Raw genomic sequence first — 57,671 nt, 5'->3', positions numbered from 1 at the left:
CTTCTCATTTGTTGGGCACAAAGGAGATGCGGACAACTACAAATATGTTGAATTGCAAAAGGAACCAGTGACTGCTAAACAGTATCAAGAACTTTATGAAAAATGGCAAAAAGAAAAAGCGGAGTCTAATAAAAAAGCCCAAGAAGATTTGGCTAACCACATTCGATAGAAGAAGGTTATCAATAAAATTTTAATACTCTTCGAAAATCTCTTCAAACTGCGTTAACGTCGCCTTGCCGTAGGTATAGGTAACTGACTTCGTCAATCTTATCTACAACCTCAAAACCATGTTTTGAGCTGACTTCGTCAGTTTCATCTACAACCTCAAAGCAGTGCTTTGAGCAGCCTGCGGCTAGTTTCCTAGTTTCCTCTTTGATTTTCATTGAGTATAAGGCTAATTTTAGGGACTAGATTCAGAAAAAAGGCATTACCAGTAGCTTGTTGGTTCTGGTAATGCCTTTTCTTTATTCTTTCAAATGATATGAATAGCTGGCAACGACGACATCTTCGTGCCATCTGAGAGCGTATTTCAATTTGAGGCTCATTTGATTGTGTAGGATATTTTGCCAAGGTTTGTTAGGGATAAATTGGGGTACTAGAACTGTAACTGTGTAGTTCTTTTTCTTGGCTTCTTGAGAGATTTTTCGAACATAGCGAACTGTAGGTGTGATGATATCGCGATAGCTAGTATTAATGTTTTTTAGAGTGATATTTGGGAAGTAGTCGGTAAATTCTTGGAGGATTTCTTGGTCTTTTTCCTCCGTTTCCTTGGTGGAAATGTGCATGGCCAAAACTTCATCTCCAATGCTTTGAGCGTAATTAATCGCTCCGACGCTGACTCGGGTAACATTTCCCACTAATACAAGGACGATATTGCCATCGTAGGTTTTCTTTTGAATTCCTTCATAAAGTCGAAGCTGTTTGGCCACTTTTTGGTAATGACTGTGGATAGACAAAAAGAGGAAGGTTAGGACCAGGATAATAGGGAAGAATGGCCAGATATCTCCAAGTCTGAAGAAGAGTAAGATAAGAACGATGGCATAACAAATGATGGCACCTAGGATATTTGCAAAGGCAGATTTTAAGAAATGAGAGCCTTTTTCTTTTTTCCAGTGGCGAATCATCCCTGTTTGAGAAAGTGCGAAAGGTACGAAAACTCCAATAGTATAAAGAGGAATCAAGCGTTCTGTATTTCCGTTGAAAATGAGCAGAAGGATCATAGCGCCAAAGGCTAAGGTCAAAATACCGTTTGAATAACCCAGGCGGTCTCCCTTTTCCATAAAGAGATGGGGCATGTATTTGTTCTTAGCCATATTGTATGCCAACATCGGGAAGGCAGAAAAACCAGTATTTGCAGCTACGGCTAGGATTAGGGCAGTTGAGAATTGGAAGAGATAATAAACAATCTGACCGAGAGCTGAATCCCCTAAAATTCCTTTAGCCATTTGTGAGAGGATTGTTTCTCCGTGTTGAGGTGTAATCCCCATCCAGTAGTTTAGGAAGGTAATTCCTGCAAAGAGAAAACCAAGAATCAGAGACATGATGGTCAGTGTTTGAGCTGCATTCTTCTCTTTGGGAGTTTTGAAAAATGGAACGGCATTTGAGATAGCTTCAACCCCTGTTAGTGAAGCTGAACCGCTGGTGAAGGCTCTTAAAATCAGGACGATTGAGAGACTTGGGACAGTTTGACCAATTGCAGAAGTTGCATGATAGCTGAGAGAACCTGTCAATAGTTGGAAGATACCAAACAATAAGAGGAAGACCGTGCTAAAGATAAAGAGATAGACAGGGATCATCAGAGAACTGGCAGATTCCTTCAAGCCACGCAGATTCAAAAGCATGAGCAAACATACTAGAAAAATGGAGATATGGAGATTGTAGGGATGGAGTGCAGGAAGTGCTGCTGTGATCGCATCAGCTCCTGCGGCCACGGATACGGCTACTGTTAGCATATAGTCAACAAGCAAGCTTCCACCGGCAATCAAACCGAGCTCAGGAGAAAGATTTTCTCGTGTTACCATGTAGGCACCCCCACCTTGAGGGTAGGCGTGAATGATTTGTCGGTAAGAAATGGTTAGACTAGCAAGTAGCAAGAGGACAAAAATGCCGATAGGGAGACTCCACCAAATAGCAAGCGGAGATAGACTAGCCAAGACAAGAACGACCTGTTCAGGTCCATAAGCGATAGAAGATAGGGCATCACTTGAAAGCATTGCGAGTGCCTGAGTTTTTCCAAGAAGTCCTCCTTCACCTTCTGTTAAAGATTTAAGGGGACGACCAATAAAGGTATATTTTAATTTTGTAAACATTTTCTTTCCTTTTCTGAAAATTTCAACAAGAGCTATTATACTGCTATGAAAAAAGGTCGTCAAGGGAAAATGAATGATTTTAAAATATTTTTTCCTATAAGAATGAGACTAGTTTTTTGGTATAATAGAAGGTAGAAAAAACGAGGGAATATAAATGATTTTTGATACACATACCCACTTGAATGTGGAAGAATTTTCAGGAAGAGAAGCAGAAGAAATAGCCTTAGCAGCTGAAATGGGTGTGACTCGGATGAATATTGTTGGTTTTGACAAACCGACTATTGAGCGTGCCTTGGAATTGGTGGAAGAATATGACCAACTTTATGCGACTATTGGATGGCATCCGACAGAAGCAGGGGATTATACAGAGGATATTGAGAATTACTTGCTAGAAAAACTAAAACACCCTAAAGTGGTTGCCTTGGGTGAGATTGGTTTGGATTATCATTGGATGACAGCCCCTAAAGAAGTGCAGGAGCAAGTTTTCCGCCGTCAGATTCAGCTATCTAAGGAACTGGACTTGCCTTTTGTAGTTCACACCCGTGATGCGCTAGAAGATACCTATGAAATTATCAAGAGTGAGGGCGTTGGTCCCCGTGGTGGCATTATGCACTCATTCTCAGGTTCTTTGGAGTGGGCTGAGAAGTTTGTGGAGCTGGGTATGACTATTTCCTTTTCTGGAGTGGTGACCTTTAAAAAAGCGATAGACATTCAAGAGGCGGCCAAAGAATTGCCTTTGGATAAGATTTTGGTAGAGACTGATGCCCCTTACTTGGCACCCGTTCCCAAACGTGGTCGCGAAAACAAGACTGCTTACACGCGCTATGTAGTAGACTTTATTGCAGACTTACGTGGTCTGACGACAGAAGAATTGGCAGCAGTGACAAGTACCAATGCTGAACGAATCTTTGGATTGGAAAGTAAATCATGAAAGAGAAAATTTCCCAAGTCATCGTAGTCGAAGGGCGTGACGATACGGCAAATCTAAAACGCTACTTTGACGTGGAGACCTATGAGACTCGTGGATCGGCTATCAATGAGCAGGACCTTGAGCGTATCCAACGTCTACATGAACGTCATGGAGTGATTGTTTTTACAGACCCTGACTATAATGGGGAGCGGATTCGGCGCATGATTATGACGACCATTCCGACAGTTCAACACGCTTTTCTCAAACGCGATGAGGCAGTTCCTAAGTCCAAGACCAAAGGACGTTCCCTAGGAATCGAACATGCCAGTTATGAAGATTTGAAAACAGCGCTGGCTCAGGTGACAGAGCAATTTGAAGTAGAAAGTGACTTTGATATTAGCCGTAGTGACTTGATTCGCCTTGGTTTTCTAGCTGGAGCAGACAGCCGAAAACGCAGAGAATATCTAGGAGAGAATCTTCGTATCGGTTATTCCAATGGTAAACAACTTCTCAAGCGTTTAGAATTATTTGGCATCAGTCTAGCTGAAGTTGAAGATGCCATGAAATCGTATGAGAATTGAGAAACCGTCCCAAAATGTAGGGGGAATATGATACAATAGAAGTAATCATATGCTGGTTATCAGGAGATAAAAGGCTACTTGATAGCAAGACTTAGATAAGAGTATTGACAACATCATTTCTTGCCTAAACTGCTAAGGAGTAGTAACAACAAGGAGAAAAAATGGGAATCTTTGACTATTTGAAAAAGACGGAAGCGGAAGAAGAGTCTAAAAACAATGCATGTGTGGGAGTTTTGGACTTTCTCCCTATGAAGGAAAAGAATCAATTATTGATCGTTGGGAGTTTAGAAGGGACTCTCAAGGTTGGGGATCAGTTGCAGTTTTGCAATCCTGACCAAGGAATGGACGCTCTTGGTACTGTAGAAGTCAAAAAACTCAGCAGTCAAAACAAGGATGCCGATAGTCTAACTGATGAAGTTCTTGCCCATCTAGTGGTTGATAGGAATCCTTCTTTGGATAAACTGAAAAAAGGAAGTGTGCTCTTTAGTTCAGGTGTTGAGGAAGAGCAAAAATTATCGAGCTATTCAGATGCTCTGTATCGTGCTTTTGTAGCCATCCAAGAGGGTCAGTTGACGAATGAAGACTATTTGGCAGCTAGCCTTGATGACAGTGTAGAAATTTTACGTCTCTTTTTATGGAAATGCCGTCAAAATCAGGAAACTGAAAGTGAAGAAAGCTATCAAGCCAACACTCGTAAGTTGGAACGTCTAGCGGAAATCGTTAAAGATAAGCTCTTAGAAGCAGATGCAGTTTATGCAGTTTATTCGGAAAAAACAGGCGAACCTTATCTCTTTTCAACTACTTATGATAGAGGTGAGGAAGGTTATCTGTGTACTGATCCCATGATCATGATTTTGACACCATCTTGGTATCGCCAATTCAAGGAAACCATTGACAGTCGACCAAATTCAGTCGTAAAACTGATTGAAAATACGGAAGATAAAAAAGGGATTGAGAATTTCCTTGGGACAGCCTTTTACTTAAACGGTGCCATGGGAGCAATCTTTAATTCCAAGGAAGTTAGTATCAGTGCCTCAGCCTTGGTTCAAAAACCAGATTTTTCTGATTTGCCGGAGATACAAGTGCCTGTCATGAATCCCGACCTGGTAAGATGGATGCTCTTGATGGGGCAGATGGATCAACCGACTACAGAAGAGCAAGAACTAGTTTATGGGCTTTACTACAAGTTCTTCTCTATGGCTATGCCTAAAGCAAAATTCTTGCTTCCATTAGATGCAGCATCAGGATTCCCAGAGGATAATTCAGAAGGGAATTCCTTTGTCTTGGAAAAAGATTCTAGTTTCAACATTCCAGTTAAAGAAGGAAAAGATGGGCGAAACTCTGTTCCAGTATTTACTGATTGGAAACGTCTGCGAATGGTTTTTGATGAAAAATGGAATGGCATGATTGAAGAAGCTGGAGGCATGATTGAAGGCTTTGACTATGCCATAAACCCAACGGAATACTATGAAGCTGGTGCTTATGTTAGTCTAACAGCTTTTAAAGAAATGCAAGAGCTCAGTGACAAGCAAAGAGGAAGAGTTCAAGATTAGAAAGTTCTTTAATATTAGAAAAGAGAATAAATGAGAATTGCAGATTATAGCGTGACTAAGGCAGTGCTGGAGCGTCACGGTTTTACCTTTAAAAAATCTTTCGGGCAAAATTTCTTGACCGATACCAATATTCTTCAAAAAATCGTGGATACGGCTGAAATTGATGACCAGGTTAATGTTATCGAAATTGGACCAGGTATTGGTGCTTTAACCGAATTTTTGGCGGAGCGTGCAGCAGAAGTCATGGCCTTTGAGATTGACCACCGCTTGGTACCAATTCTAGCGGATACCTTACGTGATTTTGACAATGTGACCGTAGTCAACGAGGACATTCTAAAAGTTGACCTAGCGCAACATATCCAGAATTTTAAAAACCCTGACCTGCCTATTAAGGTAGTAGCTAACTTGCCTTACTATATCACGACGCCTATTCTCATGCACTTAATCGAGAGTGGCATTCCTTTTAGTGAGTTTGTGGTCATGATGCAAAAAGAAGTGGCAGATCGTATCTCTGCTAAGCCAAATACCAAGGCTTATGGTAGTTTGTCAATTGCTGTGCAGTATTACATGACGGCCAAGGTTGCCTTTATCGTGCCTCGTACAGTATTTGTGCCAGCGCCCAACGTGGACTCAGCTATCCTGAAAATGGTATGCCGTCCAGAACCGGCGGTTGCGGTCGAAGATGAGAACTTCTTCTTTAAGGTTTCTAAGGCTAGTTTCACTCATCGTCGCAAGACCTTGTGGAACAACTTGACTGGTTACTTTGGGAAAACTGAGGAAATCAAGGACAAACTGACCAAGGCTTTGAACCAATCAGGCTTGTCACCATCTGTACGTGGGGAAGCTCTCAGCTTGGCAGAGTTTGCCAGTCTAGCAGACGCACTTAAAGGACAAGGACTCTAAGATGCAGGGACAAATCATTAAAGCATTGGCGGGTTTCTACTATGTGGAAAGTGATGGTCAAGTTTATCAAACACGCGCGCGTGGGAATTTTCGTAAAAAAGGTCATACACCCTATGTTGGAGACTGGGTAGACTTTTCTGCAGAGGAGAACTCAGAAGGCTATATATTGGAAATTCATGAACGAAAAAATAGTCTGGTTCGTCCACCCATTGTCAATATTGACCAAGCAGTTGTCATTATGTCCGTTAAAGAACCTGACTTTAATAGCAACTTGTTGGATCGCTTCTTGGTTCTCTTAGAGCACAAGGGTATTCATCCTATCGTTTATATTTCCAAAATGGACTTACTAGAGGATAGCGAAGAGCTGGATTTTTACCAGCAGACCTATCGTGCCATCGGCTATGACTTTGTAACTAGTAAGGAAGAGCTCTTGCCACTATTGACAAACAAGGTGACAGTCTTTATGGGGCAGACAGGTGTGGGTAAGTCAACCCTTCTTAATAAAATTGCACCTGACCTCAATCTAGAGACGGGAGAAATCTCTGATAGTCTAGGTCGTGGTCGCCATACTACTCGAGCTGTTAGTTTTTACAATCTCAATGGTGGGAAAATAGCAGACACGCCAGGATTTTCATCACTGGATTATGAAGTGACAACAGCAGAAGACCTTAATCAGGCCTTTCCAGAAATTGCTTCTGTTAGCCGAGACTGCAAGTTCCGTACTTGTACTCATACCCACGAGCCATCTTGCGAAGTCAAACCAGCAGTAGAAGAAGGCATCATTGCTACCTTCCGTTTTGACAACTATTTGCAATTCCTCAGTGAGATTGAAAATCGCAGAGAAACCTATAAAAAAGTCAGCAAAAAAATTCCAAAATAAGGAGAAACCTATGTCTCAATACAAGATTGCTCCGTCAATTCTGGCAGCAGATTATGCCAACTTTGAACGTGAAATTAAACGCCTAGAAGCAACTGGGGCAGAATACGCCCATATCGATATCATGGATGGTCACTTTGTGCCACAAATCAGCTTTGGTGCAGGTGTGGTCGAAAGCCTTCGCCCCCATAGCAAGATGGTTTTTGATTGCCACTTGATGGTCTCTAATCCAGAGCACCATCTAGAAGATTTTGCGCGTGCAGGGGCAGATATCATCAGCATTCACGTAGAGGCAACACCTCATATCCATGGCGCTCTTCAAAAGATTCGTTCTCTAGGTATCAAACCTTCTGTTGTTATCAATCCTGGAACACCTGTTGAGGCTATCAAGCACGTGCTTCACTTAGTGGATCAAGTTTTGGTCATGACGGTTAACCCCGGTTTCGGCGGACAAGCATTTCTGCCAGAAACCATGGATAAGATACGTGAGTTAGTTGCCCTTCGTGAGGAAAAAGGCTTGAACTTTGAAATCGAAGTCGATGGTGGTATTGATGACCAAACCATTGCTCAAGCCAAAGAAGCTGGCGCGACAGTTTTTGTAGCGGGATCTTATGTCTTTAAGGGAGATGTCAATGAACGAGTGCAAGCTCTCAGAAATCAACTGGACTAAAGCTGCAGTTTTTGCAGGGGGAGACCGCGGTCACTACCGGACAGATTTTGACTGTTTTGTCGGTGTGGATCGAGGCTCACTCTGGGTATTGGAAGAAGAACTTCCTCTTGCTTTAGCCGTTGGGGATTTTGATTCTGTGACTATGGAAGAGCGTCAGTTGATTCAAAAGCGTGCTCATCACTTTGTCCAAGCCCAGCCAGAAAAAGATGATACCGATCTGGAACTAGCACTTTTAACGATTTTTGAAAAAAATCCTCAGGCTCAGGTGACCATTTTTGGTGCCCTAGGTGGTCGCATCGATCATATGCTGGCCAATGTCTTTCTACCCAGCAATCCCAAATTAGCACCCTATATGCGCCAAATAGAGATTGAGGATGGGCAAAACTTGATTAGTTACTGTCCAGAAGGTACCAGTCAGCTAGAACCACGTTCGGACTATAATTATCTAGCTTTTATGCCTGTAAGGGATAGTCAATTGACTATTCTTGGTGCCAAGTATGAGTTGACAGAGAAAAATTTTTTCTTTAAGAAAGTTTATGCTTCTAACGAATATATAGATAGGGAAGTTTCAGTGACTTGCCCAGATGGCTATGTGGTTGTCTTGCATAGCAAGGATAGGAGGTAGGATGGAAAGTTTACTTGTTGTTTTATTAGTTGCTAATCTAGCCGGCCTCTTTCTTATTTGGCAAAGGCAGGACAAGCAGGAGAAATATCTGACCAAGAGTTTAGAAGATCAGGCAGATAATCTCTCAGACCAGCTGGATTATCGCTTCGAACAAGCTCGACAGGCCAGTCAGCTGGATCAAAAAAATCTTGAAGTGGCTGTCAGTGATCGTTTGCAGGAGGTCCGGATTGAATTGCACCAAGGTCTGACTCAGCTTAGGCAGGAGATGAATGAAAATCTCCTCCAAACCAGAGATAAGACTGACCAACGACTACAGGCCTTGCAGGAGTCAAATGAGCAACGCTTGGAACAGATGCGCCAAACGGTCGAGGAAAAGCTAGAAAAGACCTTGCAGACACGCTTGCAGGCCTCCTTCGAGACGGTTTCTAAACAACTGGAATCTGTCAATCGAGGTCTGGGTGAAATGCAGACGGTTGCGCGAGATGTCGGTGCGCTAAATAAAGTTCTTTCTGGAACTAAAACGCGAGGAATTTTAGGAGAATTACAACTGGGACAGATTATTGAAGACATCATGACGCCTACCCAGTATGAACGAGAATTTGCAACGGTTGAAAACTCTAGTGAACGTGTGGAATACGCCATCAAGTTGCCTGGACAAGGTGACCAGGAATATGTCTATCTACCAATCGACTCTAAGTTTCCACTGGCGGATTATTACCGTCTGGAAGAAGCCTATGAAGCAGGTTACAAGGAGGAAATCGAGCGCTGTCGTAAGTCTCTCCTAGCAAGCGTCAAGCGTTTTGCTAAGGATATCAAGACCAAGTACCTGGCGCCACCTCGGACAACCAATTTTGGTGTCTTGTTTGTTCCAACAGAAGGGCTCTATTCGGAAATCGTTCGCAATCCGATTTTCTTTGATGATTTGAGACGGGAGGAACAGATTATTGTTGCAGGTCCAAGTACCTTGTCGGCTCTTCTTAACTCCTTATCAGTTGGCTTCAAGACCCTCAATATCCAAAAGAGTGCTGACCATATCAGTAAAACCCTAGCTAGTGTCAAAACAGAATTTGGCAAGTTTGGAGGTATTCTGGTTAAGGCACAAAAGCATCTCCAACATGCCTCTGGCAATATTGATGATTTATTAAACCGTCGTACTACAGCTATCGAGCGAACGCTTCGTCACATTGAGTTATCAGAAGGTGAGCCTGCGCTTGATTTGCTCCAATTCCAAGAAGATGAGGAAGAATATGAAGATTAGTCACATGAAGAAAGATGAGCTTTTTGAAGGCTTTTACCTGATCAAGTCAGCTGACCTGAGACAGACACGTGCTGGGAAAAATTACCTAGCCTTCACCTTCCAAGATGATAGTGGAGAAATCGAAGGGAAGCTCTGGGATGCTCAACCCCACAATGTTGAAACCTTTACAGCAGGGAAAGTAGTCCATATGCAAGGTCGTCGTGAAGTGTACAACAATACGCCTCAGGTTAATCAAATCACCCTTCGCTTACCACAACCTGGCGAACCAAATGACCCAGCGGACTTCAAGGTTAAATCTCCAGTAGATGCCAAAGAGATTCGTGAATATATGGCGCAGATGATTTTTAAAATTGAAAATCCAATTTGGCAGCGAATTGTTCGGAATCTCTACACCAAATATGACAAGGAATTCTACTCCTATCCAGCTGCTAAGACCAACCATCATGCTTTTGAGACAGGGCTTGCTTATCATACAGCGACTATGGTTCGTTTGGCAGAAGCGATAGCAGATATTTATCCTCAGCTCAATAAGAGCTTGCTCTACGCGGGGATTATGTTGCACGACCTGGCCAAGGTTATTGAGTTGACAGGTCCCGACCAGACAGAGTACACAGTAAGAGGAAATCTTATCGGTCATATTGCTTTGATTGATAGTGAAATTACCAAAGCGGTAATGGAGCTTGGCATTGATGATACTAGAGAAGAGGTTGTACTTCTTCGCCATGTCATTCTCAGTCACCATGGTCTCCTAGAGTATGGTAGTCCAGTTCGTCCTCGAGTGATGGAAGCAGAAATTATTCATATGATTGATAATTTGGATGCCAGCATGATGATGATGACAACAGCTCTGGCCCTTGTTGATGAGGGAGAAATGACCAATAAAGTCTTTGCCATGGACAATCGTTCCTTTTATAAGCCAAAATTAGACTAGAAACTAAAAAAATGAGCTTTATTTAGGTAATAAAGTTCGTTTTTTTAACTCTAGTGTGATATAATGAGAAAAAGACTAAATAAAAAAGAATGGTAAATGCATAATGAAATTAAGAAGAAGTGATCGGATGGTTGTTATTTCCAATTACTTGATCAACAATCCATACAAATTAACCAGTCTCAACACCTTTGCAGAAAAGTATGAATCTGCCAAGTCTTCTATTTCAGAAGATATCGTCATCATCAAACGTGCTTTTGAAGAGATCGAAATTGGTCATATCCAAACAGTGACAGGTGCAGGTGGAGGAGTTATTTTTACACCATCTATTTCTACCCAAGATTCTAAAGCTATTATTGATGAGTTGCGTGAAAAGCTCTCAGAAAGCGACCGTATCCTTCCAGGTGGCTACATTTATCTATCGGATCTGCTCAGCACACCGTCCATCTTGAAAAATATTGGTCGCATTATTGCTAAGAGCTTCATGGATCAAAAGATTGATGCGGTTATGACTGTGGCAACCAAAGGGGTTCCGCTTGCGAATGCGGTAGCAAATGTCCTCAACGTACCATTTGTCATTGTCCGTCGCGACTTGAAAATCACTGAAGGTTCAACTGTTAGTGTCAACTATGTTTCAGGTTCTAGTGACCGTATCGAAAAGATGTTCCTTTCAAAACGTAGCCTCAAAGCAGGAAGTCGTGTCTTGATCGTCGATGACTTCTTGAAGGGTGGAGGAACCATTAACGGGATGATTAGCCTCTTGTCTGAGTTTGATTCAGAGTTGGCTGGTGTAGCTGTCTTTGCTGATAATGTACAGGAAGACCGTGAACAACAGTTCGACTACAAGTCACTCTTGAGAGTCACGAACATTGATGTGAAGAACCAACAAATTGCTGTTGAAGTTGGAAATATCTTTGATACAGAAAAATAAGAATTGACTTGAAATACAAAGGTTGGAACTTTCGTCCCAGCCTTTCTTTGATAATGAATATGAAGGAGTCCTATGAAAACACCATTTATTAAACGTGAAGCCTTAGAAAAGATTGTTGAAGAGTTTCCAACTCCATTCCACCTCTACGATGAAAAAGGGATTCGCGAGAAAGCACGCGCAGTAAACAAAGCCTTTTCTTGGAATAAGGGCTTTAAAGAATACTTCGCAGTTAAGGCAACGCCAACTCCAGCCATTTTGAAAATCTTACAAGAAGAAGGATGTGGAGTGGATTGTTCCAGTTATGTCGAACTTTTGATGAGTCACAAGCTTGGGTTTACAGGGGCGGATATGATGTTTTCATCTAACAACACCCCAGATAGAGAGTATGCTTATGCGCGAGAATTGGGGGCGACTATTAATTTAGATGCCTTTGAAGATATCGAGCATTTGGAATGTGCAGCAGGTATTCCCGAAATCATCTCTTGCCGTTACAATCCTGGTGGCGTATTTGAACTGGGTACGGACATTATGGATAATCCTGGTGAAGCTAAGTTCGGGATGACTAAGGAACAGCTTTTTGAAGCCTTTGCAATCTTGAAAGAAAAGGGAGCTAAAACCTTTGGGATTCATTCCTTCCTAGCTTCCAATACAGTGACCCATCTCTACTATCCAGAATTAGCACGTCAGCTTTTTGAATTGGCAGTAGAAATCAAGGAAAAGTTAGATATTTCACTGGACTTTATCAATCTTTCTGGTGGTATCGGGGTCAACTATCGCCCAGATCAAGAGCCTAATGACATCGCTTTGATTGGTGAGGGAGTTCGTCAGGTTTATGAAGAGGTTTTGACACCAGCAGGCCTTGGTCAGGTTAAGATCTTTACAGAACTAGGACGTTTTATGTTGGCACCTCATGGCATTCTCGTTACAAAAGTTACTCATAAAAAGAAAACCTATCGTACTTATCTAGGAGTAGATGCGTCAGCTGTTAACCTTATGAGACCAGCTATGTATGGTGCTTATCACCACATCACCAATATGATGCATCCTGATGGTCAGACTGAAGTAGTTGATGTTGTTGGCTCCCTTTGTGAAAACAACGATAAGTTTGCAGTTAATCGTGAATTACCTCAAACAGAAATTGGTGATTTGTTAGTTATTCATGATACAGGTGCGCATGGCTTCTCTATGGGATACCAGTACAATGCCAAACTTCGTTCGGCAGAAATTCTCTATACAGAGGACGGTGGAGCACGCTTGATCCGCCGAGCAGAGCGACCAGAGGATTATTTTGCGACTCTCTATGGGTTTGATTTTGACAAGGATTAATAAATATTTTGAAAATCATGAAAGTTGAAAGTGAAAAACAGATTGTTTTCTAAAAAATAGGCAAAATCTGTGGTTTTTCTTTTCAGTCATGGTATAATAAAGACTATAAAACGTTTTCAAGGAAGGTAACGATATGTCTGAGGAAATAATTGACTATGGACAAGTGACAGGAATGGTGCATTCGACAGAGAGTTTTGGGGCGGTAGATGGCCCTGGAATTCGTTTTATTGTCTTTTTGCAAGGCTGTCAGATGCGTTGCCAATACTGCCATAACCCTGATACTTGGGCTATGGAAACCAATAAATCTCGTGTACGAACAGTAGATGATGTTCTAGAAGAAGCGCTTCGTTATCGTGGTTTCTGGGGAGACAAGGGAGGTATCACAGTCAGCGGAGGAGAAGCCCTCTTGCAGATTGATTTCTTGATTGCCCTCTTTACCAAGGCAAAAGAAAAGGGTATCCACTGTACCTTGGATACTTGTGCCCTTCCATTCCGTAACAAACCACGCTATCTAGAAAAGTTCAACAAGTTAATGGCCGTGACAGACTTGGTACTCCTTGATATCAAGGAGATTAACGAAGCACAACACAAGATTGTAACCAGTCAAACCAATAAAAACATTCTGGCTTGTGCCCAGTACTTGTCAGAAATCGGTAAACCTGTTTGGATTCGTCACGTTCTTGTACCTGGATTGACAGACCGCGATGAAGATTTGATTGAGCTTGGTAAGTTTGTAAAAACTCTCAAAAATGTTGATAAGTTTGAAATCTTGCCTTATCACACTATGGGTGAGTTCAAATGGCGTGAACTTGGGATTCCGTATTCGCTTGAAGGAGTTAAACCTCCAACAGCAGACCGCGTGAAAAATGCTAAAAAACTCATGGATACAGAAAGCTATCAAGATTACATGAAACGTGTACATGGATAAAATGAAAGAAGAGGTCGGGATTTTTTCTCGGCCTCTTTTTGACTATAGAAAAGGCTCAGCATTTAAGCTAAGCCTTTTATTTTTTATCTAGAATGTTGTTTACCAGCATTGCGCTTTTTGTTTTTCTTCTTATTAGAAGTTGTGATAGCTGTTGCTGGTTCAGGGGTTACATCTTTACGAGTGCTTGAAGTTTTGCTTGCTTTTGGTGGGTTCTTAGCAAATTCTTCGCGTACTTTTTTACGAAGTTTTGGACGAACGATGTAGTTGATGATAAATTGTTGAAGAATCATCATGAAACCACCGACAACCCAGTAAAGTGTAACGCTGGCTGGTGAGAAGACAGAGAACACGACAATCATGAGAGGGCTCATATAGAGCATCTTCTTGATTTGTTCTCTTTGAGTTTCATCCTCAACTCCATGTAAAGAAAGGAGTGATTGAAGATAGTAAAGGATACCAGCAAAGGCAACCAAAATCATACTAGGTGAGCCTAGAGGAATTCCTAGGTAGCTTGCTTGGGCAACTCCTTCAGTATGTTGGGCAGCAAAGTAGATAGCAGAGAAGAAAGGCATTTGAATGAGGATAGGGAAACATCCCACGCCGCCAAACATGCTGATGCCGTGCTCTTTTTGAGCAGCAAAGAGAGCTTGTTGAGCTTCTAATTTTTCTTCTTGTGTCGTTGCTTCTTTCAGGCGAGTCTGATGTGGTTCAAGGACGTGCTTGAGAGCATTCATCTTTTCAGAGTGAAGGGTCGCCTTCCATGATTGGTAGATACCAAGTGGGAGGATAATCAAGCGAACGATAATGGTTACGATGATGATCCCAACACCGAAACCGAGACCTTGATCATTAGCGAAGTATTTGATAGCTTCTCCCATTGGAGCACCCAAGAAATCCCAAACGGGTCCAGTTGGGAGTCCTGTTGATTTATCAACCTGGACACAACCTGTCAAGACTAATAGCATAGCCACTCCCATGACTGAGAGAGCGATTCGTTTAATTGATTTCACTGTTTTTATTCCTTCTTTAAAAATTATACCTTTCTATTCTACTGTTTTTTTGGAAAATATACAATAGTTCTAGAGACCTAATTTGCGACTTTGAAGTCTGAATAAGATGGAAAGTTACTCAATTGAACATCAAGATAGGTTACTTTAGAGAATGGGGTAGGGCCTTTTCGGATCTCTTGGATAAATTTAGCCATGATGGCTGAAGACTCTGCTTGGGCAAGAATTTCAACGGTTCCGTCATCGTTGTTCCAGACACGACCCGTAATGCCACCTAGTTCTAGAGCTAGGGTATAGACACCCCAGCGGAAGCCCACTCCTTGGACGCGACCTTGGGCGATCATTTTAACCTTTTGCATACCAAACCTCCTTGATTGTGTTATAATATTTCTATGACTATTATAACCTCTAAAGCCAATTCTGTGGTAAAAAATGCCAAGAAATTACATCAAAAAAAATATCGGAAAACCTCATATCTGATTGAGGGATGGCATCTGTTTGAAGAAGCTATTCAGGCAGGTGCAAAGATTGAGAAAATTTTTGCTCTCGCAGAGTATGGTGAAAAATTAGTAGACTATCCTCAGACTGTCCTTGTGACAGAAGAAATCTTGCTCGATTTAGCAGATTCTCAAACGCCTCAGGGCATTGTTGCCATTGTTCAAAAGGAAGAGGAGCAGTTACCAGATTTGAGCCAAGGAAAGTATCTCTTTTTAGAAGATGTGCAGGATCCTGGAAATGTTGGGACCATGATTCGGACGGCAGATGCAGCAGGTTTTTCTGGAGTCATCGTTTCCAGCAAGTCAGCAGATATCTATAGCCTCAAAACGCTTCGCTCCATGCAAGGCAGTCATTTCCATTTGCCGATTTATCGCATGTCTGTCGAAGGGTTTGTGGAACAAGCTAAAAAGAGCGGTTTACCAATTCTAGCAACCACCTTGTCCCAGAACTCTAAAGATTATCGTGAACTGGCTCGGTTAGAAGATTTTGCCTTAGTCATGGGAAATGAAGGTCAAGGCATTAGTCCATTCATGACAGACCAGGCAGATCAATTGGTCCACATCAGCATGAAAGGACAAGCGGAAAGCCTCAATGTCGCTATTGCTGCAGGCATACTCATGTTTTATTTGAGTTAAATGATTTGATTTTTGTTATAATCAGTAAAAAGATTTCATAAGGAGAAAAAGTATGAATCAAACAATTATTCAAGAACGTTCAGGTTTGAATCAATTTTATGCAAAAGTTTATGCTTTTGTAGGAGTTGGGATTGCCTTATCCGCACTTGTTTCAGCCTTGATGTTAACAACTTTCCAAGACCTTCTTGTTCAGTTGATGTTTAATGCCCGCATATGGCTAATCGTGACAGGAGTAGTTGAAGTTGCTCTTGTAATTGCAGCAAGTAATATGGCTTATAAAAATAGCCCAGCAGCTCTTCCGATGTTTCTCATCTATTCAGTAGTGAACGGTTTTTCACTGAGTTTCATCGTATCACTCTATCTACCAGGAACAGTTCTAACGGCTTTCATTTCTAGCGCTGCCCTCTTCTTTGTCATGGCAATTATCGGAGTTGTGATTAAAAAGGACTTGAGTGGTATCGGGCGTGCTTTGATTGCAGCCTTGGTAGGTCTCATTTTAGCTATGATTGTTAATGTATTCTTAAACAGTGGTCTCTTCGACTACATTATCAGTATTGTCATGGTTCTTGTTTTTGCAGGTTTGATTGCTTGGGATAACCAAAAGATTCGCTATGTTTATGAAGAATCAAATGGTCAAGTCGCTACAGGTTGGGCAATTTCTTTGGCGCTTAGCCTCTACCTTGACTTTATCAACCTTTTTCTTAGCTTCTTGCGTATCTTTGGAAGTGACGATTAATACTTTTAGAGCTCAAATGAGCTCTTTTTTAAATTTTTACTTTTATTTTTACTAGCAAAAGGGTATAATCATCTTATTATTTAAAAGGAGAGATGTATGAAGAAAAGTTTTATTCATCAACAGGAAGAAATTTCCTTTGTAAAAAATACCTTTACCCAGTATTTGAAAGATAAATTAGAAGTTGTGGAAGTGCAGGGGCCAATCTTGAGTAAGGTTGGGGACGGGATGCAGGATAACCTTTCAGGGATTGAACATCCAGTTTCTGTTAATGTTTTGCAAATTCCAGATGAATCTTATGAGGTGGTACATTCGCTTGCTAAGTGGAAACGCCATACCTTGGCTCGTTTTGGTTTTGGTGAAGGAGAGGGTCTCTTCGTTCACATGAAGGCCCTTCGTCCGGACGAAGATTCACTAGATGCGACTCACTCAGTCTATGTAGACCAGTGGGACTGGGAAAAAGTTATTCCAAACGGACAGCGCAATCTTGCCTATCTTAAAGAAACGGTAGAAAAGATTTATAAGGCTATTCGTTTGACAGAGTTAGCAGTAGAAGCACGCTACGATATTGAGTCAATTTTGCCTAAGCAAATTACCTTTATCCATACAGAAGAGTTGGTGGAACGCTATCCAGACTTGACACCTAAAGAACGTGAAAATGCTATTTGTAAGGAATTCGGTGCGGTCTTCCTAATTGGTATCGGTGGAGAATTGTCAGATGGAAAACCTCATGACGGACGTGCACCGGACTATGATGACTGGACAACCGAATCTGAAAATGGCTATCATGGCTTGAATGGGGACATCCTTGTTTGGAATGATAATTTGGGTGCAGCCTTTGAATTGTCTTCAATGGGCATTCGTGTCGATGAAGACACTCTCCGTCGCCAAGTAGCTATCACAGGAGATGAAGACCGCCTTTCTTTGGAATGGCACAAAGCTCTATTAAATGGACTCTTCCCATTGACAATTGGTGGAGGAATTGGCCAATCTCGTATGGCTATGTTCCTACTTCGTAAGAAGCACATCGGTGAAGTCCAAACCAGTGTTTGGCCACAAGAAGTGAGAGACACCTACGAAAATATTCTTTAATCAATCGAGCCGTAAGGTTCGATTTTCTTTTTTTGATAAGAATTTGGTATAATATACGGTATGAAAATCGTATCAGGTATCTACGGAGGGCGTCCTTTAAAGACGCTGGACGGTAAAACGACAAGGCCAACATCAGACAAGGTTAGGGGCGCTATTTTTAATATGATTGGTCCCTACTTTGAAGGCGGGCGAGTGCTAGATCTTTATGCTGGTAGCGGTGGTTTATCCATTGAGGCAGTTTCAAGAGGGATGTCCAGTGCCGTTCTGGTTGAGAAGGATCGTCGAGCTCAGACTATAGTCGCAGAAAATATCCGAATGACTAAGGAAACCTCTAAATTTCAATTATTGAAAATGGAGTCCAGTCGTGCTTTGGAGCAGGTGGACGGTGTCTTTGATCTTATTTTCTTGGACCCTCCCTATGCAAAAGAACAAATCGTGTCCGATATTGAAAAAATGGCAGAGAGAAATCTTTTTTCAGAGGATGTCATGGTGGTTTGCGAAACAGATAAATCAGTAGAACTTCCAGAAGAAATCGCTTGTTTGGGCATCTGGAAGGAAAAAATATATGGGATTAGTAAGGTGACGGTTTATGTCAGATAAGATTGGGCTATTTACAGGTTCCTTTGATCCGATGACCAATGGACATTTGGATCTCATTGAGCGTGCAAGTAAGCTCTTTGATCAATTGTATGTGGGAATTTTTTATAATCCTCATAAAACAGGATTTTTGGCGATAGAGAGCCGAAAGAAAACTGTTGAAAAAGCAGTGGCCCATCTGAATAATGTCAAAGTCATAGCTTCTCACGATGAATTAGTCGTTGATGTTGCTAGAAAATTAGGTGCAGAGGTCTTGGTGCGTGGCTTGCGTAATGCAACAGATCTTCAGTATGAAGCCAGTTTTGATTTTTACAACCATCAACTAGCAGGAGAAATGGAGACAATCTACCTCCACAGTCGCCCAGAGCATGTATACATCAGCTCTTCAGCTGTGAGAGAACTATTGAAATTTGGTCAAGATATCAGCGGGTATGTACCAAATGCTGTCCTAGAGGAGTTAAACAATGAAGAAAAAAACTAGATGGCCCTTATATCTCATTATTGGGCTCATTATCACTTTTATCGCTTTTACAGTGCCCCTGCCTTATTATATCGAGGTGCCAGGAACTTCTGAAGATATTCGAAAGGTTTTACAAGTTAATAACCAACCTGACCAAGAGGAAGGTTCCTATCAATTTGTGACAGTTGGAGTTAAGCACGCTAGACTGGTTGACTTAGTCTATGCTTGGCTAACACCTTTCACGGACATACATAGTGCCAAAGAGATGACTGGTGGTTCATCAGATGCGGAATTTATGAGAATCAACCAGTTTTACATGGAAACTTCGCAAAACATGGCCAAATATCAAGGCTTGAAAACGGCCGGTAAGGAAATTGAGCTTAAATACTTAGGTGTCTATGTTTTGACTGTAACAGATAACTCGACTTTCAAGGGGGTTCTCAATATTGCTGACACCGTAACCGCTGTGAATGATAAAACTTTTGAGAGTTCAAAAGAGATGGTTGACTACGTTAATTCTCAAACTCTAGGTGATCAGGTTAAGGTTACTTATGAGGAGGATGGAAAAGTCAAAACTGCTGAAGGAAAGATCATTACTCTAGAAAATGGGAAGAATGGTATCGGAATCGGTTTGATTGATCGCACTGAAGTATCTAGTGATGTACCAATCAAGTTTTCAACTGCTGGCATTGGTGGTCCTAGTGCTGGGATGATGTTTAGTCTATCCATCTACACGCAAATTGCAGACCCTACTCTTCGAAATGGACGCATTATTGCGGGTACAGGAAGCATCGATAGAGATGGGAATGTTGGTGATATTGGTGGAATTGATAAAAAGGTTGTGGCCGCAGCTAAAAAGGGAGCTACTGTATTCTTTGCTCCTAACAATCCAGTAACTGAGGAAGCTAAAAAGGCAAATCCAAATGCCAAGAGTAACTATGACACAGCTCTAGAAGCAGCTCAAATGATTAAAACAGACATGAAAATCGTTCCAGTCAAAACGCTTCAAGATGCGATTGACTATTTGAAAAACAATCCCTAAACAGTAGGCGAATCCCTAAACTAGCGTAGAAAAAAAGAAGATGGTATAATAGGCAAATGATTCAATTGTTTTTTACCCTTAGTAGTCATATGTTTTTTGTCTACCTAGTCTTTCAGCTCTTGAAAGATTTGGTCAGATGGGATCAAATTTTGAAGGTGACAAAGGATAATGCGAAAAAGGTTCGACTCTTGGTAGTATTGTGTAGTATCGGTTTAGGATATCTGATTAGTTCCTTTTTTCTGAATCTCTACCAACTTTGGCAAGAAGCAGTACGAGGCTTATTATAATTTCTATGTTTTATAATAAGCAGATATTTCGGGAGTTAACAAAAATATTGGGAGAATTAAATATAATGGATATTGTAATTTTATTGTTAATAACGCTATTAATTTATTTGTTGCCCCAAAATAAGGAATATCTAAGTGTTGAATCTACATCAGGGCTTAGAGGTTTCCTTGCTTTAGGGATCATATTTCATCATTTATCACCATTGGTTAAAACTGGTGAAGAATTTTCTAATTTTTCATATATGGGGACCTATATTGTTTCTATATTTTTCTTTTTATCTGCTTACGGGTTGTATGTTCAAAATGAAAGTAAGGAAAATTACCTAGATAATTTTTTAGAAAAAAGACTTTCTAAAATTATGGTTCCATTTTTTATTATCTCTTTGATTTATATGTTTGCCAGATTCGTAAACGGTCAATTAATGGATTTAAATTTTTTTATTAATTTATTTAAAAAAGGAAGTACAATTATATATAATGGTTGGTTCGTTGATATTATAATTTTAATGTATGTGTTCTTTTACATATCGTTTAAGTTTTTTCAAAATAAGCTCTTATCTATTGTTCTCAATACAATATTTATAATCTGTTATATCTGTTTGGCTATAAAATTAGGCTATAGTTTCTGGTGGTATAATAGTGTTTTGCCCTTCATTATTGGTCTAATATGGGCTAAAAATCAAAATAAAATTGATAGATTTTTAGATAGGTATTACTTTATAGCAATTATTTTAGTAACTGTGTTACTCTTTTTCTCACATAAATACAATATTTTGTTGAAGTATGTACATTTAGAAGATAGCTATAGTTATGCACTGGCCGCTAATTTAGATAATATTATTTTTACAATCTATTTTATTATACTTTTTTTGAAAAAAATAAATTTTTCAAATGTCTATTTAACTTTAATAGGTCGTATATCATTTGAATTATATATGATACATGGATTAGTAATCTCTATTCTAGAAAAAATATTTGTGTCATCCAGAGTAAATGATGTGTTATTTACATTTTTTGTATTGATGATAAGTCTGATTTTGGCTTGGATTATTAACAAATTAGTTAATAGATTTACTCAAAAAGTAAGTCTATTTATAAAATCAACATTAAAGGAAAATACTCTATGGAAAAAATTGTAGTTCAAGGTGGCGATAATCGTTTGGTTGGAAGTGTTACCATCGAGGGCGCAAAAAATGCAGTTTTGCCACTACTTGCAGCAACTATTTTAGCAAGTGAAGGAAAAACGGTCTTAAAAAATGTTCCTATTTTATCGGATGTTTTTACCATGAATCAGGTGGTTCGTGGATTAAATGCGAAAGTAGACTTTGATCAAGAAGCACATGTTGTTGAAGTTGATGCTACTGGAGACATCACCGAAGAAGCTCCCTATAAGTATGTCAGCAAAATGCGTGCTTCAATTGTAGTATTGGGGCCAATCTTGGCTCGTGTAGGACATGCTAAAGTTTCGATGCCAGGTGGCTGTACTATCGGTAGTCGCCCTATCGACCTTCACCTAAAGGGACTCGAAGCGATGGGGGCTCAAATTACTCAAACGGCAGGATATATCGAAGCTAAGGCAGAACGCTTGCACGGAGCTCACATTTACATGGACTTCCCAAGTGTAGGTGCTACTCAAAACTTGATGATGGCAGCAACTCTTGCTAACGGCGTTACAGTCATTGAAAATGCTGCGCGTGAACCTGAGATTGTCGACTTGGCTGTTCTCCTAAATAAAATGGGTGCCAAGGTCAAGGGGGCAGGAACAGAAACTGTAACGATTACTGGTGTTGAGCAACTACACGGTGCGACCCACAATGTTGTGCAAGATCGTATCGAAGCAGGGACCTTCATGGTAGCAGCTGCCATTACAGGTGGAGATGTCTTGATTCAAGATGCCATCTGGGAACACAATCGTCCCTTGATTGCTAAATTATTGGAAATGGGTGTTGAAGTCATTGATGAGGACGAAGGAATTCGTATTCGTTCTCAACGTGAAAAATTAAAGGCTGTCCACGTTAAGACACTTCCACATCCAGGATTTCCGACAGATATGCAAGCGCAGTTCACTGCTCTAATGACCGTTGCTCAAGGTGAGTCAACTATGGTAGAGACTGTATTTGAGAATCGTTTCCAACATTTAGAGGAAATGCGTCGTATGGGCTTGCACTCTGAAATCATCCGTGATACAGCCCGTATCGTCGGAGGACAGCCTCTCCAAGGTGCAGAAGTTCTATCGACAGACTTACGTGCCAGTGCAGCCTTGATTTTGACAGGCTTGGTAGCTGAAGGTGAAACAGTTGTAGGAAAGCTTGTCCATTTAGATAGAGGTTACTACCGTTTTCATGAAAAATTAGCTCAGTTAGGAGCTAAGATTGAACGGGTAAGTGTGGAAGCTGATGAAGATGAATAAACGATCCAAATATGTCTTACGTCGCTTTATCCTAGTAATTGTAGTATTACTACTAGGATTCTTAGCTCTTGCTATTGGTTTGATGATTGGCTATGGTATTCTAGGAAAAGGTCAAGATCCTTGGGCTATTTTAGCACCAGCAAAATGGCAAGAACTCATCGCAAAATTTACAGGAAAATAGACTGGGAGACCAGTCTTTTTCTAGGAAGTGAATGTATAGTAGATTGAAATAAGGTATGAACAATTCGATTAGGAAAGTCAAACTAATTTCTAGAAATATTTTTAACATCCGTAATGTACTATTCTAGATTCAATCCGCTATAATACTCAATGAAAATCAAAGAGCAAACTAGGAAGCTAGCCGCAGGCTGCTCAAAACACTGTTTTGAGGTTGTGGATAGAACTGACGAAGTCAGCTCAAAGCACTGCTTTGAGGTTGCAGATGGACGCTGATGTGGTTTGAAGAGATTTTCGAAGAGTAGAAGGAGAAAATATGAATAAAAAAACAAGGCAGGCCCTAATTGGCCTCTTGCTCTTTTTGCTCTTGTCAGCAGGAAGCTACTATATTAAACAAATGCAGTCTTCCAACACTGCACCACAAACACAAGCAAAACAAAAATCACAGTCGTCGGATACTCCAAGTCAAGAACTGGCTGAAAGTGTCCTAACAGATTCGGTTAAAAAACAAATCAAGGGCACTCTAGAGTGGAATGGCGCAGGAGCCTTTATCGTCAATAACAATAAAACCAATCTAGACGCCAAGGTTTCAAGTAAACCCTATGCGGATAACAAGACAAAAACGGTAGGAGGAGAGACAGTTCCCACAGTAGCGAATGCAATCATGTCAAAAGCAACAAGGCAGTACAAGGACCGTGAAGAAACTGGCAATGGTTCAACATCTTGGACGCCTGCGGGTTGGCATCAGCTTAAGAACCTAAAAGGAAGCTATAACCATGCGGTCGATAGAGGACACTTGTTAGGCTATGCCTTGATAGGTGGCTTAGATGGCTTCGATGCTTCTACCAGCAATCCTAAAAATATTGCCGTACAGACAGCTTGGGCCAACCAAGCGCGTGCAGAAGATTCCACAGGCCAAAACTACTATGAAAGTCTGGTTCGAAAAGCCCTAGATCAAAACAAACGAGTGCGTTACCGTGTGACGTTGCTCTATGCGTCTGAGGAAGACTTGGTGCCGTCTGCATCCCAGATTGAAGCTAAATCCTCTGATGGAGAATTGGAGTTTAATGTCGTGATTCCAAATGTCCAAAAGGGAATTCAGTTAGATTACCGAACAGGTCAAGTTACGGTTACAAAAGCAAAATAGACTAAAAATCCCTTATCTCCTCAGATAGGGGATTAACTATTGAAATCGTAAAATAATGTGTAGAAGAGAAAAAATGTGGTATAATAGACTCAATTATACTATTTAGGAGAAGGAAAATGGAAGACCCGAGCAGTCAGGATTTGTTACTGCAATTTGTTTTATTAGTTGTTTTGACCTTTTTAAATGCCTTTTTCTCTGCAACAGAAATGGCCATGGTTTCACTTAGTCGTTCACGTGTTGAGCAAAAAGCTGAGGAGGGAGATAAACGCTATATCCGTTTACTAAAGGTACTTGAAAACCCCAATCACTTTTTATCAACCATTCAAGTTGGTATCACCTTAATTACGATTTTATCAGGGGCTAAACTAGCAGATTCACTTGGAGAATTGATCGCCTCTTGGATGGGAAATAGCGAAACTGCCTATGCGGTAGCTAGCTTCTTATCACTAGCTTTCTTGACCTATATTTCTATTGTTTTTGGTGAGCTTTATCCTAAGCGAATTGCTCTAAATCTTAAGGATGCCTTGGCTATCAGAACAGTACCGTTTATTATTGCTCTTGGTAAGATTGTGAGTCCCTTCGTTTGGATGCTCTCAGCATCAACTAATCTCTTGAGTCAATTGACACCGATGACATTTGACGATGCAGATGAAAAAATGACTCGTGATGAGATTGAGTACATGTTGTCTAAGAGTGAAGAAACCTTGGATGCTGATGAAATTGAAATGTTGCAGGGGATTTTCTCACTCGACGAACTCATGGCACGTGAAGTCATGGTTCCACGAACAGATGCCTTTATGGTAGATATTCAGGATGATACTCAAACCATTATCCAAAGTATCTTGAAACAGAATTTTTCTCGTATTCCTGTTTATGATGGAGATAAGGACAATGTTATTGGATTGATTCATACTAAGAGTCTCCTTAAAGAAGCCTTTGCCAGCGGGTTTGACAATATTGTCTGGAAGCGAATCTTACAAGATCCACTCTTTGTACCTGAAACTATTTTTGTGGATGATTTATTAAAAGAGTTTAGAAATACTCAAAGACAGATGGCTATCCTTCTGGATGAGTATGGAGGTATGGCTGGTCTAGTTACACTAGAGGATCTTCTTGAGGAGATTGTCGGAGAGATTGACGACGAAACTGACCGTGCTGAGGTTTACGTTCATACTATTGGTGAGAATACCTACATTGTTCAAGGTACGATGAACTTGAACGACTTCAATAGTTATTTCGATGTTGAGCTTGAAAGTGATGATGTAGATACAATCGCTGGTTATTATTTGACGGGTGTCGGAACTATTCCAACAACTGAAAAACTTAGCTATGAATTGGAAAGTGCCAACAAACACATTACATTGACTAATGACAAAGTCAAAAATGGCCGTGTGACCAAGCTTAAGGTTCAAATTCAAGAACTTATATCAGAAGAAGAAACAGAATAAAACAAAAGCTTTATCAGAGCAGAACTGATAAAGCTTTTCTAGTAGTTAAAAAGAAAAGACTCCTGTAGAAGCCTTTGATAATATAGAGGCGGTAGACGGCTGGTACTACCTGAAACCAGATGATAGTATGATAGACAAGCCAGAGTTTACGATTAAGCTTGATGCTTGATTACGACCAAATAAAATGTGATATAATAGTTGTGGAATAACGGAGGAAATGATGGATCATGAAAAAATTGGTCAGGTTACTAATGAAGTAAAAGAGATTTTTAATATTGTTCTTGAAGCTAGCGACATCAAGGTTAACAAAGAAGGACTGAGAAGTCATATGATGAAACGCCATCATAATGATGTGATTCATCATATTGAAGACTTGGAACTCATACTAAGTAATCCAGATTTCGTTGGGGTCAATCCACGAGAGAAAGACGTTAGTTTTGAATATGTAAAAAGATTTGATGATAATGTACTTGTTGCTATCAAGTTACATAAAAGTGGCGATTTCTTTTACGTCCCGACCATGTATCGTATACAAGATTATAAGTTACAAAGTCGTATTAAGTCTGGTAGATTGAGAAAAATTGACAAAAAAAGTAGATAGTGCTAGAATAAAAATTAACGAAAGACATTTGAGGGCAGAAAGGTTCCTGCCGCACCTTGAAAAAGGTATCTGAGATGCTGGGTACACCGACCAGCCAAGTGTCCGTTATTTCAAAAGAGGGGCTGTAATGCTCCTTTTTTATTCGAGAATTTTAAAATAGGTTATACCAAACGCAGGCTCAGGCTTGAGGTTTTTATTTGAAATAATAAAAGCAGTGACCGAAATCACTGTTTGTCAGATAAGGCAAAATCATAAAGTTTTTCTGCTGTGAGAAGTGCCATTTTGTCCATGCTTGTTTTTCCTTTTCTGAGGTCAGAAACAGTAGTCCACGGAACTCCAGCGCCTTGCGAAATAGCAGATGTAGATATCGAACTGTCTAATAATTCTTGAATAACTTTTCTCATTTTATTTGTCCTTTTTATTTTTGAGATCAATTATACATTGATGGTAATTATAAAAATAGCTATTGCACTAACCATTATTTTTACTCTTTTCATTTGATAAAATAGAGGTGTAAGGGGCTTTCGCCCCGACCTCTTAGCGTTTACCTTTTCTTTTGTCGGAATTTTGGGTTACGCTTTTTGTTTTGCCTTGTGACCGTTATCGCGGTCATTAGACTTGCGATAGCAGTTCCTGTTTCAGGTATATTGTCTATCGCTAAGCCAATCTTCTTTGTTCACTTTCCCCCTTTCCTTTGCTTGATTACATCATGTCACGGGGAAGCGATAAAATCAAGACTTTTAATGAAGTTTTTAAAACGTCCTCGCCCCAAATCCGCCCCAGAAGTTTTCTAAAGTTATCCTTTTTTATCCTGAAATAAAAATAAAAAAGCCCATAAAATCGGGCTTTTTGTCTGGATAAATTCCGATAAAATCGGTATTATAAGGCGGTAGACGGATTTGAACCGACGATCAAGCTTTTGCAGAGCCGTGCCTTACCACTTGGCTATACCGCCTTAACTTTTATTATTATACCTTTTAAATTAAATCTCGTCAATAGTTTCTTTTCTGAAAATGTAAGTTTTCCTGCTTGCAAAAGGTATGCGACAAAATATTCTGAAAATTCGTTTACTTTTGAAAGGGATTATGGTATAATCAACAGTATCTCATTAATTTTAATAGAGGAGTTAATTAAACATGAAAAAAAGTCGGATTCTTGCAGTAGCAGGGGTTGCCCTACTTGCAACAGGCGTTCTCGCAGCTTGTGGTTCTTCAAAAACATCAAATGCTGAAGCACCAAAAGCATATGGTTATGTATACACTGCTGATCCAGAAACATTGGACTACCTTACCTCTGGTAAACAAAGTACAAAAGTTGCCACTTCAAACGGTATCGATGGACTCTTTACAAATGATAAGTATGGTAACCTTACTCCTGCAGTCGCTGAAGATTGGTCAGTATCTCAAGATGGTTTGACATATACGTATAAAATTCGTAAAGGTGTAAAATGGTTTACCTCTGATGGTGAAGAGTATGCAGAAGTAACTGCAAATGACTTTGTTACAGGTTTGAAACACGCAGCCGACAATAAATCAGCCGCTCTTTACCTAGCACAAAATTCTGTTAAAGGATTGGCTGACTACTTGTCAGGAAACAACACAGATTTCTCTGCAGTAGGTGTTAAAGCAGTCGATGATTACACTCTTCAATATACATTGAACCAACCAGAACCATACTGGAACTCTAAATTGTCTTACGGAATTTTCTGGCCTTTGAACGCAGAGTTTGAAAAATCAAAAGGTAAAGACTTTGGTAAGGCGACAGATCCAACATCGTTGCTTTACAATGGTCCTTTCTTGCTTAAAGGATTGACAGCTAAGTCTTCTATCGAGTTTGCAAAGAATGAACAGTATTGGGATAAAGACAATGTTCATATCGATACTGTAACGCTTGCTTATTTTGATGGTTCAGACCAAGAATCAATCGAGCGTAACTTTACAAGTGGAGCCTACAGTTATGCCCGTCTCTACCCTACTAGCTCAAACTATTCTAAAGTAGCAGAAACATATAAAGATAATATCTACTATACTCCACAAGGTTCTGGTGTTGCTGGTTTGGGTGTCAATATTGACCGCCAAAGCTATAAGTATACTTCAAAAACAACTGACGAAGAAAAAACTTCTACTAAGAAAGCCCTTCTTAATAAAGATTTCCGTCAAGCTTTGAACTTTGCATTTGATCGCACTTCATATTCGGCTCAGATTAATGGTAAAGATGGAGCAGCACTTGCTGTTCGTAACCTTTTTGTAAAACCAGACTTCGTTTCTGCAGGTGATAAAACATTTGGCGACTTAGTTACTGAGAAGGTCGTTTCTTATGGTGATGAATGGAAAGATGTAAACTTTGCAGATGCTCAAGATGGACTTTACAATGCAGATAAAGCGAAAGCAGAATTGGCTAAAGCTAAGAAGACTTTAGAAGCAGACGGCGTGAAATTCCCAATTCATTTGGACATTCCGGTTGACCAAGCATCTAAAAACTATATTGCTCGTATCCAATCATTTAAACAATCTGTTGAGACTGCTTTGGGTACAGATAATGTAGTCATCGATATCCAACAAATCACTACAGATGAATTACAAAACGTCACATATTATGCAGCTAGTGCAGCAGCAGAAGATTGGGACCTTTCAGGTGCCGTTGGATGGAACCCAGACTATGAAGATCCGTCAACTTACCTTGATATCCTAAAATCTACTAACAGTGAAACAACTAAGACTTACATGGGCTATGATAATCCATCAAACCCAGCGGTCGCTCAAGTTGGCTTGAAAGACTATGACAAGTTAGTTGATGATGCAGCTAGTGAAACAAGCGATCTTAACAAACGTTATGAGAAATATGCAGCAGCTCAAGCTTGGTTGACAGATAGCTCACTCTTCCTTCCAGCTATGTCTTCTACAGGAGCAGCACCAGTTATTTCTCGTGTAGTGCCATTCTCAGCATCTTACACTCAATCTGGTGATAAAGCCGCAGATGTTTACTTCAAATATCTTCAATTGCAAGCTAACACTGTAACAACCAAAGAGTACAAAGAAGCTCGTGAAAAATGGCTCAAAGAAAAAGCTGAATCAAACGAAAAAGCTCAAAAAGAGTTAGCGAGTCATGTGAAATAAATAATGCTCATCAGAACTTTCTCTCCTAAAGGAGAAGGTTCTTTTGGGATTTTAAAGGAAATAATATGAAAAAATATGTTTTTATGCGTATCTTGCGGTCGTTGGTTTCTATTTTCTTAGTAACGACCTTGATTTACACAATCATCTATACGATGGTTCCACGGAAGTTGATCTTCAAACAAGATACTAACTACAATAAAATTGCAACCACGGCTGATAAACGTGATAACTATGAAAATACCGTCTTTGAGCGTATGGGTTATATCGAATATTACGATACGAAAGAGTTGCAGGAAAAAGCTAGTAGCATTGACTCTTCTGTTACAGTAGATGCAAATGATACAAATAAAGCAATCTATGAAAAATATATCCAACAACTTGGGAATGGTTGGACTCTAGGTGAGTTTACAGAGAGTGGACAATTCTACGCTACACGTGAAATTCCTATTTTTGAGCGTGTGTTCAAATTCTATGCAAACTTGCTTGATATTGACCATACAAACAAGATCCAAGACCCTGAGAATCCTAACTTAGAGCGTTATTTGCGCTTTGAGAATGACCCTGCTATCGGTTGGTCTCTTGTGGGTTCAGGTACTAAACACAAATACCTCTTGTACTTCAATAGTCAGTTCCCATTTGTTCACCAAAACTTTGTCAACTTAAACCTAGGAGATTCTTATCCAACTTATGCCAATACTCCTGTTCTTCAAGTAATCACACAAGGACAAGGACAAACCAAGACTTCAGAAGTTCAATTCCCAACTGGTAAGAAAACATCATCAGTTAACATTTACTCAAGAACTTATAAATCTCCGAGTCAAGCTGATGCTCGTGAAGTAGCGAACTACGGTAAAGATGATCCATATACAGCTACTGAAAGCAACTATCAGTACCCATCAATGATTGCAAGTTCTGCTATCACTGGTTTGATCGGTCTTGCGATTTCATATGCGATTGCAGTTCCTCTTGGTTCAGCAATGGCTCGTTTCAAGAATACTTGGATTGACAGCCTCTCTACAGGTACTTTGACCTTCTTGATGGCCCTCCCAACGATTGCTCTAGTTTATATCATTCGTTTGATTGGTTCTTCTATCGGATTCCCAGACTCATTCCCAATCTTGGGTGCTGGCGATTGGCGATCTTATGTCCTTCCATCAGTCATTCTTGGTTTACTTGGAGCACCTGGTCTAGCTATCTGGATTCGTCGTTACATGATTGACTTACAATCTCAAGACTTTGTCCGTTTTGCTCGAGCTAAAGGTCTTTCTGAAAAAGAAATTTCTAACAAACACATCTTTAAAAACGCTATGGTACCACTCGTTTCTGGTATCCCAGGCTCAATTATTGGTGTTATTGGTGGAGCAACTCTTACTGAAACAGTCTTTGCCTTCCCAGGTATGGGTAAAATGTTGATTGACTCTGTAAAAGCATCAAACAACAATATGGTAGTTGGTCTGGTCTTCATCTTTACATGTGTTTCAATTTTCTCTTACTTGATTGGAGATATTTGGATGACTATTATTGACCCACGTATTAAATTGACAGAGAAAGGAGGCAAATAATGTCTACGATTAGTAATGATAAATTTCAATTTGTAAAACGAGATGATTTTGCCTCTGAAGCAATTGATGCTCCTGCCTACTCATATTGGGGTTCTGTCTTTAGACAGTTTTTGAAGAAAAAATCAACAATTATCATGCTTGGTATTTTGATCTCCATCGTATTGATGAGTTTCATCTATCCAATGTTTTCTGATTTTGACTTCAATGATGTAAGTAAGGTAAATGATTTTAGCGCTCGTTACATTAAGCCAAATGCTGAACATTGGTTTGGTACAGATAGTAATGGTAAATCTCTCTTTGACGGTGTCTGGTTTGGAGCACGTAACTCTATCTTGATTTCCGTAATTGCGACCTTTATCAACGTTGTTATTGGTGTTATTGTCGGCGGAATCTGGGGTATTTCAAAATCAGTTGACCGTATCATGATGGAAGTTTATAACGTTATCAATAACATCCCTTCACTTTTGATCGTTATTGTTTTGACTTACTCTATCGGTGCAGGTTTCTGGAACTTGATTTTTGCCATGAGTGTAACTACTTGGATTGGTATTGCTTATATGATTCGTATCCAAATCATGCGTTACCGTGATTTGGAGTACAACCTTGCTTCACGTACACTGGGAACACCAACCCATAAGATTGTTATTAAAAATATCATGCCTCAATTGGTTTCTGTTATTGTTACAACTACATCACAAATGCTTCCTGCATTTATCTCATATGAAGCCTTCCTGTCATTCTTTGGACTCGGCTTGCCAATCACAGTACCAAGTTTGGGACGTTTGATTTCGGATTATTCTCAGAACGTAACAACCAATGCTTACCTCTTCTGGATTCCATTGACAACTTTGGTCTTGGTATCCTTGTCACTGTTCGTAGTTGGTCAGAACCTAGCGGATGCTAGTGATCCACGTACACATAGATAGGAGTAGACATGATAAAAGGAAAAAATGTAATTTTGACTGCTCAAGATATTGTCGTGGAATTTGATGTTCGTGACAAGATTTTGACAGCTATTCGAGGTGTCTCCATCGATCTGATCGAGGGAGAGGTTCTCGCTTTAGTTGGAGAGTCAGGTTCAGGTAAATCAGTTTTGACAAAAACATTCACAGGAATGTTGGAAGGAAATGGTCGTATTGCACGAGGTAGTATTAATTACCGTGGCCAAGAATTGACCAGCCTTACATCTAATAAAGATTGGGAAAGTATTCGTGGTGCGAAGATTGCAACTATCTTCCAAGATCCGATGACAAGTCTAGACCCTATCAAGACAATTGGAAGTCAAATCACAGAAGTTATTGTTAAACACCAAGGCAAGACTGCTCAAGAAGCTAAAGAGATGGCTATTGACTATATGAATAAGGTTGGTATTCCAGATTCTGAGAAACGTTTTGACGAGTATCCTTTCCAATATTCTGGGGGAATGCGTCAACGTATCGTTATCGCGATTGCTCTTGCCTGTCGTCCAGACATTCTTATCTGTGATGAGCCGACAACAGCTCTTGACGTGACCATTCAGGCACAGATTATTGATTTGTTGAAGTCACTTCAACACGAATACCACTTTACAACAATCTTTATCACCCACGACCTAGGTGTCGTAGCAAGTATCGCTGATAAAGTAGCGGTTATGTATGCTGGTGAGATCGTCGAGTATGGTACTGTTGAAGAAATCTTCTACGACCCACGTCATCCATATACATGGAGCCTCTTGTCAAGCTTGCCTCAACTTGCGGATGACAAAGGTGAATTGTACTCAATCCCTGGAACACCTCCATCGCTTTATACTGAATTGAAGGGAGATGCTTTTGCTCTTCGTTCAGATTATGCTATGAAGATTGACTTCGAGGAAAAAGCACCTCAGTTTGCAGTATCTGATACTCATTGGGCTAAGACATGGTTGCTTCATGAACAAGCTCCAAAAGTTGAAAAACCAGCGGTGATTGCAGATTTACACGACAAGATTCGTGAAAAGATGGGCTTTACACATCTTGAGGACTAGGAGGAAGGAAATGTCTGAAAAATTAGTAGAAATTAAAGACTTAGAAATTTCCTTCGGTGAAGGAAGCAAAAAGTTTGTCGCTGTTAAAAATGCGAACTTCTTTATCAACAAAGGAGAAACTTTCTCACTTGTTGGAGAGTCTGGTAGTGGTAAGACAACAATTGGTCGTGCTATCATCGGTCTTAATGATACCAGCAAAGGTGATATCATCTTTGAAGGTCAAAAAATTAATGGTAAAAAATCACGTGAACAAGCTTCGGAATTAATCCGTCGTATCCAAATGATTTTCCAGGACCCTGCTGCAAGTTTGAATGAACGTGCAACGGTTGACTATATCATTTCTGAAGGTCTTTATAACCACCATTTATTTAAAGATGAAGAAGAAAGAAAAGAAAAAGTTCAAAATATCATTCGTGAAGTGGGACTTTTGGCTGAACACTTGACACGTTACCCACATGAGTTTTCAGGTGGACAACGTCAACGTATCGGGATTGCCCGTGCCTTGGTTATGCAACCTGACTTCGTTATTGCGGATGAGCCGATTTCAGCCTTGGACGTTTCTGTACGTGCCCAAGTTTTGAACTTGCTCAAGAAATTCCAAAAGGAATTAGGATTGACTTATCTTTTTATCGCCCACGATTTGTCAGTAGTTCGTTTCATCTCTGATCGTATCGCGGTAATTTATAAGGGTGTCATTGTTGAAGTGGCTGAGACTGAAGAATTGTTTAACAATCCAGTTCATCCATACACGCAAGCACTTCTATCAGCTGTTCCTATTCCAGACCCAATCTTGGAACGTAAAAAAGTTTTGAAAGTCTATGATCCAGATCAACATGACTATGAAACTGATAAACCTTCTATGGTAGAAATTCGTCCAGGTCACTATGTTTGGGCAAACCAAGCAGAGTTGGAACGCTATAAAAAAGATTTGAAATAAGAAAGAGTTTTGTAATCTTGGTAGAATAATTCTATTAAGGTTATGAAACTTTTTTGTTTTTGCAAAAAAAACTAGTTTAAAGATAGACAACTATATACCCGAAAACATGCTAATACTCAATGAAAATCAAAGAGCAAACTAGGAAGCTAGCCGCAGGTTGCTGAAAGCACGGCTTTGAGGTTGCAGATAAAACTGACCTAGTTTGGATTTGAGTATAAGACTAGTCTTCAATGACTCTTGGAGGAGAGACCAAAGAAGCTGTTATTCTTTGAAAGTGTATTGAATTTATACAGAATGGAATGGATAAAACTACTTTCAGATAAGCTTTTATGAATCTTCAAAATTAAAATCACTTTCTATTTAAAATATCAGTCTTGCATTGCCTTCCTTTATGTGCTAGAGTTATGGTAACGGTTACAAAAAAAGGAGGGTTTTATGAGAAATCCAGCACTAATAGAAGAAATGAAAACTTACAGAGGGCGTGATGAAGTTCCGCAAGACTTTGACGATTTTTGGGATGGGGAAATAGAGAAGGTTTCAATCTTGCCAGATTACCAACTAGAGGAACGTGAATTTCGTATTCCAAACGTGAAGTGCTATGAACTCACCTTTAAGGGCACTCGGGAAGGCCTTGTTTATGCACGTGTGGTCTTACCAAAATCTGAACATAAAGTACCAGTTATTTTTCACTTCCATGGATATATGGGACGTTGTTGGGATTGGACAGATATGTTGGCCTTTACAGTCGCTGGTTATGGTGTCGTATCTATGGATGTCCGTGGTCAGTCTGGTTACTCACAAGATGGCTTGCGCTCGCCACTCGGAAATACAGTTAAGGGCCAAATCATTCGTGGTGCAGTAGAAGGAAAAGAGCAACTCTTCTATAAGGATGTTTATCTTGATATTTATCAATTAGTTGAGATTGTAGCTAGCTTCCCACAAGTGGATGAGGGGCAATTAGCAAGCTATGGAGCTTCTCAAGGAGGGGCACTAGCTCTAGTGGCTGCGGGGCTAAATCCACGTATCAAACGTACAGTTGCTATTTATCCATTCTTATCAGACTTTAGACGAGTGCTAGAGATTGGAAATACCAGCGAAGCCTATGATGAGCTCTTTCGTTACTTTAAGTTCCATGATCCATTCCATGAGACTGAAGAGCAGATTATGGAAACACTTAGCTATATCGATGTAAAAAATCTTGCCCATCGTATTAAGGGGGAAGTTCGGATGATTACTGGACTTGATGACGATGTCTGCTATCCAATCACTCAGTTTGCTATTTACAACCGTTTGACTTGTGAAAAGAGTTATCGTATCATGCCTGAATACGCTCATGAAGCCATGAATGTTCATGTCAATGATCAAGTTTACAATTGGTTGTGTGGTAGTGAGATCCCCTTTACCTATCTTGGTCACTAAAAATTGAAAAAAGCTCTGTAGTTTCGAATGAACTACAGGCTTTTCTTTATGTGCCCCAGATAATGAGAAAGTAGTTTCAGGTAGTTTGAAACTTCTAAACATCTTTGAAAGTAGAATCTATTATAGATTTTAAAGTCTAAAATTTAGAATATTTATTATATAATATGATTAAGATAAAAGGTGAAAGGAGTATAGCTAGTTGCGAATCTTTTAACTTGGAATTTTTAAAAGCGCAACAGCATTTCATTACAAAGAATGGCAATTCCATTCAATAATACAGTTTCTTATTTGCATCTAGTCTGAGTGGCTAAAAATTTTAAGCAAAAAAGAAAGCGCTTAACTTTATATAAAAACGGAAGGGAACACATGAATCAGAGAGATTTTGATAGAAAACAGAGATATGGGATTCGGAAATTTGCAGTTGGAGCAGCTTCAGTAGTAATTGGAGCGGTTGTTTTTGGTGCTGCACCTGCTTTGGCTCAAGAGGCGCCATCAACGAATGGTGAAACAGCGGGGCAATCTTTGCCAGAATTGCCTAAGGAAGTAGAGACAGGAAATCTGACGAATCTCGATAAGGAGCTCGCAGACAAATTGGCAACGGCAACAGATAAGGGCACAGAAGTAAACCGTGAAGAGCTGAAAGCAAACCCAGGGCCTGAAAAACCAACAGAAACAGAAGCATCAAACGAAACTCCAGCTACAGAGAGTGAAGACGAAGAAGAGGTTGGAAAAATTCCTCGTGACTTTTATGCAAGAGAGTTGGAAAATGCCAATACTGTTATAGAGAAGGAAGATGTTGAAACCAATCCTTCAAACGGTCAAAGAGTTGACATGAAGGAGGAGCTAGACAAACTTAAAAAACTTCAAAATGCGACCATTCATATGGAGTTTAAGCCAGATGCATCTGCTCCACGTTTTTACAACCTCTTCTCAGTCTCTAGTGATACCAAAGTAAATGAGTATTTCACTATGGCCATCCTTGATAACACAGCTATCGTTGAAGGTCGTGATGCAAATGGAAATCAATTCTATGGTGATTATAAAACTGCTCCTTTGAAGATTAAGCCAGGTGAGTGGAACTCTGTAACCTTTACAGTTGAAAGACCAAATGCAGACCAACCAAAAGGTCAAGTTCGCGTCTATGTAAATGGTGTCTTGTCGCGCACAAGTCCTCAGTCTGGTCGCTTCATCCAAGACATGCCAGATGTCAACCATGTACAAATCGGTACAACAAAACGCACAGGCAAAAACTTCTGGGGCGCTAATCTTAAAGTCCGTAATCTGACTGTTTATGACCGTGCTCTTTCTCAAGAAGAAGTTAAAAAACGTAGCCAACTTTTTGAAAGAGGAGAGTTGGAGAAGAAACTTCCTGAAGGAGCAGAAGTTACTGATAAACTGGATGTTTTTGAAGGTGGTGAGAACCGCAAGCCAAATAAAGACGGCATCGCGAGCTACCGCATTCCAGCCTTGCTGAAAACGGATAAAGGAACCTTGATTGCTGGTGCAGATGAGAGACGCTTGCATCACTCTGACTGGGGCGATATCGGTATGGTTGTTCGTCGTAGTGATGATAAGGGCAAAACATGGGGAGATAGAATTGTCATCTCAAATCCTCGTGATAATGAGAATGCCAGAAGAGCTCATGCGGGATCACCAGTCAACATTGACATGGCCCTAGTCCAAGATCCGAAAACTAAGAGAATCTTCTCTATTTTTGATATGTTCGTAGAAGGTGAAGCTGTTAGAGATTTACCAGGAAAAGCACCACAAGCCTATGAGCAAATTGGAGATAAGGTTTATCAGGTTCTATACAAAAAAGGTGAAGCAGGACGTTATACAATACGTGAAAATGGTGAAGTCTTTGACCCTGAAAATAGAAAGACAGAATACCGTGTTGTAGTTGATCCTAAGAAACCAGCTTATAGTGATAAGGGTGATCTTTACAAGGGTGAAGAACTGATTGGTAATGTCTACTTTGATTACAGCGACAAGAATATCTTTAGAGTTTCAAACACCAACTATCTCTGGATGTCTTATAGTGATGACGATGGAAAAACTTGGTCTGCACCAAAAGATATTACATACGGCATTCGTAAGGACTGGATGCACTTCTTAGGTACTGGACCTGGTACAGGTATTGCCTTACATTCAGGACCTCATAAAGGACGTCTTGTTATCCCTGCCTACACTACAAATAACGTATCCTACCTAAGTGGTTCTCAGTCTTCACGCGTCATTTACTCAGATGACCATGGTGAAACTTGGCACGCTGGTGAAGCGGTCAATGATAACCGTCCAGTAGGTAACCAAACAATTCATTCTTCAACTATGAATAATCCAGGTGCTCAAAATACTGAGTCAACTGTTGTTCAGTTGAATAATGGGGATCTCAAACTCTTCATGCGTGGATTGACAGGTGATCTTCAAGTAGCGACAAGTAAAGATGGCGGAGCAACTTGGGAAAAAGATGTAAAACGCTATTCAGATGTCAAAGACGTCTACGTTCAAATGTCTGCCATTCATACGGTGCAAGATGGTAAGGAATATATCATCCTCAGTAATGCAGGTGGGCCAGGACGTTACAATGGTCTGGTGCACTTAGCGCGTGTGGAAGCTAATGGAGATTTAACTTGGCTCAAGCACAATCCAATTCAAAGTGGCAAATTTGCCTATAACTCCTTGCAAGATCTTGGAAATGGTGAATTTGGCTTGCTTTATGAGCATGCAACTGCCACTCAAAATGAATACACCTTGTCTTATAAGAAATTCAACTGGGATTTCTTAAGCAAGGATAGAATTGCTCCAACAAAAGCAACTGTAAAAAATGCTGTGGAGATGAGCAAAAATGTCATTGCTCTAGAATTTGATTCTGAAGTATTGGTGAATCAACCACCAGTTCTTAAATTGGCAAATGGGAACTTTGCGACTTTCTTGACGCAATACGATACAAAAACATTGCTTTTCGCAGTTAACAAGGAAGATATTGGTCAAGAAATTACAGAAATCATTGATGGTGCAATTGAGAGCATGCATAATTTGCCTGTAAGTATTGAAGGTGCAGGAGTCCCTGGTGGGAAAAATGGTGCAAAAGCAGAAATCCATGAAGTTCCAGAATTTACAGGTGCAGTCAATGGTGAAGAAGGTGCAGTTCATGAGGCTCCAGCCTTTGATGGTGGTGTCAATGGTGAGGAAGCCGCTGTTCATAATGTGCCAGACTTCTCAGGTGGTGTGAACGGCGAAGAAGCGGCTGTTCATGAAGTTCCAGCCTTTGAAGGTGGAGTCAATGGTGAGGAAGGAGCTAAGGCAGAAAGTACAGAGTTCGAAGGCGGTGTGAATGCAGTAGAATCCGCTAAGTTAGATTCTCCAGAATACACAGGTGGTGTAAATGGAGTAGAGGCTGCTAAGTTAGAAGCGCCAGAATATACAGGTGGTGTCAATGCAGTAGAATCCGCTAAGTTAGAAGCGCCAGAATATACAGGTGGTGTCAATGCGGTAGAATCCGCTAAGTTAGATTCTCCAGAATACAAAGGTGGCGTCAATGGATTAGAGTCCGCTAAGTTAGAGGTTCCAGAGTATACAGGTGGCGTCAATGCAGTAGAATCTGCTGAGTTAGAAGTTCCAGAGTACACAGGTGGTGTCAATGGATTAGAGTCCGCTAAGTTAGAGGTGCCAGAATATACAGGCGGTGTTAATGGGCTAGAAGCAGCGAGTACAGAAGTTCCAGCCTATGTAGGTGGTGCAAACAGTGCTGAAGCTGCTATCCATGAGGTCTCAGAGTATAAGGGAGAACAGTCAATTGTGGTTCAAGCTATGGCACAAGATAAAACTTATCAAGCCCCTGCTGCTCGTCAGCAACTTCTTCCTGAAACAGGAAGTGAAGCTGTTGCTCCTCTCGCCTCTCTAGGACTTGTAGGCATGCTCCTAGGTATATTTGCCATGGGCAAGAAAAAAGAAGATCAATGAAATAGTTAAAACCAACGAAATTCATAGAGAAATTTGATCTTATATTAGAAAGGGTCGTGACTAGAACTAGTTACGGCCTTTTTGATCTAGATAAATCAGGAGTCAAATAGTTAATACTCTTCGAAAATCAAATTCAAACCACGTCAGCTTCGCCTTACCGTACTCAAGTACAGCTTGCGGCTAGCTTCCTAGTTTGCTCTTTGATTTTCATTGAGTATAAGTTTGAGATAAAGTTCATTAAAAAAACGATTCAACTGAATGAAGCAATTTTATGTTAGAAAAATCCAAAGCACCCGAAAGTAGTTTCAAATGTCTGAGTTTATGTTTCGAAAACTGAAAGTGAAATCTGTTCTATATTCATCTATCTTAAAATAGGAAAATTTATTATATAATGAGAATAAGATAAAATTTGAAAGAGCGAGTGTAACCATTCGTGAAAAAGTAATTTTTGTCATTTAGTCAGATGGCTAAAAATTTTAAGCAAAAAAGAAAGCGCTTTATTTTCGAAAATGAAAGGAAGAAAGATGAAGCATAATCAGTTGGATAGAAAACAACGATACGGAATTCGCAAATTTACAGTAGGAGCCGCTTCAGTAGTGATTGGAGCAGTTGTTTTTGGTGCATCGCCAGTATTGGCACAAGAATCAACAACTACCAATAAGGAAACGATAGAACTAGGAGTAGAGAAGGATCAGGAAGAAAAAGCAGTAGATACTGAAAAGAGTGCGACAGAGTCTAATGGGGTAGATACAGTCACACATGCATCTACAGAAGCACATACTGGAACAGAGACAACTGCAACAGCAGAAACGGCAGAAGCAACTAGAGAAACAGAAAAAGATCCAGCTGCGCTTCCACGTGATTACTATGCTAGAGAGTTGGAAAATGTCAACACTGTTCTTGAAAAGGAAGATGTAGAGACTAATGCTGCAAATAGCAATAGAATTGATCTGACAGAGCAATTGGACAAACTGAAACAGCTTCAAAATGCGACCGTTCATATGGAGTTCAAACCAGATGCTTCTGCGCCAGCATTTTACAACCTTTTCTCAGTCTCAAGTGATAAGGTTCGAAATGAATATTTCACCATGGCTGTTTACAACAACGTTGCCTTGATTGAGGGCCGCGATCAAAACGGCGATCAATTTTATGATAGATACACAGACGCACCATTAACAGTCAAACCAGGTCAGTGGAACTCAGTAACCTTTACAGTTGAAAGACCAAGTGCAGATTCTCCAGATGGGCAAGTTCGTCTCTATGTAAACGGAGTTTTGTCACGAACAAGTAAGAAATCAGGACGCTTTATCAAAGATATGCCTGATGTGAATCATATGCAAATTGGTACCACAAATCGTGCAGGAAGTATGGTTTTGGGGGCAGGCTTACAAGTTCGTAATCTAACGGTTTACGATCGTGCCTTGAGTCCAGAAGAAGTTCAAAATCGTAGCTACCTATTTGAAAGATCCGAATTAGAGAAAAAGCTTCCAGAAGGAGCTGAGATAACAGATAAAAAGGATGTCTTTGAAGCTGGTAAAAATGGGCAGTCAAATCCAGATGGTATTAATAGCTATCGTATTCCAGCCCTCCTTAAGACTGACAAGGGAACTCTGATTGCTGGAGCTGATGAACGTCGTTTGCACCACTATGACTGGGGCGATATCGGTATGGTCGTCAAACGAAGTGAAGATCAGGGTCAAACATGGGGCGATCGTATCACACTTACGAATCTACGCGACAATCCAAAAGCTAATGATCCATCCGTTGGTTCACCAGTGAATATCGACATGGTCTTGGTTCAAGATACTGAAACTAAACGTATCTTCTCAGTCTATGATATGTTCCCAGAAGGAAAAGGTATCTTTGGGATGTCAGCTGAAAAAGAGGAAGCTTATAAAGAAATTGATGGGAAAACCTACCAAATTCTCTATCGTGAAGGAGAAAATGGAGCCTATACCATTCGTGAAAATGGTGTTGTCTACACACCAGATGGTCAGGCAACAGATTACCGTGTTGTTGTAAATCCAGTCAAGCCAGCCTATAGCGATAAAGGCGACCTTTATCAAGGTGAACAACTACTAGGAAATATCTACTTTACAAGCAATAAAACCTCTCCGTTTAGAATTGCTAAAGACAGCTACCTATGGATGTCTTACAGTGATGATGATGGTAAAACTTGGTCTGCACCACAAGATATTACCCCAATGGTTAAAGCTGATTGGATGAAATTTTTAGGTGTGGGACCTGGAGTGGGCATTACCCTCCAGAATGGACCTCATAAAGGTCGGATCGTCGTTCCTGTCTATACGACGAATAGAACAAACCACCTCAACGGATCTCAATCATCTCGTATCATCTACTCAGATGACCATGGTAAGACTTGGCATATGGGTGGCGGTGTCAATGATAACCGTACACTTTATGATGGTACAGTAGTTGATTCAAGCAACATGAACAATTACTACGCTCAAAATACGGAAGCTTCTGTTGTTCAATTGAATAATGGTCAGTTGAAACTCTTTATGCGTGGTTTGACAGGTGATTTGCAGGTTGCGACAAGTAATGATGGTGGTATTACATGGGACAACTATGTAGCACGCTATGATGTACCTGATGTTTATGTTCAAATGGCGGCGACTCATACGGTTCAAGATGGTAAAGAGTACATCCTTCTAGCAAATGCCAATGGCCCAGGTCGTAAGAATGGTTATATTCGAGTGGCTCGCGTAGAAGAAGATGGCGAGTTGACTTGGTTGCATCATCATTTGATTCAAGAAGGGGAATATGCCTATAACTCACTTCAACAGATCGGACCAAAAGAATTTGGTCTCTTGTATGAACATCATGAAGCTGGTGGCAATCCTTATACTCTATCCTTCAAGAAATTCAACTGGGATTTCTTGACGAAGGAAAGAATTTCTCCTAAAGAAGCCAAAGTTAAAAATGTTATTGAAAAATGGCCAGGAATTCTTGCAGTAGAGTTTGATTCAGAAGTTTTGGTTAACAAAATCCCAACACTTCAGTTGGCAAATGGTAAAAAAGTAAACTTCATGACCCAGTATGATACTAAGACTCTTCTATTTACAATAGATAAGTCAGATCTTGGTCAAGAAATAACTGGACTTGCTTTTGGAGCAATCGAGAGCATGCATAACCTTCCAGTGAGTCTTGAAGGAGCAGGTATTCCTGGAGCAGTTAATGGTAGCGAAGCGGCAGTTCATGAATTGCCAGCCTTTGAAGGTGGTGTCAACGGTGAGGAAGCTGCAACAGCCGAAGAAAATCCAGAATTTACAGGTGGAGTCAATGGTAGTGAAGCAGCTGTGCATGAAGTACCAGAATTCGAAGGTGGGGTGAATGGCGAAGAGGCTGCTGTAACGGAGCTTCCAGAGTATACTGAACCTATTGGTACAGTAGGCGAAGAAGCAGCACCGATAGCAGAACTTCCAGAATTCACAGGCGGAGTTAATGGTAGTGAAGCAGCTGTGCATGAAGTACCAGAATTCACAGGTGGAGTCAATGGTATAGAAGCAGCGGTTCATGAACAACCAGAATTTACAGGTGGTGTGAATGCAGTAGAAGCAGCAAAAGCAGAATCTCCAGAATTTGTAGGTGGAGTCAATGGTAGCGAAGCAGCCGTACAAGAAGTACCGGAGTTCACAGGTCAGCAGTCTATTGTATCTCAGACTATGGCACAAGATAAGACCTATCAAGCGCCTGCAGTTCGTCAAGATGTTCTTCCTAAGACAGGAAGTGAAGATGCCTCTGCCCTTGCTTCTGTAGGACTTGTGGGGATGCTCCTTGGTATGTTTGCTTTGGGGAAGAGAAAAGAAGATTAGTCAAATCGTTAAAATTGAAGGTTTCCTTAGTGAAACTAAATCTTATACTCAATGAAAATCAAAGAGCAAACTAGGAAGCTAGCCGCAGGCTGTACTTGAGTACGGCAAGGGGACGCTGACGTGGTTTGAATTTGATTTTCGAAGAGTATTAGTTAGAAAGGGTCGTAACGAAAATTAGTTACGGCCTTTTTCTTTCATGTTTGCGAGAAAAAGGGCTGGTTTCAAGATTTAAGAGGTGTTGGGATAGATTTTAGGTCCCTGAAACTACTTTCAGAAGAAACTGTTGCATAAAATTGTTTTGAAACTCCAATCTATTCTAGCACAAGTTATTGAAAGCGCTTTAATAATAAGCTATAATAGTCACATAAACACAAAGGAAAAGAAAAGGAGGAAAGTAGATGCCACAAATTAGTAAAGAAGCCTTGATTGAACAAATCAAAGATGGAATCATCGTTTCTTGTCAGGCACTTCCTCATGAACCGCTCTATACAGAAGCGGGAGGAGTTATCCCCTTGTTGGTGAAAGCAGCTGAACAAGGTGGCGCAGTCGGTATCCGAGCAAACAGTGTTCGAGATATTAAGGAGATTAAAGAGGTCACTAAACTTCCGATTATCGGAATTATTAAACGTGATTATCCACCACAGGAACCATTCATCACAGCGACTATGAGAGAGGTAGATGAGCTAGCAGCTCTTGACATCGAAGTCATTGCTCTTGACTGTACCAAGCGTGAACGTCATGATGGCTTGGAGATCCAAGAATTTATCCGTCAGATCAAAGAAAAATATCCAAATCAACTCTTGATGGCTGACACAAGTATCTTTGAGGAAGGTCTAACAGCAGTTGAAGCGGGAATTGACTTTGTCGGAACAACCTTATCAGGTTACACTTCTTACAGTCCAAAAGTGGATGGCCCAGATTTTGAACTCATCAAGAAACTCTGTGATGCAGGGGTGGACGTCATCGCTGAAGGAAAAATTCACACACCAGAACAAGCTAAGCAAATCCTAGGTTACGGAGTGCGAGGTATCGTAGTTGGTGGCGCTATTACTAGACCAAAAGAGATTACGGAACGATTTGTTGCGGGTCTTAAATAACACAATATAAAAAACGAGGAGAGTGGTTGATTAGTAGGAAAAAATGGAAACGTATACAAAGTCGACATTACTCATTATCCGATTCGGATAAGCTTATCATCATTTAGGAGAATACAAATGAAATTTAAAAAACTAGCTTGTACAGTACTTGCGGGTGCTGCGGTTCTATCTCTTGCTGCTTGTGGCAAATCAGATGCTAACAAAGATGCTGCTAACTCTGGTAGTGACAGTGGAAAAACTGAAATCACTTGGTGGGCATTCCCAGTCTTTACTCAAGAAAAAACTGGCGATGGTGTAGGAACTTATGAAAAATCTATCATCGAAGCTTTCGAAAAAGCAAATCCAGATGTTAAAGTTAAACTAGAAACAATCGACTTCAAATCTGGTCCAGAAAAAATTACAACAGCAATCGAAGCAGGAACTGCGCCAGACGTTCTCTTTGACGCACCAGGACGTATCATCCAATACGGTAAAAATGGTAAATTGGCTGAGTTGAACGACCTCTTTACAGATGAATTTGTTAAAGATGTCAACAACGAAAATATCATCCAAGCAAGTAAAGCTGGTGATAAAGCTTACATGTATCCAATCAGTTCGGCACCATTCTACATGGCTATGAACAAGAAAATGTTGGAAGATGCAGGAGTTGCAAACCTTGTAAAAGAAGGTTGGACAACTGATGACTTTGAAAAAGTTTTGAAAGCGCTTAAAGATAAAGGGTATACACCAGGTTCATTGTTCAGTTCAGGTCAAGGGGGAGACCAAGGAACACGTGCCTTCATCGCTAACCTTTATGGCGGATCTGTAACTGATAAAGAAGTAACTAAATATACAACTGACGATCCTAAATTCGTTAAAGGTCTTGAAAAAGCATCAAGCTGGATCAAAGATGGTTTGTTGAACAACGGTTCACAATTTGACGGTGGAGCAGACATCCAAAACTTTGCAAACGGTCAAACTTCTTACACAATCCTTTGGGCACCAGCTCAAAATGGTATCCAAGCTAAACTTTTGGAATCAAGTAAAGTTGAAGTGGTAGAAGTACCATTCCCATCTGATTCAGGTAAACCAGCTCTTGAATACCTTGTAAACGGATTTGCAGTATTTAACAACAAAGACGAAAAGAAAGTCGCAGCAGCTAAGAAATTCATCCAATTCATCGCAGATGACAAAGAATGGGGTCCTAAAGACGTAGTTCGTACAGGTGCATTCCCAGTTCGTACTTCATTTGGAAAACTTTATGATGACAAACGTATGGAAACAATCGGTAGTTGGACTCAATACTACTCACCATACTACAACACAATCGACGGATTTGCTGAAATGAGAACACTTTGGTTCCCAATGTTGCAAGCTGTATCAAATGGTGACGAACAACCTGCTGCAGCTTTGAAAGCATTCACTGAAAAAGCGAACGAAACAATCAAAAAAGCAGCTAAATAATAAGCCCTAAATAAAAACTGAAATCCCCCCTTTTCCCTGAGCACATCTGTGTATGAAAAGGGGGGCTTTTGTTTGAAATAGAAGCAACTGACAGGTCAAAATTAAAATGAAGTTTTTACATTGACGAATCTTAGAAAAATTTCATTTTGATTTTAGATCAGGGTCAGATAACAGTCAAAAAAACAAAACTATGTGAAAGTGAGGTGCCGACTGTGAAAATCAATAAAATTCGCATGCGGGAAACTATTATTTCCTACGCATTCCTAGCACCAGTATTAATCTTCTTTACCGTCTTCGTTTTAGCTCCAATGATCATGGGCTTCATCACTAGTTTCTTCAACTATTCGATGACTAGCTTTGAGTTTGTGGGCTTGGACAACTACATCCGTATGTTTAAAGACCCTGTCTTTACAAAATCTTTGATTAATACCGTAATCTTGGTTATTGGGTCTGTACCAGTCGTTGTACTCTTCTCGCTCTTTGTAGCATCACAAACTTACCAACAAAATGCCATCGCTAGATCTTTCTACCGTTTCGTCTTCTTCCTTCCTGTAGTAACAGGTAGTGTTGCTGTAACAGTAGTATGGAAATGGATCTACGATCCACTATCAGGTATTTTGAACTTCGTGCTTAAGTCAAGCCACATCATCAGCCAAAACATTTCTTGGTTGGGAGATAAAAACTGGGCTTTGATGGCGATTATGATTATCCTTTTGACAACATCAGTTGGTCAACCAATCATTCTCTACATCGCTGCAATGGGTAATATTGATAATTCACTTGTAGAAGCAGCTCGTGTTGACGGTGCGACTGAATTTCAAGTATTCTGGAAGATTAAATGGCCAAGCCTTCTTCCAACAACACTTTATATCGCAATCATTACAACCATCAACTCATTCCAATGTTTCGCCTTGATTCAATTGTTGACATCTGGTGGTCCAAACTACTCAACAAGTACACTTATGTACTACCTCTACGAAAAAGCCTTCCAATTGACTGAATATGGCTATGCCAATACTATTGGTGTATTCTTGGCAGTTATGATTGCCCTTGTCAGCTTCGCTCAATTCAAGATCCTCGGAAACGATGTAGAATACTAAGGAAAGGAGACAGCTATGCAACCTACACAACAAAAGAAACCATTAACAGCCTTTACTGTTATTTCAACAATCATTTTGCTCTTGTTGACTGTACTGTTTATCTTCCCATTCTACTGGATCTTGACAGGTGCATTCAAATCACAACCAGATACCATTATGATTCCACCACAATGGTTCCCTAAAGCTCCAACAATGGAGAACTTCCAACAATTGATGGTGCAAAACCCAGCCTTGCAATGGATGTGGAATTCAGTCTTCATTTCTTTAGTAACGATGTTCTTGGTTTGTGCAACCTCTTCACTAGCAGGTTATGTATTGGCTAAGAAACGTTTCTATGGTCAACGCATTCTATTTGCAATCTTTATCGCTGCCATGGCTCTTCCAAAACAAGTTGTCCTTGTACCATTGGTACGTATCGTCAACTTCATGGGAATCCATGACACTCTTTGGGCAGTTATCTTGCCTTTAATCGGATGGCCATTCGGGGTCTTCCTCATGAAACAGTTCAGTGAAAACATTCCTACAGAATTGCTCGAATCTGCTAAAATCGATGGATGCGGTGAGATTCGTACTTTCTGGAGCGTAGCCTTCCCTATTGTGAAGCCAGGATTTGCAGCTCTTGCAATCTTTACCTTCATCAATACTTGGAATGACTACTTCATGCAATTGGTAATGTTGACTTCACGTCAAAACTTGACCATCTCGCTCGGTGTTGCGACTATGCAGGCCGAGATGGCAACCAACTATGGTTTGATCATGGCAGGGGCTGCCCTTGCAGCTGTGCCAATCGTAACAGTCTTCCTTGTCTTCCAAAAATCCTTCACTCAAGGGATTACTATGGGAGCTGTCAAAGGATAGTACTCTGCGAAAATTGAATATAGTACAAATTGTTTATCAGTATGCAGCAGTATAGTTGATAGACTAAGAGAATACAGGATATATAAGTGTCTACAAAATGGAGAGGAGTTGCTTACTTCATGAAGTTTTGTTAGACACTTATAAACTTACTGGCTAGACATCTTATGTCTGAAGGTAACAATCAGGTAAAGGAAATTACTATGATTTTTGATGATTTAAAAAACATTAGCTTTTACAAAGGAATTCATCCTAATCTAGATAAGGCTATTGATTATCTCTATGAGCATCGTAAAGATAGTTTTGAATTAGGCAAATACGAGATTGATGGAGATAAGGTTTTCTTGGTTGTACAGGAAAATGTTCTCAACAAAGAAGAAAATGATCGCTTTGAGCATCATAAAAACTATGCAGATTTGCATTTGTTAGTTGAAGGACATGAGTACTCTAGCTATGGTTCTCGCGTTAAAGATGAGGCTGTAGCCTTTGATGAAGCCAGTGATATTGGCTTTGTCCATTGTCATGAACAATACCCACTCTTGTTGGGTTATCACAATTTTGCAGTCTTTTTCCCAGGTGAACCTCATCAGCCTAATGGCTATGCAGGTATGGAAGATAAAGTTCGCAAATACTTATTTAAAATTTTAATCGATTAGTCAAGTTAGGAGGAGCAAACAATGGCACATAAAGGATCTGGATTGATAAAAGCGGCATTTGATACGGATAACTTTCTGATGCGTTTTTGTGAGAAAGTGTTAGATATCGTGACGGTTAACCTACTCTTTGTTGTATCTTGTTTGCCTATTGTGACGATCGGAGTAGCGAAGATCAGTCTCTATCAGACAATCTTCGAAGTTAAGGGTAGTCGTCGTGTTCCTGTTTTTAAAACTTATATGAGAGCCTTTAAGCAAAATTTGAAATTAGGCCTCCAGTTAGGTTTGTTGGAATTAGGGATTTTTCTGATTAGTGTGGTTGACTTATCACTATTCTGGGGGCAAACCAGCCTAGGCTTCCAGCTAATTAAGGCCATTTGCTTGGGAATTCTGATATTTTTAACCCTAGTTATGTTGGCTAGCTATCCAATTGCTGCACGCTATGACTTAACTTGGAAAGAAGTTCTTCAAAAGGGCTTGCTCTTGGTAAGCTTTAACTTCGTGTGGTTCTTCTTGATGCTTGCGATTATTTTATTAATCATGATGCTTCTCTATCTATCAGGCTTTACTCTAGTACTTGGTGGTTCAGCATTTCTACTTTTTGGCTTTGGCCTTCTTGCTTTTTGCCAAGCTGGATTAATGGAAAAATTGTTTGCTAAATATCAAGCAGATTGAAAATGATATGAAACTACTTTCAAACATGAAAAGCTACGAGAGATGAATAGAAATTAAAATCTAAGTGGCTAAGATGTATTGAAAGCGCTTTTCACAAGGTGTATACTAAAATAGTAAAAAATCATCTGCCCAGAGCAGAAAATAAGAAATCTTAGGAGAAATCTATGTCAGATTTAAAAAAATATGAAGGCGTCATTCCTGCCTTCTACGCATGTTATGATGATGCGGGCGAAGTAAGCCCAGAACGTACTCGTGCTTTGGTGCAATACTTTATTGATAAAGGTGTTCAAGGACTTTATGTCAATGGTTCTTCAGGTGAATGTATCTACCAAAGCGTAGAAGACCGCAAATTGATCTTGGAAGAAGTCATGGCAGTTGCTAAAGGTAAATTGACCATCATTGCTCACGTGGCTTGCAACAATACTAAAGACAGTATCGAACTTGCTCGTCATGCAGAGAGCTTGGGAGTAGATGCTATCGCAACAATCCCACCAATTTACTTCCGTTTGCCTGAGTACTCAGTAGCCAAATACTGGAACGACATCAGTGCAGCAGCACCAAACACAGACTATGTTATCTATAACATTCCTCAATTGGCAGGTGTTGCTTTGACTCCAAGTCTTTACACAGAAATGTTGAAGAACCCACGTGTTATCGGTGTTAAAAACTCTTCAATGCCAGTTCAAGATATCCAAACTTTTGTTAGTCTTGGTGGTGATGATCATATCGTCTTTAACGGTCCAGATGAACAATTCCTAGGCGGACGTCTCATGGGAGCAAAAGCTGGTATCGGTGGCACTTATGGTGCTATGCCAGAACTCTTCTTGAAACTCAACCAATTGATTGCAGACAAAGACCTAGAAACAGCGCGTGAATTGCAATACGCAATCAACGCTATCATTGGTAAATTGACTGCAGCACATGGAAACATGTACGGTGTTATCAAAGAAGTCTTAAAAATCAATGAAGGACTTAATATCGGATCAGTTCGTTCTCCACTTACACCAGTGACCGAAGAAGATCGTCCAGTTGTAGAAGCAGCTGCTCAATTGATTCGTGAAACTAAGGAGCGTTTCCTCTAATCAATAGGAGGCTTTATGACTAATTACGTTGCAATTGATATTGGTGGAACTAATATCAAATATGGTTTGATTGACCAAGATGGACAACTTGTAGAGTCTCACGAAGTAGCAACCGAGGCTCATAAGGGCGGTCCACACATCTTACAGAAAACAAAAGATATCGTAGCTAGCTATCTAGAAAAAGGTCCAGTGGCAGGTGTGGCTATTTCCTCAGCGGGAATGGTTGATCCTGATAAGGGTGAGATTTTCTATGCAGGTCCACAGATCCCGAATTATGCTGGGACTCAATTTAAAAAAGAAATTGAAGAAAGTTTCCAAGTTCCTTGTGAAATTGAAAATGATGTCAACTGTGCAGGGCTAGCAGAAGCTGTTTCTGGATCTGGAAAAGGTGCAGGAATAACGCTTTGTTTGACAATCGGAACAGGTATCGGCGGTTGCTTAATCATTGACGGCCAGATTTTCCATGGATTTAGTAATTCTGCCTGTGAAGTTGGCTATATGCATATGCAAGATGGGGCTTTCCAAGATTTAGCTTCTACAACTGCCTTGGTTGAGTATGTCGCTAAGGCTCATGGTGAAGAAGTAGCCCATTGGAATGGTCGTAGAATTTTCAAAGAAGCTACAGAAGGCAATAAACTCTGTATGGAGGGAATTGACCGCATGGTAGACTATCTTGGGAAGGGTCTTGCTAACATTTGTTATGTTGCCAATCCAGAGGTTGTTATACTAGGTGGTGGTATTATGGGGCAGGAAGCGATTTTGAAACCGAAAATTCGTACAGCTCTGAAAGATGCGCTTGTTCCAAGTTTAGCGGAAAAAACAAGATTAGAGTTTGCGCGTCATCAAAATACTGCGGGTATGCTTGGAGCTTACTATCACTTCAAAACAAAACAATCCTAAGTTGGCCTTGCCAATTTAGGATTTTTTAGTGATAAACAGTAAAATGATCATTTAGTAAAAATCTAGTTAAAGCTTTGAAAGCCCTTGCATTTTTTAATATAACATAGTATATTTATAATAATGCGAAAACTTTAGAAAAATTCTTGCTAATGGAAGCATTATTTTATTTTTTGAAAATGTAAGCGATTTCTACAACCTTATATTTACTCAAAATAAATAGCTCAGAGAAAGAATTTTAAGCTAGAGAATCAAACAAAAAATGTCGCCAGCTAAAGCTGGGCTTGGGCAGTAGCTGACTGCTCTAGAATAGTAGGAGTATTTGATGAAACAATATTTTTTAGAAAAAGGTAGAATATTTAGTATTCGTAAACTGACTGTTGGTGTTGCTTCTGTCGCAGTTGGTCTTGCTTTTTTTGCATCTGGTAATGTTGCGGCTAGTGAACTTGTGACAGAACCAAAACTTGAAGTAGATAGTCAAGCAAAAGAAGTAGCAGATGTAGATCATGAAAAAGAAGAAGCAGTCAAAGAAGAAGTAACTGAAAAAACAGAATCTGCTGTCGAGAAGGTGGCAGAGGAAGGAAAAACTGCTGAAGTGGCTAGTGATTTACTCCCTGAAGAAATCCCTGATCGTGCTTATCCTGATACACCAGTGAAAAAAGTGGATACTGCAGCTATTGTTTCAGAGAAAGAAAGCCCACAAGTAGAGACTAAGAGCATTTTGAAACCTACAGAAGCAGCTCCATCTGAAGCTGGAAAAGAAAATAGAGCCATTATCAATGGCGGACAAGACCTTAAGCATATCAATTATGACGGTCAACCAGCTACATCTGCTACTATGGTTTATTCAATCTTTAGCTCACCTTTGGCCAATGGCGGTAGTCAGCGATACCTTAACTCAGGTTCAGGTATCTTTGTTGCTCCAAATGTCATCTTGACAGTGGCCCACAACTTCTTGGTCAAGGATGCAGATACTAATGCGGGTTCTATCCGTGGTGGTGATACGGCTAAGTTCTATTACAATGTAGGTTCAAATACTGCTAAGAATAATTCTTTGCCAAGCTCAGGAAATACTGTTTTGTTCAAGGAAAAGGATATTCATTTCTGGAATAAAGAAAAATTCGGTGAAGGCTATAAGAATGACCTAGCCTTGGTTGTAGCTCCAGTTCCACTTTCAATTGCAAGTCCAAATAAGGCAGCTACCTTTACTCCTTTAGCAGAACATCGAGAATACAAAGCTGGAGAACCTGTTAGCACCATCGGTTACCCTACAGATTCAACTTCTCCAGAATTGAAGGAACCAATTGTTCCAGGTCAATTGTATAAGGCTGACGGTGTTGTCAAAGGTTCTGAAAAGTATGATGATAAGGGAACAGTTGGTGTCACTTATCGTTTGACTTCTGTATCAGGTCTTTCAGGTGGTGGGATTATCAACGGTGAAGGTAAGGTCATTGGGATCCACCAACGTGGAACTGTCGATAATGCAAACATTGCTGAAAAAGATCGCTTTGGAGGAGGGCTTGTCCTCTCACCAGAACAATTAGCATGGGTCAAAGAAATCATTGACAAATACGGTGTTAAAGGTTGGTATCAAGGAGATAACGGCAATCGTTATTACTTCACTCCAGAGGGAGAAATGCTTCGAAATAAGACAGCTGTAATCGGTGAAAACAAATATTCCTTCGATGAAAGTGGTGTAGCGACTCTCCTTGAAGGTGTTGATTATGGACGAGTTGTTGTCGAACACCTAGACCAAAATGATAATCCAGTCAAAGAAAACGATACTTTTGTTGAAAAGACGGAAGTTGGAACTCAGTTCGACTATAACTATAAAACAGAAATTGAGAAGACTGATTTCTACAAGAAGAATAAAGACAAATATGAGATTGTATCGATTGACGGTAAAACTGTCAACAAGCAACTAAAAGACGCTTGGGAAGATGATTATAGCGTTGTGAGCAAGGCTCCTGCAGGAACTCGTGTTATCAAGGTTGTTTATAAGGTCAATAAAGGTTCCTTTGACGTTCATTATCGTTTGAAAGGTACCGACCAAGAATTAGCAGCTGCGACTGTGGATAATAACGATGGTAAAGAATATGAAGTTTCCTTTGTTCATAGATTCCAAGCCAAAGACATTGCAGGCTATCGTGCAGTCAATGCAAGCCAAGAAGCAACAATCCAACATAAAGGAGTGAACCAAGTTATTTTTGAATACGAAAAAATTGAAGATCCAAAACCAGTAACACCAGTCACTCCAGCAGTTGATCCAAAAGACGAAGAAACAGAAATTGCTGCTTATGGTCCACTTCCAAGCAAGGCTCAATTGGACTACCATAAAGAAGAATTGGCTGCCTTCATCCACTATGGTATGAATACCTACACTAACTCTGAGTGGGGTAACGGTAGAGAAAATCCTCAAAACTTTAATCCAACAAACCTTGATACAGACCAGTGGATTAAGACTTTGAAGGATGCTGGGTTCAAACGAACAATCATGGTTGTCAAACACCACGACGGTTTTGTGATTTATCCATCTAAATACACAGACCATACGGTAGCTGCAAGTCCATGGAAAGACGGTAAAGGTGACCTTCTCGAAGAAATCTCTAAATCAGCAACGAAATATGACATGAATATGGGTGTTTACCTATCACCATGGGACGCCAATAACCCTAAATATCATGTTTCAACTGAAAAAGAGTACAACGAATACTATCTCAACCAGCTCAAGGAAATCCTTGGAAATCCTAAATACGGTAACAATGGTAAATTCATCGAAGTTTGGATGGACGGTGCGCGTGGTAGTGGAGCTCAAAAAGTAACCTATACCTTTGATGAGTGGTTCAAGTACATCAAGGAAGCTGAAGGAGATATCGCTATCTTCTCTGCTCAACCAACAAGTGTCCGTTGGATCGGTAATGAACGTGGTATAGCTGGAGATCCAGTTTGGCATAAGGTTAAGAAAGCTAAGATCACTGACGATGTGAAGAATGAATATCTCAATCATGGAGACCCAGAAGGAGATATGTACTCTGTCGGTGAAGCAGACGTTTCTATCCGTTCAGGTTGGTTCTACCATGACAATCAACAACCAAAATCAATCAAAGATTTGATGGATATCTACTTCAAATCTGTTGGTCGTGGAACGCCACTTCTCCTCAACATTCCACCAAATAAAGAAGGTAAATTCGCAGATGCAGATGTGGCTCGCTTGAAAGAATTCCGAGCAACCTTGGATCAAATGTATGCGACTGACTTCGCCAAGGGAGCAACTGTCACTGCAAGCTCTACCCGTAAGAATCACTTGTATCAAGCAAGCAACTTAACAGATGGTAAGGATGATACTAGTTGGGCATTGTCAAATGATGCCAAGACAGGTGAATTCACTGTGGATCTCGGTCAAAAGAGACGCTTTGACGTAGTTGAACTCAAAGAAGATATTGCTAAAGGTCAACGTATCTCTGGATTTAAGGTTGAAGTTGAGCTCAATGGTCGCTGGGTTCCATATGGAGAAGGTTCGACTGTTGGTTATCGTCGTCTCGTCCAAGGTCAACCTGTGGAAGCACAAAAGATTCGTGTGACTATCACGAATTCACAAGCAACTCCTATTTTGACAAACTTTTCTGTTTATAAGACACCAAGTAGCATCGAAAAAACAGATGGCTATCCTCTAGGCTTGGATTACCATTCAAATACAACAGCTGATAAAGCAAATACAACCTGGTATGACGAATCCGAAGGCGTTCGTGGAACATCCATGTGGACCAATCAAAAAGATGCTAGCGTAACCTACCGTTTCAATGGAACTAAGGCTTATGTCGTATCTACAGTGGATCCAAATCACGGTGAAATGTCAGTTTATGTGGATGGTCAAAAGGTTGCAGACGTACAAACTAATAATGCGGCTCGTAAACGTAGCCAGATGGTTTATGAGACAGATGACTTGGCTCCAGGTGAACACACCATCAAACTCGTCAACAAAACTGGCAAAGCTATTGCAACTGAAGGTATTTACACGCTCAATAATGCTGGTAAAGGTATGTTTGAGTTGAAAGAAACTACCTATGAAGTTCAAAAAGGCCAACCAGTTACTGTAACTATTAAACGTGTTGGTGGTAGCAAAGGAGCTGCAACAGTCCATGTCGTGACTGAACCAGGAACAGGGGTTCACGGTAAGGTTTACAAGGATACAACAGCTGATTTGACCTTCCAAGAAGGGGAAACAGAAAAGACTTTGACAATTCCAACAATTGACTTTACGGAGCAAGCTGACTCTATCTTTGACTTCAAAGTGAAAATGACGAGTGCTTCAGATGAAGCTTTGCTTGGCTTTGCTTCAGAAGCAACGATTCGAGTGATGAAAGCTGAATTGCTTCAAAAAGATCAAGTCAGTCATGATGATCAGGCTAGTCAACTTGACTATAGCCCAGGTTGGCACCATGAAACCAATTCATCAGGTAAATACCAAAACACTGAGTCTTGGGCGTCATTTGGTCGTTTAACGGAAGAGCAGAAGAAAAATGCTAGCGTAACAGCCTACTTCTACGGTACAGGTTTAGAAATTAAAGGTTTTGTAGACCCAGGTCATGGTATCTACAAGGTGACGTTAGACGGTAGAAGAGTCGAGTATCAAGATGGTCTAGGTAATGCGTCTGAATACAACGGTAAGAAGTACTTCAGTGGTACAGCTGCCACACGTCAAGGCGATCAGACTCTCGTTCGTCTAACAGGACTCGAAGAAGGTTGGCATGCTGTAACCTTGCAATTGGATCCAAAACGTAATGATACTACGAGAAACATTGGTATCCAAGTTGACCAGTTTATCACTCATGGCGAAGGTAGCGCTCTTTATACCAAAGAAGAGTTGATCCAAGCTATGAAGAATTGGAAGGATGAGTTGGTTAAATTTGACCAAACAAGCTTGAAGAACACTCCAGAGGCACGTCAAGCCTTCAAGTCAAACTTGGATAAATTATCAGAGCAACTTTCAGCAAGTGATGCTAAACCACAGGAAGTTCTGAAAACAGCTGCAGCCTTACAAACGATCCTTGATAAGGAAGAGAACTATGGTGTCGAAGAAACACCAGCCCAACCAGAAGAGCCTAAGATTGACTACGACAAGGCTATGGCAAGTTTGGCAGAGGCTATTCAAAACAAGACCAAGGAACTAGGTGATGATAAGGAAGCTAAGAAGAAACTAGTTGAGTTGTCAGAACAAGCTCTTGTATCTATCCAAGAAGCTAAGACTCAAGATGCAGTAGATAAAGCTTTGCAAGCAGCTCTAACTTCTATCAACCAGCTTCAAGCGACTCCGAAAGAGGATCCGAAACCAGAGGAACCAGTCCAACCAGAAGAGCCTAAGATTGACTACGACAAGGCAATGGCAAGCTTGGCAGAGGCTATTCAAAACAAGACCAAGGAACTAGGTGATGATAAGGAAGCTAAGAAGAAACTAGTTGAGTTGTCAGAACAAGCTCTTGTATCTATCCAAGAAGCTAAGACTCAAGATGCAGTAGATAAAGCTTTGCAAGCAGCTCTAACTTCTATCAACCAACTTCAAGCGACTCCGAAAGAGGAAGTAAAACATTCAAATCTTCCGACTGAAGGAGATAAGGTCTTAGTTCAAACGCAACCAAGCCTTGAAGTAACGACAGAATCAATCGCCTTTAATACTGTTCGTCGTGAGAATGCCTTCTTAGCCAAAGGCAAGGAACAAGTTGTTTCAGAGGGCAAAGCAGGTCAAGTAACGACTTATATAGAAGTAGATGGAGACACACATAAGACAGTTAAGGTTGAACGTGAAGAAGCTCAAGATCGTGTCATCGAAGTTGGTACTTTTGAAGGAACATCTGTGCCAGGTGATGGCGTTAAAGAATTGAGCTTTAGTCAGCCAAGCCTTGAAGTTGTTGAAGAAGCTCTCGGATTTAAGACCGTGAAGCAAGATGATCCAACACTTCCAGAAGGTGAAACTCGAGTAGCTCAGGCTGGTCGTAAAGGTAAAGAACGCGTCAGCATAGAAGTAGCATTGGATGGAAGTCGTACTGAAAAACTTCGCGAAGTTGTGGAAGCACCGCGAGATGAGATTATGCTAGTCGGAACTAAGAAAGTTGAATCAGGTAAAACAGATCCAGCGATCCATGAAGTAGCAGAGTTCACAGGTGGAGTAAATGGTTCAGAAGTGGCTAGTCATGAACTTCCAGAGTTTACTGGTGGTGTCAATGGAGCAGAAGCGGCTATCCATGATGTTCCAGAGTTTACTGGTAATGTCAATGGAACAGAAGCAGCTAGTCATGAACTTCCAGAATTTACTGGTGGTATCAATGGAGCAGAAGCAGCTGTCCATGAGGTACCAGAGTTTACTGGTAATGTCAATGGAGCAGAAGTAGCTATCCATGATGTTCCAGAATTTACTGGTGGAGTAAATGGTTCAGAAGCAGCTGTTCAAGCAGAAGCCCCAGAGTTCACAGGTGGTGTCAATGGAGCAGAGGCAACTGTACATGAGCTCCCAGAATACAAGGATGATCAGTCACATGTAGCTCAGGCTATGTCACAAGAAAAGACTTATCAAGCATCTGCAAATCGTCAAGACATTCTCCCTGAAACAGGCGCAAAAGAAACTGCTACCCTTGCAAGCTTGGGAGCTGTAGGAGCACTTCTTGGCTTAGCTGCAATGGGAAAGAAAAAAGAAGACGAATAGAATCTGTCAAACTCAAGAAACACTTTTGAGAAAGTATAGATTTCGTGGGAAGTTATTGCAGAATAGTAGCATTGTTTAAAGAAACTGCTGTAATAACTGTCCAAAATTTAGAGATTGAAACCAATAACTGATCTCAATTATAAAAAGCGAGCAAAACGAGTTTTCTGAGAGTCAGAATTCCGTCTTGTTCGCTTTTTTATATCAAGAATTAGGTGTAGAATTCTATGTGCATAAGTCATTAGTTATAGGACTTGAGCAAACTAATACTCAATGAAAATCAGGCTCTTTGTCAACTGTAGTGGGTTGAAGAAAATCTAAGATCGAGAAAGGACGGATTTCGTCCTTTCTTTTTTGATGTTGAGAGCGATAAAAATCCGTTTTTTGAAGTTTTCAAAGTTCCGAAA

At 40.3% G+C, this 57,671-nt stretch carries 49 protein-coding genes and 1 tRNA gene (1 of these 50 running past the window's edge); 44 read left to right on the top strand and 6 right to left on the bottom strand.

Annotation, left to right across the window (positions count from 1 at the left end; translation table 11 throughout):
* Positions 1-169, top strand: partial view of a peptide ABC transporter substrate-binding protein gene (locus tag QM374_RS06365; RefSeq protein WP_414311210.1) — the 3' end only. 1,796 nt of this gene lie to the left of the window's left edge; only the last 169 of its 1,965 coding nucleotides appear in the window; the start codon falls outside the window, past its left edge; it ends in the stop codon at positions 167-169.
* 43 nt (positions 170-212) lie between these two features.
* On the opposite strand, the gene QM374_RS06360 is transcribed toward QM374_RS06365, so the two are convergent.
* Both QM374_RS06360 and QM374_RS06355 read right to left on the bottom strand, forming a co-directional pair.
* Positions 213-383, bottom strand: a complete 171-nt coding sequence (locus QM374_RS06360; protein WP_414311209.1) for a hypothetical protein — start codon at positions 381-383, stop codon at positions 213-215.
* Between the two features lie 81 nt (positions 384-464).
* Positions 465-2,309, bottom strand: coding sequence for an APC family permease (locus QM374_RS06355; protein ID WP_414311208.1), 1,845 nt, complete (start codon positions 2,307-2,309; stop codon positions 465-467).
* Positions 2,310-2,463: 154 nt separating this feature from the next.
* Between QM374_RS06355 and QM374_RS06350 the strand changes: the two genes are divergently transcribed.
* The 12 genes from QM374_RS06350 to pflA all read left to right on the top strand — a co-directional run bounded on the left by QM374_RS06350 (position 2,464) and on the right by pflA (position 13,799).
* Positions 2,464-3,240, top strand: coding sequence for a TatD family hydrolase (locus QM374_RS06350; RefSeq protein WP_414311207.1), 777 nt, complete (start codon positions 2,464-2,466; stop codon positions 3,238-3,240).
* A complete protein-coding gene (gene rnmV / locus QM374_RS06345) occupies positions 3,237-3,800 on the top strand; it encodes a ribonuclease M5 (protein ID WP_414311206.1) in 564 nt (187 codons plus the stop codon). The genes QM374_RS06350 and rnmV overlap by 4 nt, the downstream gene beginning before the upstream one ends.
* Before the next feature lie 161 nt (positions 3,801-3,961).
* Positions 3,962-5,353 (top strand): SseB family protein, encoded by a 1,392-nt coding sequence (locus QM374_RS06340; RefSeq protein ID WP_414311205.1) that lies wholly within the window; start codon positions 3,962-3,964, stop codon positions 5,351-5,353.
* Positions 5,354-5,383: 30 nt separating this feature from the next.
* Complete coding sequence (rsmA, locus tag QM374_RS06335) at positions 5,384-6,256, top strand: 16S rRNA (adenine(1518)-N(6)/adenine(1519)-N(6))-dimethyltransferase RsmA (RefSeq protein WP_414311204.1); 873 nt, start codon at positions 5,384-5,386, stop codon at positions 6,254-6,256.
* A 1-nt stretch (position 6,257) separates the two neighbouring features.
* Positions 6,258-7,136 carry a ribosome small subunit-dependent GTPase A gene (gene rsgA / locus QM374_RS06330; protein WP_414311203.1) on the top strand — a complete coding sequence of 293 codons (879 nt, stop codon included), beginning with the start codon at positions 6,258-6,260 and terminating at the stop codon, positions 7,134-7,136.
* 10 nt (positions 7,137-7,146) lie between these two features.
* Positions 7,147-7,803, top strand: coding sequence for a ribulose-phosphate 3-epimerase (gene rpe / locus QM374_RS06325; protein ID WP_414311202.1), 657 nt, complete (start codon positions 7,147-7,149; stop codon positions 7,801-7,803).
* On the top strand, positions 7,766-8,428 hold the full coding sequence (locus QM374_RS06320) for a thiamine diphosphokinase (RefSeq protein ID WP_414311201.1): 663 nt from the start codon (positions 7,766-7,768) through the stop codon (positions 8,426-8,428). The genes rpe and QM374_RS06320 overlap by 38 nt, the downstream gene beginning before the upstream one ends.
* A gap of 1 nt (position 8,429) precedes the next feature.
* Positions 8,430-9,686 carry a DNA recombination protein RmuC gene (gene rmuC, locus QM374_RS06315; RefSeq protein WP_414311200.1) on the top strand — a complete coding sequence of 419 codons (1,257 nt, stop codon included), beginning with the start codon at positions 8,430-8,432 and terminating at the stop codon, positions 9,684-9,686.
* Positions 9,676-10,617, top strand: coding sequence for a 3'-5' exoribonuclease YhaM family protein (locus QM374_RS06310; protein ID WP_000703215.1), 942 nt, complete (start codon positions 9,676-9,678; stop codon positions 10,615-10,617). The genes rmuC and QM374_RS06310 overlap by 11 nt, the downstream gene beginning before the upstream one ends.
* A gap of 103 nt (positions 10,618-10,720) precedes the next feature.
* The gene (gene purR / locus QM374_RS06305; RefSeq protein ID WP_414311199.1) at positions 10,721-11,545 is read left to right on the top strand and encodes a pur operon repressor; all 825 of its coding nucleotides are present in this window, start codon (positions 10,721-10,723) and stop codon (positions 11,543-11,545) included.
* A 72-nt stretch (positions 11,546-11,617) separates the two neighbouring features.
* Positions 11,618-12,871: a diaminopimelate decarboxylase gene (locus QM374_RS06300; protein ID WP_414311198.1), complete on the top strand. Its 1,254-nt coding sequence runs from the start codon at positions 11,618-11,620 to the stop codon at positions 12,869-12,871.
* Positions 12,872-13,004: 133 nt separating this feature from the next.
* Positions 13,005-13,799 carry a pyruvate formate-lyase-activating protein gene (gene pflA / locus QM374_RS06295; protein ID WP_371559333.1) on the top strand — a complete coding sequence of 265 codons (795 nt, stop codon included), beginning with the start codon at positions 13,005-13,007 and terminating at the stop codon, positions 13,797-13,799.
* 83 nt (positions 13,800-13,882) lie between these two features.
* Here the strand turns inward: pflA and yidC are convergent, their stop codons facing one another.
* Positions 13,883-14,809, bottom strand: a complete 927-nt coding sequence (gene yidC, locus QM374_RS06290; RefSeq protein ID WP_045762702.1) for a membrane protein insertase YidC — start codon at positions 14,807-14,809, stop codon at positions 13,883-13,885.
* A gap of 77 nt (positions 14,810-14,886) precedes the next feature.
* Positions 14,887-15,165, bottom strand: coding sequence for an acylphosphatase (locus QM374_RS06285; RefSeq protein WP_001174501.1), 279 nt, complete (start codon positions 15,163-15,165; stop codon positions 14,887-14,889).
* Positions 15,166-15,198: 33 nt separating this feature from the next.
* Between QM374_RS06285 and QM374_RS06280 the strand changes: the two genes are divergently transcribed.
* The 14 genes from QM374_RS06280 (at position 15,199) to QM374_RS06215 (ending at position 25,933) form a co-directional block, all read left to right on the top strand.
* The gene (locus QM374_RS06280) at positions 15,199-15,939 is read left to right on the top strand and encodes a TrmH family RNA methyltransferase (RefSeq protein ID WP_414311197.1); all 741 of its coding nucleotides are present in this window, start codon (positions 15,199-15,201) and stop codon (positions 15,937-15,939) included.
* A gap of 52 nt (positions 15,940-15,991) precedes the next feature.
* Positions 15,992-16,675, top strand: coding sequence for a Bax inhibitor-1 family protein (locus tag QM374_RS06275; RefSeq protein WP_248035175.1), 684 nt, complete (start codon positions 15,992-15,994; stop codon positions 16,673-16,675).
* Positions 16,676-16,771: 96 nt separating this feature from the next.
* A complete protein-coding gene (gene asnA / locus QM374_RS06270; protein WP_414311196.1) occupies positions 16,772-17,764 on the top strand; it encodes an aspartate--ammonia ligase in 993 nt (330 codons plus the stop codon).
* Positions 17,765-17,824: 60 nt separating this feature from the next.
* The gene (rsmD, locus tag QM374_RS06265; protein WP_414311195.1) at positions 17,825-18,364 is read left to right on the top strand and encodes a 16S rRNA (guanine(966)-N(2))-methyltransferase RsmD; all 540 of its coding nucleotides are present in this window, start codon (positions 17,825-17,827) and stop codon (positions 18,362-18,364) included.
* Positions 18,354-18,842 (top strand): pantetheine-phosphate adenylyltransferase, encoded by a 489-nt coding sequence (gene coaD / locus QM374_RS06260; protein WP_248035169.1) that lies wholly within the window; start codon positions 18,354-18,356, stop codon positions 18,840-18,842. The genes rsmD and coaD overlap by 11 nt, the downstream gene beginning before the upstream one ends.
* Positions 18,826-19,863, top strand: coding sequence for a SepM family pheromone-processing serine protease (locus QM374_RS06255; RefSeq protein ID WP_000730763.1), 1,038 nt, complete (start codon positions 18,826-18,828; stop codon positions 19,861-19,863). The genes coaD and QM374_RS06255 overlap by 17 nt, the downstream gene beginning before the upstream one ends.
* 56 nt (positions 19,864-19,919) lie before the next feature.
* Positions 19,920-20,150 carry a DUF1146 family protein gene (locus QM374_RS06250; protein WP_371559349.1) on the top strand — a complete coding sequence of 77 codons (231 nt, stop codon included), beginning with the start codon at positions 19,920-19,922 and terminating at the stop codon, positions 20,148-20,150.
* Positions 20,151-20,215: 65 nt separating this feature from the next.
* Complete coding sequence (locus QM374_RS06245; RefSeq protein ID WP_371559351.1) at positions 20,216-21,289, top strand: acyltransferase family protein; 1,074 nt, start codon at positions 20,216-20,218, stop codon at positions 21,287-21,289.
* Positions 21,274-22,560 carry a UDP-N-acetylglucosamine 1-carboxyvinyltransferase gene (gene murA / locus QM374_RS06240; protein ID WP_414311194.1) on the top strand — a complete coding sequence of 429 codons (1,287 nt, stop codon included), beginning with the start codon at positions 21,274-21,276 and terminating at the stop codon, positions 22,558-22,560. Before QM374_RS06245 ends, murA begins: the two co-directional genes overlap by 16 nt.
* Positions 22,547-22,741 (top strand): DNA-directed RNA polymerase subunit beta, encoded by a 195-nt coding sequence (locus QM374_RS06235; RefSeq protein ID WP_080979309.1) that lies wholly within the window; start codon positions 22,547-22,549, stop codon positions 22,739-22,741. The genes murA and QM374_RS06235 overlap by 14 nt, the downstream gene beginning before the upstream one ends.
* A gap of 149 nt (positions 22,742-22,890) precedes the next feature.
* Positions 22,891-23,013: a hypothetical protein gene (locus QM374_RS06230; RefSeq protein ID WP_414311193.1), complete on the top strand. Its 123-nt coding sequence runs from the start codon at positions 22,891-22,893 to the stop codon at positions 23,011-23,013.
* Positions 23,014-23,053: 40 nt separating this feature from the next.
* Positions 23,054-23,884 (top strand): DNA/RNA non-specific endonuclease, encoded by an 831-nt coding sequence (locus QM374_RS06225; RefSeq protein WP_414311192.1) that lies wholly within the window; start codon positions 23,054-23,056, stop codon positions 23,882-23,884.
* Between the two features lie 116 nt (positions 23,885-24,000).
* On the top strand, positions 24,001-25,332 hold the full coding sequence (locus tag QM374_RS06220) for a hemolysin family protein (protein WP_414311191.1): 1,332 nt from the start codon (positions 24,001-24,003) through the stop codon (positions 25,330-25,332).
* Positions 25,333-25,552: 220 nt separating this feature from the next.
* On the top strand, positions 25,553-25,933 hold the full coding sequence (locus QM374_RS06215; RefSeq protein WP_414311190.1) for a PBECR2 nuclease fold domain-containing protein: 381 nt from the start codon (positions 25,553-25,555) through the stop codon (positions 25,931-25,933).
* 224 nt (positions 25,934-26,157) lie between these two features.
* Here the strand turns inward: QM374_RS06215 and QM374_RS06210 are convergent, their stop codons facing one another.
* Together QM374_RS06210 and QM374_RS06205 are read right to left on the bottom strand one after the other, a co-directional pair.
* Complete coding sequence (locus tag QM374_RS06210; protein WP_414311189.1) at positions 26,158-26,337, bottom strand: hypothetical protein; 180 nt, start codon at positions 26,335-26,337, stop codon at positions 26,158-26,160.
* A 480-nt stretch (positions 26,338-26,817) separates the two neighbouring features.
* Positions 26,818-26,888 (bottom strand) — tRNA-Cys (locus QM374_RS06205).
* A gap of 181 nt (positions 26,889-27,069) precedes the next feature.
* Here QM374_RS06205 and QM374_RS06200 point away from each other — a divergent pair.
* The 17 genes from QM374_RS06200 (at position 27,070) to QM374_RS06120 (ending at position 57,267) form a co-directional block, all read left to right on the top strand.
* Positions 27,070-29,049, top strand: coding sequence for a peptide ABC transporter substrate-binding protein (locus QM374_RS06200; RefSeq protein ID WP_414289639.1), 1,980 nt, complete (start codon positions 27,070-27,072; stop codon positions 29,047-29,049).
* Between the two features lie 65 nt (positions 29,050-29,114).
* Positions 29,115-30,611, top strand: coding sequence for an ABC transporter permease (locus QM374_RS06195; RefSeq protein ID WP_000761009.1), 1,497 nt, complete (start codon positions 29,115-29,117; stop codon positions 30,609-30,611).
* Complete coding sequence (oppC, locus tag QM374_RS06190) at positions 30,611-31,537, top strand: oligopeptide ABC transporter permease OppC (RefSeq protein ID WP_000104373.1); 927 nt, start codon at positions 30,611-30,613, stop codon at positions 31,535-31,537. Before QM374_RS06195 ends, oppC begins: the two co-directional genes overlap by 1 nt.
* Before the next feature lie 8 nt (positions 31,538-31,545).
* The gene (locus tag QM374_RS06185) at positions 31,546-32,613 is read left to right on the top strand and encodes an ABC transporter ATP-binding protein (RefSeq protein ID WP_414311188.1); all 1,068 of its coding nucleotides are present in this window, start codon (positions 31,546-31,548) and stop codon (positions 32,611-32,613) included.
* A gap of 10 nt (positions 32,614-32,623) precedes the next feature.
* The gene (locus tag QM374_RS06180; RefSeq protein ID WP_001291283.1) at positions 32,624-33,550 is read left to right on the top strand and encodes an ATP-binding cassette domain-containing protein; all 927 of its coding nucleotides are present in this window, start codon (positions 32,624-32,626) and stop codon (positions 33,548-33,550) included.
* Between the two features lie 435 nt (positions 33,551-33,985).
* The gene (locus tag QM374_RS06175) at positions 33,986-34,969 is read left to right on the top strand and encodes an acetylxylan esterase (RefSeq protein ID WP_414311187.1); all 984 of its coding nucleotides are present in this window, start codon (positions 33,986-33,988) and stop codon (positions 34,967-34,969) included.
* 366 nt (positions 34,970-35,335) lie between these two features.
* On the top strand, positions 35,336-38,932 hold the full coding sequence (locus tag QM374_RS06170) for an SIALI-17 repeat-containing surface protein (protein ID WP_414311186.1): 3,597 nt from the start codon (positions 35,336-35,338) through the stop codon (positions 38,930-38,932).
* Between the two features lie 524 nt (positions 38,933-39,456).
* Positions 39,457-42,768 (top strand): SIALI-17 repeat-containing surface protein, encoded by a 3,312-nt coding sequence (locus tag QM374_RS06165; protein ID WP_414311185.1) that lies wholly within the window; start codon positions 39,457-39,459, stop codon positions 42,766-42,768.
* A gap of 398 nt (positions 42,769-43,166) precedes the next feature.
* A complete protein-coding gene (locus QM374_RS06160; protein WP_414311184.1) occupies positions 43,167-43,865 on the top strand; it encodes an N-acetylmannosamine-6-phosphate 2-epimerase in 699 nt (232 codons plus the stop codon).
* 117 nt (positions 43,866-43,982) lie between these two features.
* Positions 43,983-45,308: an ABC transporter substrate-binding protein gene (locus tag QM374_RS06155; RefSeq protein ID WP_414311183.1), complete on the top strand. Its 1,326-nt coding sequence runs from the start codon at positions 43,983-43,985 to the stop codon at positions 45,306-45,308.
* 233 nt (positions 45,309-45,541) lie between these two features.
* Complete coding sequence (locus QM374_RS06150; protein ID WP_075227343.1) at positions 45,542-46,408, top strand: carbohydrate ABC transporter permease; 867 nt, start codon at positions 45,542-45,544, stop codon at positions 46,406-46,408.
* 15 nt (positions 46,409-46,423) lie between these two features.
* On the top strand, positions 46,424-47,266 hold the full coding sequence (locus QM374_RS06145; protein WP_001183246.1) for a carbohydrate ABC transporter permease: 843 nt from the start codon (positions 46,424-46,426) through the stop codon (positions 47,264-47,266).
* A 200-nt stretch (positions 47,267-47,466) separates the two neighbouring features.
* Positions 47,467-47,919: a YhcH/YjgK/YiaL family protein gene (locus QM374_RS06140; RefSeq protein WP_371561377.1), complete on the top strand. Its 453-nt coding sequence runs from the start codon at positions 47,467-47,469 to the stop codon at positions 47,917-47,919.
* Positions 47,920-47,940: 21 nt separating this feature from the next.
* Positions 47,941-48,591 (top strand): DUF624 domain-containing protein, encoded by a 651-nt coding sequence (locus QM374_RS06135; RefSeq protein ID WP_371561363.1) that lies wholly within the window; start codon positions 47,941-47,943, stop codon positions 48,589-48,591.
* Between the two features lie 164 nt (positions 48,592-48,755).
* Positions 48,756-49,673, top strand: coding sequence for a dihydrodipicolinate synthase family protein (locus QM374_RS06130; RefSeq protein ID WP_016466210.1), 918 nt, complete (start codon positions 48,756-48,758; stop codon positions 49,671-49,673).
* 15 nt (positions 49,674-49,688) lie between these two features.
* Positions 49,689-50,573 carry an ROK family protein gene (locus tag QM374_RS06125; protein ID WP_045762682.1) on the top strand — a complete coding sequence of 295 codons (885 nt, stop codon included), beginning with the start codon at positions 49,689-49,691 and terminating at the stop codon, positions 50,571-50,573.
* 322 nt (positions 50,574-50,895) lie between these two features.
* Complete coding sequence (locus tag QM374_RS06120) at positions 50,896-57,267, top strand: SIALI-17 repeat-containing surface protein (RefSeq protein ID WP_414311182.1); 6,372 nt, start codon at positions 50,896-50,898, stop codon at positions 57,265-57,267.
* Positions 57,268-57,671: the final 404 nt, after the last annotated feature.

The sequence above is a fragment of the Streptococcus infantis genome, from assembly GCF_047465525.1.
GTDB classification, from domain to species: domain Bacteria; phylum Bacillota; class Bacilli; order Lactobacillales; family Streptococcaceae; genus Streptococcus; species Streptococcus infantis_R.
Note: the sequence above shows the minus strand (reverse complement) of the source record. Positions and strands in the feature narration are given on the sequence as shown.

Coding starts and splice junctions, on each gene's coding strand:
- QM374_RS06175 (WP_414311187.1), top strand. CDS start 33,986: ATGAGAAATCCAGCACTAATAGAAGAAATGAAAACTTACAGAGGGCGT.
- rsmA (WP_414311204.1), top strand. CDS start 5,384: ATGAGAATTGCAGATTATAGCGTGACTAAGGCAGTGCTGGAGCGTCAC.
- QM374_RS06235 (WP_080979309.1), top strand. CDS start 22,547: ATGAAGATGAATAAACGATCCAAATATGTCTTACGTCGCTTTATCCTA.
- QM374_RS06195 (WP_000761009.1), top strand. CDS start 29,115: ATGAAAAAATATGTTTTTATGCGTATCTTGCGGTCGTTGGTTTCTATT.
- QM374_RS06225 (WP_414311192.1), top strand. CDS start 23,054: ATGAATAAAAAAACAAGGCAGGCCCTAATTGGCCTCTTGCTCTTTTTG.
- QM374_RS06180 (WP_001291283.1), top strand. CDS start 32,624: ATGTCTGAAAAATTAGTAGAAATTAAAGACTTAGAAATTTCCTTCGGT.
- QM374_RS06170 (WP_414311186.1), top strand. CDS start 35,336: ATGAATCAGAGAGATTTTGATAGAAAACAGAGATATGGGATTCGGAAA.
- QM374_RS06255 (WP_000730763.1), top strand. CDS start 18,826: ATGAAGAAAAAAACTAGATGGCCCTTATATCTCATTATTGGGCTCATT.
- QM374_RS06285 (WP_001174501.1), bottom strand. CDS start 15,165: ATGCAAAAGGTTAAAATGATCGCCCAAGGTCGCGTCCAAGGAGTGGGC.
- QM374_RS06355 (WP_414311208.1), bottom strand. CDS start 2,309: ATGTTTACAAAATTAAAATATACCTTTATTGGTCGTCCCCTTAAATCT.
- murA (WP_414311194.1), top strand. CDS start 21,274: ATGGAAAAAATTGTAGTTCAAGGTGGCGATAATCGTTTGGTTGGAAGT.
- QM374_RS06210 (WP_414311189.1), bottom strand. CDS start 26,337: ATGAGAAAAGTTATTCAAGAATTATTAGACAGTTCGATATCTACATCT.
- QM374_RS06250 (WP_371559349.1), top strand. CDS start 19,920: ATGATTCAATTGTTTTTTACCCTTAGTAGTCATATGTTTTTTGTCTAC.
- QM374_RS06245 (WP_371559351.1), top strand. CDS start 20,216: ATGGATATTGTAATTTTATTGTTAATAACGCTATTAATTTATTTGTTG.
- QM374_RS06320 (WP_414311201.1), top strand. CDS start 7,766: ATGAACGAGTGCAAGCTCTCAGAAATCAACTGGACTAAAGCTGCAGTT.
- purR (WP_414311199.1), top strand. CDS start 10,721: ATGAAATTAAGAAGAAGTGATCGGATGGTTGTTATTTCCAATTACTTG.
- QM374_RS06130 (WP_016466210.1), top strand. CDS start 48,756: ATGTCAGATTTAAAAAAATATGAAGGCGTCATTCCTGCCTTCTACGCA.
- QM374_RS06135 (WP_371561363.1), top strand. CDS start 47,941: ATGGCACATAAAGGATCTGGATTGATAAAAGCGGCATTTGATACGGAT.
- QM374_RS06200 (WP_414289639.1), top strand. CDS start 27,070: ATGAAAAAAAGTCGGATTCTTGCAGTAGCAGGGGTTGCCCTACTTGCA.
- QM374_RS06120 (WP_414311182.1), top strand. CDS start 50,896: ATGAAACAATATTTTTTAGAAAAAGGTAGAATATTTAGTATTCGTAAA.
- oppC (WP_000104373.1), top strand. CDS start 30,611: ATGTCTACGATTAGTAATGATAAATTTCAATTTGTAAAACGAGATGAT.
- QM374_RS06150 (WP_075227343.1), top strand. CDS start 45,542: ATGCGGGAAACTATTATTTCCTACGCATTCCTAGCACCAGTATTAATC.
- QM374_RS06350 (WP_414311207.1), top strand. CDS start 2,464: ATGATTTTTGATACACATACCCACTTGAATGTGGAAGAATTTTCAGGA.
- QM374_RS06280 (WP_414311197.1), top strand. CDS start 15,199: ATGACTATTATAACCTCTAAAGCCAATTCTGTGGTAAAAAATGCCAAG.
- rmuC (WP_414311200.1), top strand. CDS start 8,430: ATGGAAAGTTTACTTGTTGTTTTATTAGTTGCTAATCTAGCCGGCCTC.
- QM374_RS06185 (WP_414311188.1), top strand. CDS start 31,546: ATGATAAAAGGAAAAAATGTAATTTTGACTGCTCAAGATATTGTCGTG.
- QM374_RS06340 (WP_414311205.1), top strand. CDS start 3,962: ATGGGAATCTTTGACTATTTGAAAAAGACGGAAGCGGAAGAAGAGTCT.
- QM374_RS06215 (WP_414311190.1), top strand. CDS start 25,553: ATGGATCATGAAAAAATTGGTCAGGTTACTAATGAAGTAAAAGAGATT.
- rsgA (WP_414311203.1), top strand. CDS start 6,258: ATGCAGGGACAAATCATTAAAGCATTGGCGGGTTTCTACTATGTGGAA.
- rsmD (WP_414311195.1), top strand. CDS start 17,825: ATGAAAATCGTATCAGGTATCTACGGAGGGCGTCCTTTAAAGACGCTG.
- QM374_RS06230 (WP_414311193.1), top strand. CDS start 22,891: ATGAAAATCAAAGAGCAAACTAGGAAGCTAGCCGCAGGCTGCTCAAAA.
- QM374_RS06160 (WP_414311184.1), top strand. CDS start 43,167: ATGCCACAAATTAGTAAAGAAGCCTTGATTGAACAAATCAAAGATGGA.
- QM374_RS06145 (WP_001183246.1), top strand. CDS start 46,424: ATGCAACCTACACAACAAAAGAAACCATTAACAGCCTTTACTGTTATT.
- QM374_RS06300 (WP_414311198.1), top strand. CDS start 11,618: ATGAAAACACCATTTATTAAACGTGAAGCCTTAGAAAAGATTGTTGAA.
- QM374_RS06140 (WP_371561377.1), top strand. CDS start 47,467: ATGATTTTTGATGATTTAAAAAACATTAGCTTTTACAAAGGAATTCAT.
- QM374_RS06155 (WP_414311183.1), top strand. CDS start 43,983: ATGAAATTTAAAAAACTAGCTTGTACAGTACTTGCGGGTGCTGCGGTT.
- coaD (WP_248035169.1), top strand. CDS start 18,354: ATGTCAGATAAGATTGGGCTATTTACAGGTTCCTTTGATCCGATGACC.
- QM374_RS06310 (WP_000703215.1), top strand. CDS start 9,676: ATGAAGATTAGTCACATGAAGAAAGATGAGCTTTTTGAAGGCTTTTAC.
- QM374_RS06275 (WP_248035175.1), top strand. CDS start 15,992: ATGAATCAAACAATTATTCAAGAACGTTCAGGTTTGAATCAATTTTAT.
- asnA (WP_414311196.1), top strand. CDS start 16,772: ATGAAGAAAAGTTTTATTCATCAACAGGAAGAAATTTCCTTTGTAAAA.
- QM374_RS06220 (WP_414311191.1), top strand. CDS start 24,001: ATGGAAGACCCGAGCAGTCAGGATTTGTTACTGCAATTTGTTTTATTA.
- rnmV (WP_414311206.1), top strand. CDS start 3,237: ATGAAAGAGAAAATTTCCCAAGTCATCGTAGTCGAAGGGCGTGACGAT.
- QM374_RS06125 (WP_045762682.1), top strand. CDS start 49,689: ATGACTAATTACGTTGCAATTGATATTGGTGGAACTAATATCAAATAT.
- rpe (WP_414311202.1), top strand. CDS start 7,147: ATGTCTCAATACAAGATTGCTCCGTCAATTCTGGCAGCAGATTATGCC.
- QM374_RS06360 (WP_414311209.1), bottom strand. CDS start 383: ATGAAAATCAAAGAGGAAACTAGGAAACTAGCCGCAGGCTGCTCAAAG.
- pflA (WP_371559333.1), top strand. CDS start 13,005: ATGTCTGAGGAAATAATTGACTATGGACAAGTGACAGGAATGGTGCAT.
- QM374_RS06165 (WP_414311185.1), top strand. CDS start 39,457: ATGAAGCATAATCAGTTGGATAGAAAACAACGATACGGAATTCGCAAA.